The sequence below is a fragment of the Rhizobium sp. 01L410 genome (assembly GCF_056400165.1).
Map to the genome: position 1 here is coordinate 55,844 of NZ_JBFTST010000003.1, position 56,415 is coordinate 112,258.

At 61.3% G+C, this 56,415-nt stretch carries 53 protein-coding genes, 2 tRNA genes and 1 riboswitch (2 of these 56 only partly in view); of the genes, 33 read left to right on the plus strand and 22 right to left on the minus strand.

Going from position 1 to position 56,415, the window contains the following annotated elements:
• Positions 1–732: the 3' portion of an MATE family efflux transporter gene (locus AC1DV9_RS07475; protein WP_477947018.1), read on the plus strand. The gene continues 615 nt to the left of window position 1, outside the view; only the last 732 of its 1,347 coding nucleotides appear in the window; the start codon falls outside the window, past its left edge; the stop codon is at positions 730–732.
• On the opposite strand, the gene AC1DV9_RS07480 is transcribed toward AC1DV9_RS07475, so the two are convergent.
• Both AC1DV9_RS07480 and AC1DV9_RS07485 read right to left on the minus strand, forming a co-directional pair.
• The gene (locus AC1DV9_RS07480; protein ID WP_477947020.1) at positions 708–1,796 is read right to left on the minus strand and encodes a quinone-dependent dihydroorotate dehydrogenase; all 1,089 of its coding nucleotides are present in this window, start codon (positions 1,794–1,796) and stop codon (positions 708–710) included. The genes AC1DV9_RS07475 and AC1DV9_RS07480 overlap by 25 nt on opposite strands.
• Positions 1,796–2,146 (minus strand): DUF952 domain-containing protein, encoded by a 351-nt coding sequence (locus AC1DV9_RS07485; RefSeq protein WP_477947021.1) that lies wholly within the window; start codon positions 2,144–2,146, stop codon positions 1,796–1,798. Before AC1DV9_RS07485 ends, AC1DV9_RS07480 begins: the two co-directional genes overlap by 1 nt.
• Before the next feature lie 116 nt (positions 2,147–2,262).
• Between AC1DV9_RS07485 and AC1DV9_RS07490 the strand changes: the two genes are divergently transcribed.
• From AC1DV9_RS07490 to AC1DV9_RS07510, 5 genes are all read left to right on the plus strand, one after another.
• The gene (locus tag AC1DV9_RS07490; RefSeq protein ID WP_477947022.1) at positions 2,263–2,661 is read left to right on the plus strand and encodes a hypothetical protein; all 399 of its coding nucleotides are present in this window, start codon (positions 2,263–2,265) and stop codon (positions 2,659–2,661) included.
• Between the two features lie 89 nt (positions 2,662–2,750).
• Positions 2,751–3,398, plus strand: a complete 648-nt coding sequence (locus AC1DV9_RS07495; RefSeq protein ID WP_477947023.1) for a response regulator — start codon at positions 2,751–2,753, stop codon at positions 3,396–3,398.
• Positions 3,399–3,502: 104 nt separating this feature from the next.
• Positions 3,503–4,168, plus strand: a complete 666-nt coding sequence (locus AC1DV9_RS07500; RefSeq protein ID WP_477947025.1) for a S24 family peptidase — start codon at positions 3,503–3,505, stop codon at positions 4,166–4,168.
• Positions 4,169–4,179: 11 nt separating this feature from the next.
• Positions 4,180–4,929, plus strand: a complete 750-nt coding sequence (locus AC1DV9_RS07505) for a thermonuclease family protein (RefSeq protein ID WP_477947027.1) — start codon at positions 4,180–4,182, stop codon at positions 4,927–4,929.
• 61 nt (positions 4,930–4,990) lie between these two features.
• On the plus strand, positions 4,991–5,404 hold the full coding sequence (locus AC1DV9_RS07510; protein ID WP_112387497.1) for a tellurite resistance TerB family protein: 414 nt from the start codon (positions 4,991–4,993) through the stop codon (positions 5,402–5,404).
• On the opposite strand, the gene AC1DV9_RS07515 is transcribed toward AC1DV9_RS07510, so the two are convergent.
• Complete coding sequence (locus tag AC1DV9_RS07515; RefSeq protein WP_477947496.1) at positions 5,401–6,273, minus strand: transporter substrate-binding domain-containing protein; 873 nt, start codon at positions 6,271–6,273, stop codon at positions 5,401–5,403. The two genes, AC1DV9_RS07510 and AC1DV9_RS07515, sit on opposite strands and share 4 nt — an antisense overlap.
• Positions 6,274–6,334: 61 nt before the next feature.
• On the opposite strand from AC1DV9_RS07515, the gene AC1DV9_RS07520 reads away from it, so the two are divergent.
• Positions 6,335–8,236, plus strand: coding sequence for a glycosyltransferase family 2 protein (locus tag AC1DV9_RS07520; protein WP_477947029.1), 1,902 nt, complete (start codon positions 6,335–6,337; stop codon positions 8,234–8,236).
• A gap of 270 nt (positions 8,237–8,506) precedes the next feature.
• Positions 8,507–10,525 carry a methyl-accepting chemotaxis protein gene (locus AC1DV9_RS07525; protein WP_477947031.1) on the plus strand — a complete coding sequence of 673 codons (2,019 nt, stop codon included), beginning with the start codon at positions 8,507–8,509 and terminating at the stop codon, positions 10,523–10,525.
• Between the two features lie 90 nt (positions 10,526–10,615).
• Here the strand turns inward: AC1DV9_RS07525 and AC1DV9_RS07530 are convergent.
• Both AC1DV9_RS07530 and AC1DV9_RS07535 read right to left on the minus strand, forming a co-directional pair.
• Positions 10,616–10,689: transfer RNA gene (locus tag AC1DV9_RS07530), tRNA-Gly, on the minus strand.
• A gap of 43 nt (positions 10,690–10,732) precedes the next feature.
• Positions 10,733–11,827, minus strand: coding sequence for a 2'-deoxycytidine 5'-triphosphate deaminase (locus AC1DV9_RS07535; RefSeq protein ID WP_162698720.1), 1,095 nt, complete (start codon positions 11,825–11,827; stop codon positions 10,733–10,735).
• 73 nt (positions 11,828–11,900) lie between these two features.
• A riboswitch (SAM riboswitch) is annotated at positions 11,901–11,979 on the plus strand.
• Between the two features lie 41 nt (positions 11,980–12,020).
• On the opposite strand from AC1DV9_RS07535, the gene AC1DV9_RS07540 reads away from it, so the two are divergent.
• Together AC1DV9_RS07540 and apaG are read left to right on the plus strand one after the other, a co-directional pair.
• A complete protein-coding gene (locus AC1DV9_RS07540; RefSeq protein ID WP_477947033.1) occupies positions 12,021–13,205 on the plus strand; it encodes an O-succinylhomoserine sulfhydrylase in 1,185 nt (394 codons plus the stop codon).
• A 212-nt stretch (positions 13,206–13,417) separates the two neighbouring features.
• Entirely contained in the window at positions 13,418–13,810 is a 393-nt protein-coding gene (gene apaG, locus AC1DV9_RS07545) for a Co2+/Mg2+ efflux protein ApaG (RefSeq protein ID WP_112385358.1), read from the plus strand.
• A 3-nt stretch (positions 13,811–13,813) separates the two neighbouring features.
• Here the strand turns inward: apaG and AC1DV9_RS07550 are convergent, their stop codons facing one another.
• The 3 genes from AC1DV9_RS07550 to AC1DV9_RS07560 form a co-directional block, all read right to left on the minus strand.
• Positions 13,814–14,806 carry an Hsp33 family molecular chaperone gene (locus tag AC1DV9_RS07550; RefSeq protein ID WP_477947035.1) on the minus strand — a complete coding sequence of 331 codons (993 nt, stop codon included), beginning with the start codon at positions 14,804–14,806 and terminating at the stop codon, positions 13,814–13,816.
• A 94-nt stretch (positions 14,807–14,900) separates the two neighbouring features.
• On the minus strand, positions 14,901–15,818 hold the full coding sequence (argF, locus tag AC1DV9_RS07555; RefSeq protein WP_112385356.1) for an ornithine carbamoyltransferase: 918 nt from the start codon (positions 15,816–15,818) through the stop codon (positions 14,901–14,903).
• Positions 15,819–15,857: 39 nt separating this feature from the next.
• On the minus strand, positions 15,858–17,057 hold the full coding sequence (locus tag AC1DV9_RS07560) for an aspartate aminotransferase family protein (RefSeq protein ID WP_112385355.1): 1,200 nt from the start codon (positions 17,055–17,057) through the stop codon (positions 15,858–15,860).
• Between the two features lie 424 nt (positions 17,058–17,481).
• On the opposite strand from AC1DV9_RS07560, the gene AC1DV9_RS07565 reads away from it, so the two are divergent.
• Complete coding sequence (locus tag AC1DV9_RS07565) at positions 17,482–18,018, plus strand: GcrA family cell cycle regulator (RefSeq protein WP_112385354.1); 537 nt, start codon at positions 17,482–17,484, stop codon at positions 18,016–18,018.
• A gap of 66 nt (positions 18,019–18,084) precedes the next feature.
• Here the strand turns inward: AC1DV9_RS07565 and phoB are convergent, their stop codons facing one another.
• From phoB to phoR, 7 genes are all read right to left on the minus strand, one after another.
• Complete coding sequence (phoB, locus tag AC1DV9_RS07570) at positions 18,085–18,768, minus strand: phosphate regulon transcriptional regulator PhoB (RefSeq protein ID WP_112385353.1); 684 nt, start codon at positions 18,766–18,768, stop codon at positions 18,085–18,087.
• Between the two features lie 32 nt (positions 18,769–18,800).
• Entirely contained in the window at positions 18,801–19,514 is a 714-nt protein-coding gene (gene phoU / locus AC1DV9_RS07575; RefSeq protein ID WP_112385352.1) for a phosphate signaling complex protein PhoU, read from the minus strand.
• Positions 19,515–19,560: 46 nt separating this feature from the next.
• Positions 19,561–20,376, minus strand: coding sequence for a phosphate ABC transporter ATP-binding protein PstB (gene pstB / locus AC1DV9_RS07580; RefSeq protein WP_112385351.1), 816 nt, complete (start codon positions 20,374–20,376; stop codon positions 19,561–19,563).
• A 15-nt stretch (positions 20,377–20,391) separates the two neighbouring features.
• Positions 20,392–21,714, minus strand: a complete 1,323-nt coding sequence (pstA, locus tag AC1DV9_RS07585; protein ID WP_477947037.1) for a phosphate ABC transporter permease PstA — start codon at positions 21,712–21,714, stop codon at positions 20,392–20,394.
• A complete protein-coding gene (gene pstC, locus AC1DV9_RS07590; protein WP_477947039.1) occupies positions 21,711–23,192 on the minus strand; it encodes a phosphate ABC transporter permease subunit PstC in 1,482 nt (493 codons plus the stop codon). The genes pstA and pstC overlap by 4 nt, the downstream gene beginning before the upstream one ends.
• A 160-nt stretch (positions 23,193–23,352) precedes the next feature.
• A complete protein-coding gene (locus tag AC1DV9_RS07595; protein ID WP_112385348.1) occupies positions 23,353–24,387 on the minus strand; it encodes a substrate-binding domain-containing protein in 1,035 nt (344 codons plus the stop codon).
• Between the two features lie 198 nt (positions 24,388–24,585).
• Positions 24,586–25,806 carry a phosphate regulon sensor histidine kinase PhoR gene (gene phoR / locus AC1DV9_RS07600; protein ID WP_477947498.1) on the minus strand — a complete coding sequence of 407 codons (1,221 nt, stop codon included), beginning with the start codon at positions 25,804–25,806 and terminating at the stop codon, positions 24,586–24,588.
• Positions 25,807–26,042: 236 nt separating this feature from the next.
• On the opposite strand from phoR, the gene ppk2 reads away from it, so the two are divergent.
• Positions 26,043–26,924, plus strand: coding sequence for a polyphosphate kinase 2 (gene ppk2, locus AC1DV9_RS07605; protein ID WP_112514029.1), 882 nt, complete (start codon positions 26,043–26,045; stop codon positions 26,922–26,924).
• Between the two features lie 9 nt (positions 26,925–26,933).
• Positions 26,934–27,359, plus strand: coding sequence for a hypothetical protein (locus tag AC1DV9_RS07610; RefSeq protein WP_477947041.1), 426 nt, complete (start codon positions 26,934–26,936; stop codon positions 27,357–27,359).
• 9 nt (positions 27,360–27,368) lie between these two features.
• On the opposite strand, the gene AC1DV9_RS07615 is transcribed toward AC1DV9_RS07610, so the two are convergent.
• On the minus strand, positions 27,369–28,580 hold the full coding sequence (locus AC1DV9_RS07615; protein ID WP_477947042.1) for a regulator: 1,212 nt from the start codon (positions 28,578–28,580) through the stop codon (positions 27,369–27,371).
• A gap of 254 nt (positions 28,581–28,834) precedes the next feature.
• On the opposite strand from AC1DV9_RS07615, the gene AC1DV9_RS07620 reads away from it, so the two are divergent.
• The 4 genes from AC1DV9_RS07620 to AC1DV9_RS07635 all read left to right on the plus strand — a co-directional run bounded on the left by AC1DV9_RS07620 (position 28,835) and on the right by AC1DV9_RS07635 (position 32,693).
• Positions 28,835–29,794, plus strand: coding sequence for an NAD(P)H-dependent flavin oxidoreductase (locus tag AC1DV9_RS07620; protein WP_477947044.1), 960 nt, complete (start codon positions 28,835–28,837; stop codon positions 29,792–29,794).
• A gap of 120 nt (positions 29,795–29,914) precedes the next feature.
• Positions 29,915–29,990: transfer RNA gene (locus tag AC1DV9_RS07625), tRNA-Thr, on the plus strand.
• Positions 29,991–30,135: 145 nt separating this feature from the next.
• Positions 30,136–31,002 (plus strand): hypothetical protein, encoded by an 867-nt coding sequence (locus AC1DV9_RS07630; RefSeq protein WP_477947046.1) that lies wholly within the window; start codon positions 30,136–30,138, stop codon positions 31,000–31,002.
• A gap of 200 nt (positions 31,003–31,202) precedes the next feature.
• Positions 31,203–32,693 (plus strand): MDR family MFS transporter, encoded by a 1,491-nt coding sequence (locus tag AC1DV9_RS07635; RefSeq protein ID WP_477947048.1) that lies wholly within the window; start codon positions 31,203–31,205, stop codon positions 32,691–32,693.
• A 3-nt stretch (positions 32,694–32,696) separates the two neighbouring features.
• On the opposite strand, the gene AC1DV9_RS07640 is transcribed toward AC1DV9_RS07635, so the two are convergent.
• Positions 32,697–33,593 carry a GntR family transcriptional regulator gene (locus tag AC1DV9_RS07640; RefSeq protein WP_112514036.1) on the minus strand — a complete coding sequence of 299 codons (897 nt, stop codon included), beginning with the start codon at positions 33,591–33,593 and terminating at the stop codon, positions 32,697–32,699.
• Positions 33,594–33,824: 231 nt separating this feature from the next.
• On the opposite strand from AC1DV9_RS07640, the gene AC1DV9_RS07645 reads away from it, so the two are divergent.
• The 7 genes from AC1DV9_RS07645 to AC1DV9_RS07675 all read left to right on the plus strand — a co-directional run bounded on the left by AC1DV9_RS07645 (position 33,825) and on the right by AC1DV9_RS07675 (position 41,793).
• On the plus strand, positions 33,825–35,327 hold the full coding sequence (locus AC1DV9_RS07645; RefSeq protein ID WP_477947050.1) for a UxaA family hydrolase: 1,503 nt from the start codon (positions 33,825–33,827) through the stop codon (positions 35,325–35,327).
• A gap of 33 nt (positions 35,328–35,360) precedes the next feature.
• Positions 35,361–36,380, plus strand: coding sequence for an aldo/keto reductase (locus AC1DV9_RS07650; protein ID WP_477947500.1), 1,020 nt, complete (start codon positions 35,361–35,363; stop codon positions 36,378–36,380).
• Between the two features lie 9 nt (positions 36,381–36,389).
• Entirely contained in the window at positions 36,390–36,839 is a 450-nt protein-coding gene (locus tag AC1DV9_RS07655) for an RbsD/FucU family protein (RefSeq protein WP_477947052.1), read from the plus strand.
• Positions 36,840–37,049: 210 nt separating this feature from the next.
• Positions 37,050–38,036 (plus strand): ABC transporter substrate-binding protein, encoded by a 987-nt coding sequence (locus AC1DV9_RS07660; RefSeq protein WP_112385335.1) that lies wholly within the window; start codon positions 37,050–37,052, stop codon positions 38,034–38,036.
• Positions 38,037–38,158: 122 nt separating this feature from the next.
• Positions 38,159–39,712 (plus strand): sugar ABC transporter ATP-binding protein, encoded by a 1,554-nt coding sequence (locus AC1DV9_RS07665; protein WP_477947054.1) that lies wholly within the window; start codon positions 38,159–38,161, stop codon positions 39,710–39,712.
• A gap of 28 nt (positions 39,713–39,740) precedes the next feature.
• Positions 39,741–40,715, plus strand: a complete 975-nt coding sequence (locus tag AC1DV9_RS07670) for an ABC transporter permease (RefSeq protein WP_112385333.1) — start codon at positions 39,741–39,743, stop codon at positions 40,713–40,715.
• Positions 40,716–40,773: 58 nt separating this feature from the next.
• A complete protein-coding gene (locus AC1DV9_RS07675; protein WP_477947056.1) occupies positions 40,774–41,793 on the plus strand; it encodes a zinc-binding alcohol dehydrogenase family protein in 1,020 nt (339 codons plus the stop codon).
• Here AC1DV9_RS07675 and AC1DV9_RS07680 read toward each other — a convergent pair whose 3' ends face one another.
• Positions 41,794–42,516 (minus strand): copper homeostasis protein CutC, encoded by a 723-nt coding sequence (locus AC1DV9_RS07680; protein WP_477947058.1) that lies wholly within the window; start codon positions 42,514–42,516, stop codon positions 41,794–41,796.
• Between the two features lie 32 nt (positions 42,517–42,548).
• Entirely contained in the window at positions 42,549–43,760 is a 1,212-nt protein-coding gene (locus AC1DV9_RS07685; RefSeq protein ID WP_477947059.1) for a LysR family transcriptional regulator, read from the minus strand.
• A gap of 417 nt (positions 43,761–44,177) precedes the next feature.
• Here AC1DV9_RS07685 and osmF point away from each other — a divergent pair, with 417 nt between their 5' ends.
• The 6 genes from osmF to AC1DV9_RS07715 are packed head-to-tail and all read left to right on the plus strand — an operon-like array spanning position 44,178 to position 50,891.
• The gene (osmF, locus tag AC1DV9_RS07690; protein ID WP_477947061.1) at positions 44,178–45,086 is read left to right on the plus strand and encodes a glycine betaine ABC transporter substrate-binding protein OsmF; all 909 of its coding nucleotides are present in this window, start codon (positions 44,178–44,180) and stop codon (positions 45,084–45,086) included.
• A 58-nt stretch (positions 45,087–45,144) separates the two neighbouring features.
• Positions 45,145–46,311 carry an ABC transporter permease gene (locus AC1DV9_RS07695; protein WP_477947063.1) on the plus strand — a complete coding sequence of 389 codons (1,167 nt, stop codon included), beginning with the start codon at positions 45,145–45,147 and terminating at the stop codon, positions 46,309–46,311.
• Positions 46,308–47,252 (plus strand): ABC transporter ATP-binding protein, encoded by a 945-nt coding sequence (locus tag AC1DV9_RS07700; protein ID WP_477947065.1) that lies wholly within the window; start codon positions 46,308–46,310, stop codon positions 47,250–47,252. The genes AC1DV9_RS07695 and AC1DV9_RS07700 overlap by 4 nt, the downstream gene beginning before the upstream one ends.
• A complete protein-coding gene (locus AC1DV9_RS07705) occupies positions 47,249–47,998 on the plus strand; it encodes an ABC transporter permease (protein ID WP_477947066.1) in 750 nt (249 codons plus the stop codon). The genes AC1DV9_RS07700 and AC1DV9_RS07705 overlap by 4 nt, the downstream gene beginning before the upstream one ends.
• Positions 47,999–48,044: 46 nt before the next feature.
• Positions 48,045–48,440 (plus strand): VOC family protein, encoded by a 396-nt coding sequence (locus tag AC1DV9_RS07710; protein WP_477947068.1) that lies wholly within the window; start codon positions 48,045–48,047, stop codon positions 48,438–48,440.
• A gap of 9 nt (positions 48,441–48,449) precedes the next feature.
• Positions 48,450–50,891 (plus strand): glycoside hydrolase family 2 protein, encoded by a 2,442-nt coding sequence (locus AC1DV9_RS07715; protein WP_477947070.1) that lies wholly within the window; start codon positions 48,450–48,452, stop codon positions 50,889–50,891.
• Positions 50,892–50,948: 57 nt separating this feature from the next.
• Here AC1DV9_RS07715 and AC1DV9_RS07720 read toward each other — a convergent pair whose 3' ends face one another.
• Together AC1DV9_RS07720 and AC1DV9_RS07725 are read right to left on the minus strand one after the other, a co-directional pair.
• Positions 50,949–51,341, minus strand: coding sequence for a PRC-barrel domain-containing protein (locus AC1DV9_RS07720; protein ID WP_112385323.1), 393 nt, complete (start codon positions 51,339–51,341; stop codon positions 50,949–50,951).
• 17 nt (positions 51,342–51,358) lie between these two features.
• Positions 51,359–51,586 (minus strand): hypothetical protein, encoded by a 228-nt coding sequence (locus AC1DV9_RS07725; RefSeq protein ID WP_477947071.1) that lies wholly within the window; start codon positions 51,584–51,586, stop codon positions 51,359–51,361.
• Between AC1DV9_RS07725 and AC1DV9_RS07730 the strand changes: the two genes are divergently transcribed.
• From AC1DV9_RS07730 to AC1DV9_RS07740, 3 genes are all read left to right on the plus strand, one after another.
• Entirely contained in the window at positions 51,576–53,273 is a 1,698-nt protein-coding gene (locus AC1DV9_RS07730) for a long-chain-fatty-acid--CoA ligase (protein ID WP_477947073.1), read from the plus strand. The genes AC1DV9_RS07725 and AC1DV9_RS07730 overlap by 11 nt on opposite strands.
• Positions 53,274–53,698: 425 nt before the next feature.
• Positions 53,699–55,324, plus strand: coding sequence for a glucose-6-phosphate isomerase (gene pgi / locus AC1DV9_RS07735; protein WP_477947075.1), 1,626 nt, complete (start codon positions 53,699–53,701; stop codon positions 55,322–55,324).
• A gap of 118 nt (positions 55,325–55,442) precedes the next feature.
• Positions 55,443–56,246, plus strand: coding sequence for an alpha/beta fold hydrolase (locus tag AC1DV9_RS07740; protein WP_477947077.1), 804 nt, complete (start codon positions 55,443–55,445; stop codon positions 56,244–56,246).
• 2 nt (positions 56,247–56,248) lie between these two features.
• Here the strand turns inward: AC1DV9_RS07740 and AC1DV9_RS07745 are convergent, their stop codons facing one another.
• A protein-coding gene (locus AC1DV9_RS07745; protein WP_477947078.1) for a carbohydrate kinase family protein crosses the window boundary here: on the minus strand, positions 56,249–56,415 show its 3' portion. It continues 760 nt past the right edge of the window; only the last 167 of its 927 coding nucleotides appear in the window; its start codon lies off the right edge, out of view — the gene reads right to left on this strand; its stop codon occupies positions 56,249–56,251.

Sequence of the window (56,415 nt, forward strand, 5' to 3'; positions counted from 1 at the left end):
GAAACGGTCGGCGCGCTCGCCGGTCTGGCGATCGTGTTGCGCAGCTTCAGAGGAAGTCAGCGCCCGCAACGTGCCGAAATTCTTTCACGGCACCGGCTTGCAGAGCTCTTCGCGCTCAACCGCGATATCCTGATCCGCACCTTCGTGCTGATCGGCTCCTTCGCCATCATGACCCGGATCGGCACCAGCTTCGGCGCCGTGACGCTGGCGGCGAATGCGGTGCTGATGAACTTCTTTCTGCTGTCGGGCTATTATCTCGATGGTCTTGCCAACGCTGCCGAGCAGATCACCGGCCGGGCAATCGGCGCAGCCCACCGCCCGGCTTTCGATCGCGGCCTGAAGCTGACGGCGATCTGGTCTTTCGGACTTGCGGCTGCCGTCTCGGCCTTCTTTTTTGCCGCCGGGCCGTGGCTGATCTCGGTGCTGACCACCTCCCCCGATGTTCGCGAGGCGGCCAACACCTATATGCCCTGGGCGGCGATCACAGGTCTCACCGGCGCGCTGGCGTTTCTGATGGACGGGGTCTTCATCGGCGCGACTTGGTCCTCAGACATGCGCAATCGCATGCTGATGTCCTTCGCCGGATATCTGGCAGCGCTGGCGGTCTTCGTACCACTGTTCGGCAATCACGGGCTCTGGCTCGCGATGAACGCCTTCCTGCTGTTTCGCGGCATCTTCCTGGCGATGCTGGTCAAGCCGCGCGCCGATCAGACCTTCACGGCAGCCCAGTGATCGAGCCTGCTGTCGCGCAGCTCGCGGATCGATGAGACCTTCTCGCGGTCAACAAGCTTCGACAGGCCGCGGATGATGTCGCCAGCCAGACCCGGGCCTTCATAGACCATGCAGGAATAGAGCTGCACGAGGTCCGCACCGGCCTTGATCTTCTCAAGCGCGGTTTCCGCCGAGGACACGCCGCCGACACCGATGATCGGCAGCGACGGACCGACGCGTTTGCGCATCCGCGCGAGAACCGCTGTCGACTTGGCAAACAGCGGTGCGCCCGAAAGGCCGCCAGCCTCCTTCGCTTGCCGCTGATCCTTCAGGCCATCGCGAGCAAGCGTGGTGTTGGAAACGATCAGGCCATCCAGCGCATGCGCCAGGGCTTCGGCCGCGATATCGTCCATGCCGTCTTCCGTCAGATCAGGCGCGATTTTCAGGAAAACCGGCACACGGCGGCCAGCCTTCTTCGCTTCCTCGTCGCGAGCGGCAAGCACGGCGGACAGAAGGGCCGCGAGGCTTTCGCGCGCCTGCAGATCGCGCAGGCCGGGCGTGTTGGGCGAGGAGATATTGGCGGTGAAATAGCGGGCGACGGAATAGAAGCGACGGATACCGGTGACGTAATCGCCGATCCGGTCTTCGCTATCCTTGTTGGCGCCGATGTTGACGCCGATAATGCCATCGCCTCGGATCGCCGAGAGGCGCTTGAAGGTTGCCTCGTGGCCTTCGTTGTTGAAGCCGAGCCGGTTGATGACGCCGTTGTCTTCGACCAGGCGGAATATGCGCGGGCGCGGATTGCCGGATTGCGGCTTGGGCGTCACCGTGCCGATTTCCGTGAAGCCGAAGCCGAGCCGCAGAAGCGCTTCCGGAACCTCGGCATTCTTGTCATATCCGGCTGCCATGCCGAGCGGATTAGCGAATGTCAGGCCGGCGACCGTTTGCGCAAGCCGCGGATCGGCAGGAATGCGGCAAGCCGGCACGAGGCCCGATTTCAGCCCGGCGATCGACATGCCATGCGCCGTTTCCGGATCGAAGAGGAAGAGGCCCTTACGGGTGGCCTGCTTGAAAAGGTCCAACATCAGATAAGCTCCGGAAAGATATGATTGCCTGCCTCATCGAGCCGCAGCGGCTTCTCCCAGATCACCGCCGAAAGCGGCAGCTCGCCATAGAGATGCGGGAAGAGATCGCCGCCTCGCGAGGCCTCAAAGATCAGCTTGTCGCCGAGCTTTGCGCTGTCGACCGCGATAAGCATCAGACCCGCCTGCCCTGCGAAATAGAGCGCTGCGGTCTGGCGGGCCTGGGCGGCGGTCGAAAGGTGAATGAAACCATCGTTGAGATCGATGCCGGCGCCGCGGAAGACGCCTGCTTCCCGCGCCTGCTGCCAGAGCGTTTCCGTCACGATCTTGTAAACCGCCGGTGTCACGGTCATGATGGCCTCACGAATGGCTGATCCTGGTTGCCAGCGCTTTGCCGCAAAGAGACGGCGATGTCCACGGCCCGCAGGCGAAAAACGACAGCCGCACCCAAAATCCGGAGGATGATCTGATGAAGACGATCGCAATCGGACTTGCAGCCTTGCTTATCCCCGCCACTCTTTCTGCCGCCGAAGCTGACGCGGCGCGCTTTCAGCTGGAGCGCAGCGGCGACCATTTCATTCGCCTCGACAAGCAGACCGGCGCGATGTCGCTTTGCGAGGAGAAGGAGGGATCGCTGGTCTGCCGTATGGCCGCCGATGAGCGGGCCGCCTACGAGGATGAACTCGACCGGCTCTCGGCGCGCGTCGGCGCGCTTGAGAACAAGAGCATCGTCAACAAGGCTCTGCCCTCGGATGCCGAGATCGACCGCTCGATCAGCATCATGGAAAAGATGATGAAGAGCTTCATGGGCGTGGTGAAGCAATTCCAGGAGGATGAGAAGACGGCGCCCCTTCCGCAAAAGACCTGATTTGATATAGTCATATAAGAATGGAGACATGTGTGGCGCGCGCCGCCGCATGTGGGAGGACGGGATCGGCTCTTGGGAGGGAGTGATCGATGCACGAACAGACGATCATCATTGCGGACGATCACCCGCTTTTCCGGGATGCGCTGCGTCAGGCCGTATCCGGCATGGACGGACAACAGTCCATTATCGAGGCAGGTGATTTCAGCGCGGCGCGTGCTGCCGCCGGCGATCATCCTGATGCCGACCTGATGCTGCTCGATCTGGCCATGCCAGGGGTTAGCGGGTTTTCCGGGTTGATGTCGCTGCGTTCGGAATTCGCCAGCCTGCCGATCGTCATCATCTCGGCCACCGACGACGCGACGACGATCCGCCGGGCGCTGGAACTCGGCGCTTCGGGCTTCATTTCCAAGTCGTCAGGCATCGAGGATATCCGCCGTGGCATCCAGACGGTACTGGCCGGCGATATCGCCACACCTGAAAATTACCGCGACGGGCAGGAACAGGACCCTGATGTCGCTGATCTCATCCACCGACTGCATACGCTGACGCCGCAGCAGAGCCGTGTTCTGACCATGCTGGGCGAAGGCCTGCTCAACAAGCAGATCGCCTATGAACTCGGCGTCTCCGAAGCGACGATCAAGGCGCATGTCTCGGCCATCCTGCTCAAGCTCAATGTTGATAGCCGCACCCAGGCTGTCATCCAGCTCGGCAAGATCAACATGGCGATGGTCGCCTGATCCAAAACAGGATTTTATTCCTCTATCCTCTTTACTATGCGTGAGCTTGGCGTTAATCTTTGCGCCGACTGGAGAGTAGCGCTCAGCGCGCAGGATCAGGCACGATGCTGTCACACGAGCAGATTTGGGGAGCGATCGACAGGCTTGCCGAACGGCACGACCTGACGCCCTCGGGTCTTGCCCGCCGTGCGGGGCTCGACCCCACCTCCTTCAACAAGTCCAAAAGGCTTTCGACTGACGGCAGGATGCGCTGGCCCTCGACCGAATCCATCGCCAAGGTGCTGGATGCGACCGGCGCAACTATGGAGCAGTTCCTGACCTTCATGCGCCCGGCCAACGGCTTTTCCGGCATTCCCGAGGGCGCCTTTCCGGCTCAGGGCAGCTCGATACCGCTTCTCGGCTTCGCGCAGGCGGGGGCGGGCGGCTTTTTCGACGATGGCGGCTTTCCGGCCGGTCAAGGCTGGGACGTCGTGGAATTCCCGGCTGCTCCCTCGCAAAAAGCCGGCGTCTACGCGCTCGAAGTCCAGGGCGACAGCATGATGCCGCTGTACCGCGACGGCGACGTGCTGATCGTCGAACCCGGCGCGCAGGTGCGCCGCAACGACCGCGTCGTCGTCAAGACGCGCGAGGGCGAGGTGATGGCAAAAGTGCTCTTGCGCCAGAGCCCGCGGTCGATCGAGTTGATGTCGCTCAACCCCGAACACCCGAACCGGATATTCGAGCTCTCCGATGTGGATTGGATTGCCCGCATCATCTGGGCCAGCCAATAGGAAAATCTTCCATGCGGCCTGCGGCACTTCTGACAGCTGTTGCGGGGATCGCCATTGTTGCGGGCATGCTGGCAGCCGGGCGGGAGCGGTTTTCCGGGGGTGATGGCGCGGCAATAGAAAGCGAAGCGCCCGCTCCGGCTGCCTCAGAGGCCGCAAGTGCTGCACCGCCGCCTGCTCAGAAGCCGCCTGCCCCCGAAGTCAGCATGAATGCCAGACCTGTTGACAACGGCAGCCAGTTCTATCCGGCAGCGGTCGACGGAAAGCCCTTGGAACGCGTTGCGGCGCCCGAGCCGGAAAAGCCGAAACCCGAACCGAAAAAGGGTGCCGTGCTGCCGAGGCCGGTTGCCGAAAGCGCCGGCGTGCTTGCCTTCGGCGACCGGAAGTTGGCGCTTGCCGGTATCGTGCCGACGCCTGATGACAAGAGCTGCAGGGATGGCGATGGCAGCGATTGGCCTTGCGGCATGCTGGCGAAGACGAATTTCCGGCTGTTCCTGCGCCTGCGCTCGGTGACCTGCGATCTAGACGACGCCAACTGGAAGGGCACGGCGACGGCTAGCTGCAAGATCGGCACGCAGGATCTTTCGGAATGGCTTGCCGAAAACGGCTGGGCGGAAGCAGCGCCGGGCTCCGCCTTTGCGGCAGTCTCCGAGACGGCCAGGACGGACAAGAAAGGCATCTTCGGCGACGACCCTCGCAAGGGTGCGCCGATTGCACCGCCGGCCGATCCGCCGCTTGACGACAATCCCGTCGATCCGACCTGACGATCCCTTGTAATGACACAGACCAATTCCTAAACTTCGGGAGAACAGAGGGAATGACCGAATGAACAAGCCGCTTTCCGCCCATGACGCCCTGATCTACGTGATGGTCATGGCATCGGCCGTCGATAGCACGATGAACGATCGGGAGATGGAGCGTATAGGTCAGCTGATCGGCTTTCTGCCGGTCTTCCGGGATTTCGACGATGACAAGCTGATCCCGATCGCCCGCGATTGTGCTTCGCTGCTTTCCGGCCCCGAGGGACTCGATGTGGTGCTGGAGACGGTCAAGGATACGCTGCCGGCAAAGCTCTACGACACCGCTTATGCGCTGGCCGTCGAAGTGGCCTCGGCCGATCTCTCGGTCAAGGCCGAGGAATTGCGCTTGCTCAGCATGCTTCGCGACCGGCTGGGCCTCGACAAGCTCACCTGCGCCGCCATCGAGCGCAGCGCGATTGCCCGCTTCCGCAAGGGCTAGTAGAGACCATTCGGGAAATAACGCAGGTAGATTTCCTGCAGGCGGCCGTTTCGAGACAGGGCCGCCAAGGCATGATCGAGTGCAGCCGTCAGGATCGCATCGTTCCGGCGCAGCATGATCGTCATGCCCTCGCCCAGGAACTGTTCCGACGGATAGGGGCCATCGAACAGCGAGCAGCATTTTGCCGATGCCTGTGACGACACCCAGAAGGAGAGCTGCAGCGCGTCGGCAAAGGCAGCATCTACCTTGCCGTCCTTCAGAGCCGTCAGCAGCGCTTCCTTGTTGTCGAACGGCACCGCCTTGATGGCCGGGAAATAGGCGGCGAGCATCGCTTCATGGACAGTCCACTTGACAACACCGACCGGCTTGCCTGCCAGTGCCGCTGCCGTATCGCCCTTGATCTCTGCCTTGCCATTTCGGGCAAAGCGGGCCGGAAGCATCAGATAGGGCCGTGAAAATGTGAACTTGCCGCGCAGATCCGGCGTCACCGCCAGGCCTGCGATAACCGCGTCGCCCTGCGACGCTGCAAGCGCCTCCGCAAGATCGGCGAAGGGCAAGGCCTGGATTTCGCATTTATCTGCAATCTCGAGTTCATTGCAGATATCGCGTGCCAGATCGACATTAAAACCCGACAGCTTTCCGTTTTGATCGGTAAAGTTGAACGGTGGAAAATCCACGGATGTCAGGAATCGCAGCCGCACCAGCGATGAGAGGTCCGGCTTGGCAAGGCGTTCGCGGGAATCGAAAAGTAGAGGCAGAGAGGGCGAGGCCTGCTGCGCCCCGGCCGCCACAGGAAAAAACACAACCAGCGACAACCAAAAAGTTAACAATCCCTTAAAAGCTAGGGATGCAATTGAGGATTGTGTCATTACTATCCAGCCTCGGATCAGGGGCAGGGTGTCGCCGCTTCGGTGACGGTGTATCAGAGTCATGCGTATCGGGGAATATGCGCCGGGCGGCGCCATCGACCGCCTGCGAACAAATCACAGCCAGAATGACCGGGTCGTCCTTGAGATTGAGGCCGATGAGCTTTTCCGCACAGAGGCTCGCGTTCTGCAGGAACTTGGCATCGGGAAACCGATGATCTCCGAGGCTGCCGGACTGGCGCGGCAAAACGGGACGACGATCGAGCAGGAACTGTTGTCCAGCGGCTGGATTCTTGCTGAGAACTATTATGCCGGATTGGCGCGGTTGCTCCGGCTGGAGTTTATCGACCGGCTGAATCCGGAACTCGTTCACGACAGTGATGTCCTCGATACGCAGCTTATCGAGACCAAGGTTCTCAAGCTCCAATACCTGCCGCAGCATGCCCATGCGATCGTGCCGCAAGCCCGGCAGATTCCAGCACTGCAGGCGCGATTGGCCGCCCGCCCGGATTTGCGCGAGCAGCTGCTGATTACCACCCCGGCGGAGATGCGCAGGGCGATCTGGGAACGTGGCGCCCAGCGACGGGTGAAGCAGAGCGTCAATACACTTTTCGAGCGTGACCCGGATGTGAGCGCGCGTATCGTGCTGCTTGGAAAGCAGGGTTTCATTGCCGGTGTGGCGGTGACGGCCCTTGCTGCCGGAATTCTGGCGAATGCCAATGTCTTGCTCATAGCGCATATCTTCGTTTCGCTGTTCTATCTGGCATCGATGCTGATCCGTTTCATGGCACTCAAGAAGCCGGTGCCGCGTTTCAATCGCCGCACAGCGGATGGTGATCCGCTGCCTGTCTATACGGTCATGGTCGGTCTCTACCGTGAGGCGGCGGTCGCCGAGCAGCTGATCACCTGCCTGAAGCGGCTGAATTGGCCGGTCTCGAAACTCGATATCAAGCTTGTTTGCGAGGCTGACGATCGCGAGACGATCGCAGCGCTGAAGGCGCAGGCACTCGGCACACAATTCGAAATCATCGAGGTCCCGCCTGCCCGGCCGCGAACGAAGCCGAAGGCGCTGAACTATGCACTCGCTTCGGCACGCGGCGAGCTGCTCGCCGTTTACGATGCCGAAGACCGGCCGCATCCGGACCAGCTGCGCGAGGCCTATGCGACCTTCCGGGCATCCCCTGATGACGTCGTCTGCCTGCAGGCGCCGTTGATCATCGCCAATGCCCGCGACTCCTGGATATCGGCTGCGTTTGCGCTCGAATATTCTGCGCTGTTCCGCATGCTGTTGCCGATGCTGGCCCTGATGCGCCTGCCGATGCCGCTCGGCGGCACCTCAAACCACTTCAAGACCAGCATCCTCAAAGAAACAGGTGGCTGGGATCCGCACAATGTCACCGAGGATGCCGACCTCGGCATGCGGCTTTACCGCAGGGGATATCGCTGCGGCGTGCTGAGTTCCCAGACGCTGGAAGACGCGCCTGTGACTGCCGCGACCTGGCTTCACCAGCGTACCCGCTGGTTCAAGGGCTGGCTGCAGACGTGGCTGGTGTTGATGCGCGATCCCGCACTGCTTGTGCGGGAGATGGGCCCCGCGGGCTTTGCGGTGTTTCAGTTGCTGATCGCCGGAATGCTTTTGTCTGCGCTCGCGCATCCGTGGATGCTGTTCTTCATAAGCGCGGCTTTGCTCGACCTCGCCGAACGCAACAGTGCGAAAGATCTGGTCCACTGGATCCTGCTTGCCGTCGATAGCTGCAATGTCATCGCCAGCTACGTGCTTTTCGTCCTGCTTGGGCGCAAGGCGATGACGCGCTGGGAGCGCCGGGCGCTCAGGCTGCGGTGGCTGGCATTGCCGCTTTATTGGCTGATGCTCTCGGCGGCTGCGTGGCGTGCCGTCTGGCAGCTTCGCAGCAATCCGTTTTTCTGGGACAAAACCCCGCACGTGCCCTGCCGGAAACCTGCATAGACCGCCCGGATCATTTGCCAGCCGCGCATCGCTTGCCATCTTTTCTGTGGTTTGCCCCGCGGCGTTAGGGCAGCATTAAGCAATCTGGATTCTTATCGCCGGCGACGACACCGGCCCCCTCCCGCCGCTTGCATGATGCGCGCTGTCGAGCCTCTCCGAGGTATTTCGGAATGCCGCAAGAACCGCAGCAGATTTCGCTGAGTTTCACACATTGATTTCAAACGCGCTGCGGCAAGCAACAGGCCGCGCCGAACGCAACGGGCTTTTTCCATGCTCAAACATCTGAAAATCCGGACCAAGATCCTTTCCGTCATCGCGCTTCTCGGCGTGATCACCGTCGCCGGTGTGGGATATATCATCTCTGAATTCCTCCGCGCTGACGCAAATTACAGTGCCTTCATCGATCATGAGGCACTGGCGGCCATGCAGGGCTCGCGCGCCAGCGCTTCGCTGATTTCCTCCGTTCTTCAGACAACCATGCTCTCGAACATGAAGCCCGATACGCCTGCCTTCAAGACGGCTCTGTCGGTGCCCAGCAAGATCCCGCAGGCCCGCGACCGTCTGCAGCAGGCCTCCGATCTGGTTCCGGCGCGCAAGAGCGCGATCGATGAGCTCCTGAAGGGTATCGACGAAATCGAAGCCCTGTCGGCGAAAGTCGTCGAAGCTGGAAAATCCGGCGACATGACCAGCGCCCAGTTGGCAGCTGTCATGATGACGACAAAGCTGAACGCCCTGACACCGAAAATGACCGCCAACAACGACGCGATGATGTCGATGCTCAACGATGGCGGCGATGCGCTGTCCGTTGCCGTTCGCACGCGGATCAACATCTGCCTCGCCGTCATTGCTGCATCGATCGCCGGTGCGATGGCATTGGGCTTCTACATCGCCCAGGCAGGTATTGCCGGGCCGATGGTGCAGCTGCGCGAGCGCATGACAATGCTTGCCGAAGGAGAGACGGAACGCGACGTGCCCGGCCTCGACCGCGGCGACGAAGTCGGCCAGATGGCAGCGGCACTTGCCGTCTTCCGCGACAACGCCCTCGAGCGCAAGCAGATCGAGGCGCGCGCCGAGAGCGAGCGCAATCTCAGCGATAACGAGCGCCGCCAGCGCGAAGCCGAAAAGATCCGAGAAGCCAACGAACTCGCCCGCACCGTGGACGAATTGGCAAATGGCCTGAAGCGCCTGTCATCAGGCGATCTCGTCGCCCATATCGAGACTCCTTTTCCGGAGCATCTCGAAGGCCTGCGCGCCGATTTCAACAGCTCGGTCAGCAAGCTCAACGGCACGATGAATGCCGTCGGCGCCAATGCCCGCGCCATCGGCGCAGGTGCCAACGAAATCCGCTCCTCGGCCGACGAGCTGTCGCGCCGCACCGAACAGCAAGCGGCCTCCGTCGAACAGACGGCCGCAGCGCTCGAGCAGATCACCACAACGGTACGAGATGCCGCCCGCCGTGCTCAGGAAGCCAGTGAGCTGGTGACACGCATGCGCAGCGGCGCCGAAAAATCCGGCGCCATCGTCCAGAAGGCGGTCGGCGCGATGCAGCAGATCGAGCAGTCGTCGGTGGAAATCGGCAACATCATCGGCGTCATCGACGACATCGCCTTCCAGACCAACCTGCTGGCATTGAATGCCGGTGTCGAGGCTGCGCGTGCCGGGGAAGCCGGCAAGGGCTTTGCGGTCGTTGCGCAGGAAGTCCGTGAACTCGCCCAGCGTTCCGCCAATGCTGCCAAGGAAATCAAAGCGCTGATCACCAATTCCGGCACGCATGTGCAGACCGGTGTGGCGCTTGTTGGCGAGACCGGGAAGGCGCTGGATGCGATCGTCCAGGAGGTGCAGGAGATCAACCAGCACGTCCACGCCATCGCCGAGGCCGCGCGCGAGCAATCGACCGGCTTGCAGGAGATCAACACGGCTGTGAACACCATGGACCAGGGCACGCAGCAGAATGCCGCGATGGTCGAGGAAAGCACCGCCGCCAGCCACAGCCTGGCAACCGAAGCGGCATCGCTGAACAACCTTCTTTCGGAGTTCAGGCTGACCGGAACCGGTGGCTTTGCCGCCGCGGCACCCGCCTCACATTCCGCTCCCCGCCCGGCCGCAGCACCCCGCCCAGCACCGGCCCGCGCAGCCAACCCGCGCCCAGCCTCGATCCGCGTCGCCAACGAAGGAACCGCAAGGCCCGCCGCATCACCGGCGCGCGCACTCGGCCAGAAACTCGCCAGCGCCTTTGGCAAGAGCAGCCCGGCGGCGGAAAGCAAGGAAGCCGACTGGACGGAGTTCTGAGCAACCGGAAATCAAAACGTCAAATGAGCGGCTCCGGCCGCTCATTTCATTTTAAGTGCAGGGAAAACTGGAGCGGGTGAAGTGCGTAAATGGAGCGGGTGAAGGGAATCGAACCCTCGTATTCAGCTTGGGAAGCTGCTGCTCTACCATTGAGCTACACCCGCGTGCCCGAAGCCTTCCAACAGATGGGAGGCGGTGTCAAGGCGGTCAGATGCGGAAGTGTTTCGACAGCTTGAGGCCTTGGGCCTGGTAATTGGAGCCGAGGCCGGAGCCGTAGAGGCTTTCGGGTTTTTCCAGCATGTGCTCGTAGATCAGGCGGCCAACGATCTGGCCGTCTTCGAGGATGAAGGGGACCTCGTGGCTGCGCACTTCGAGAACGGCGCGGCTGCCGCGACCGCCGGCGGGAGCGTGGCCGAAACCCGGATCGAAGAAGCCGGCGTAGTGGACGCGGAATTCGCCGACCAAGGGGTCGAAGGGGGTCATCTCGGCGGCGTAATGCGGGGGCACGTGCACGGCTTCGCGGGAGACGAGGATGTAGAACTCGTCCGGGTCGAGGATCAGCTCGTTGCGGCCGCGGCTATAGAGCGGCTCCCAGAAATCGAAAATGTCGTGCTGGGCCTTCTTGTCGACATCGACGACGGCGGTGTGGTGCTTGCCGCGATAGCCGATCAGGCCTTCCTTGTCGCCTGCGAGATCGATCGACAGGGCAATGCCGCCGCCTGAGACGTTCGGCTTGGCGCTGGCGACCAGCGTCTCGCTGTCATGCAGCGCCTGAAGGTCCGGTTCGCCAAGAATGGAATGGCCGACGCGGAAGCGGATCTGCGACAGGCGCGAGCCGCGGCGCACGACGATCGGAAAGGTGCGCGGGCTGATTTCGAGATAGAGCGGGCCGGAATAGCCGGCCGGGATCTTGTCGAACTCCTGCGCGTAGTCAGTGATGACGCGCGTGAAGATATCGAGGCGGCCGGTCGAGCTCTTCGGGTTGGCGGAGGCCGACATGCCGGCCGGCAGATCGACACGCTCCATCAGGGGAACGATATAGACGCAGCCGGTTTCGAGGACAGCCCCTTCGGAGAGATCGATGACATGCAGGCTCAGGCGATCGAGCTTGTCCGAGACGAGATGCGAAGGGCCGGGCATGAAGCTGGCGCGCACCCGGAACGCCTTGGCGCCAAGGCGCAGGTCGAGGCTTGCCGGCTGGATCTGGTCACGGTCGAGTTCCCGTTCGGAGATCAGGCGGCCGGTCTCAAACAACGCAGCAATGGCACGATCGGCCAAAATTCCAGTTTCGCGAGCCATCATGCTCCATCCATAGTTCGTGGCCGACAAAACCAAATACGGGGAATTGACGCAAGCAGCTAACGGCAGTATTGCAGCTTTATCCCGTGGTGATTTGGCCGGTCGGCTTGCAGCCACGTTAAACAAGTGGCTAAAAAGACCGGGTATGAAACCGGTCTGCTTTTGCGGCCGGTTTTTTTGTTTTTGAGGTGATGGCATGAGCAAGTCCTGGCGCCCTGCAACCCAACTCGTTCACGGAGGCACTCTGCGCTCGCAATATGGCGAGATGTCGGAGGCAATCTACCTGACGCAAGGTTTCGTCTACGACACGTCGGAGGCGGCCGAGGCCCGCTTCAAGGGCGAGACCGAAGGCTTCATCTACGCCCGCTACGGCAGCCCCACCAACGACATGTTCGAGAAGCGCATGTGCGCACTTGAGGGCGCGGAAGATGCGCGCGCCACGGCCTCCGGCATGGCCGCCGTCACCGCTGCAATCCTCTGCCAGCTGAAGGCTGGCGACCATATCGTTGCGGCCCGCGCCCTCTTCGGCTCCTGCCGCTGGGTGGTCGAGACGCTGGCGCCGAAATACGGCATCGAATGCACGCTCGTTGACGGCCGATACCTGGAAAACTGGGAAAAGGCGATCACGCCGAAGACCAAAGTGTTCTTCCTGGAAAGCCCGACCAACCCGACACTCGAGATCGTGGATATCGCCGGCGTTGCCAAGCTCGCCAACCAGGTCGGCGCCAAGGTCGTGGTCGACAACGTCTTTGCGACGCCGCTCTTCCAGAAGCCTCTGGAGCTCGGCGCTCACATCGTCATCTATTCGGCGACCAAGCACATCGACGGCCAGGGCCGCTGCCTCGGCGGCGTCGTGCTCTCCGACAAGGCGTGGATCGACGAGCACCTGCACGACTACTTCCGCCACACTGGCCCGGCCATGTCGCCGTTCAACGCATGGACGCTCCTGAAGGGCATCGAGACGCTGCCGCTGCGTGTGGCCCAGCAGACCAGGAATGCCGCAAAGATTGCCGATTTCCTGGCCGAGCAGAAGCAGGTTGCACGCGTCATTTATCCCGGCCGCAAGGACCATCCGCAGGCCGATATCATCGCCAAGCAGATGACCGGCGGCTCGACGCTGGTCTGCTTCGAGCTGAAGGGCGGCAAGGACGCAGCCTTCAAGCTGCAGAACGCGCTCGACGTGGTAACGATCTCGAACAATCTCGGCGATACGCGCAGCCTGATCACCCATCCGGCAACGACAACGCACAAGAATCTTTCGGATGAGGCCCGTGCCGAACTCGGCATTTCGGCCGGCACCGTGCGTCTTTCGGCGGGCATCGAAGATACCGACGATCTGCTGGAAGATTTCGCCCAGGCTCTGTCGAAGATCCCGGCTTAAGCAGCAAGCCGCCGGACTTGCCGGTCCGGCGGCCCGCCCCACCTAAAGCTTCAGTCAGCTCTGCTTTATTAGAGTCATTAACTTTGAATGTTAGGATTAACAATCAAAACGGCGTGCAATCGCCTGTATTTGGCTGATGATACGGTGGCATTTCTTGACGGAGCCAATGCCGTATAAGATACGAGTAAGATATCCTGACTAAGGTGTAAGGCATGTACCGGGCCCTCACACGCGATATAGAAGTTGTTGTCGAGCCGTTTTATCTGGAGGAGCAATCCGATCCGGACGACGATCGCTATGTCTGGGGATACCGCATCGTCATCAGCAACAATTCCGGCCTGTCAGTCAAACTCGTCAACCGTTACTGGAACATAACGGACCAGAACGGTGTGGTCGACGAGGTGACGGGACCTGGAGTCGTCGGCGAGCAGCCACGGCTGGAGCCCGGCGATACCTATGAATATTCGTCCGGCTGCCCGCTCGATACGCCATCGGGGCTGATGTTCGGCCATTACCAGATGGAAACGGACGAAGGCGAGCTCTTCGATGTCGAGATACCCGCCTTCTCCCTGGATTCGCCCGGCCTTCTCAGAGTGCTGAACTGACCGTCATTCGGCCGGCTGCAGCTCTGCCGGCTCGAAACGATAGGTGGTCGAGCAGAATTCACAGGTCACGGCGATCTCGCCGTTCTCCTGGCTGGCCTCGATCTCCTCCGCCGAAAAGCCCTTCAGAACGCCGCCGATTTTTTCACGCGAACAGCTGCAGCGGTCGTAGACCTTTTTGGCCTCGAAAACCCGGACGCCGCGCTCATGGAACAGGCGATAGAGCAGCCGCTCGGTTCCGACCAGCGGATCCGTCAGCTCATCGGCGTCAATGGTCTCGACCATGGCGCGGGCTTCTGCCCAGGCGTCATCTTCCTTCAGACCTGTCGCAACTTCATCGCCATCCCCGCCATGCAGGTCCGGCTGGCGCATGCGCTCGGGCGCTTCCGGCAGGAACTGGGCGACGAGCCCCCCTGCCCGCCAGCGATGCCGCGGCTTGCCGCTGCTGTCGCGGTCGAGAAGTTCGGCAGCCGCCAGACGGACGCGCGTCGGGATCTGCTCGGATTGGCGGAAATAGACGCCGGCAATATCCTCGAGCGAGGTACCGTCGAGTTCGACGATGCCCTGATAGGGCTGGCTGAACTTTCCCTGATCGATGGTGAACGCCAGCACGCCCTTGCCGAGCAGCTGCTCGGGTTCGGTCTGGCCGTCGGCGATCGCCTGATCGAGCAGCGCCTGATCGAAACGCGCATAGGCGCGCACGTTCTCCGGTGTCGCAAAATCGGCAACAAGCAGGTCGACCGGGCCATCGCCCTTGGTCTGTACCGTGAACTTGCCTTCGAATTTCAGCGACGTGCCGAGCAGAACCGTCAGGACCACGACTTCGGCCAGAAGCCGGGCGACGGGTGCGGGATAGTGGTGGCGCTCAAGGATGGCGTCGAGCATCGGGCCGAGCTGGACGGCGCGGCCACGCACATCCAGGCCTTCAACCTGAAATGGGACGACGTGATCATCGCCGGCGAAATGAAGCTCGTTGAGAGCGGCGGCTGTGTCTGCCATGGTCTTACTCCTAGTCGTCAGAGCGGCAGACCAAGCTGTCTTCCCGCTCGCGCGGCCACCAGGCCATCAGGCCGGATGTGGCGTCCAATATGGTTCAGATCGCGCCCAGGCACCATGCAAGAATCGACTTCTGCGCATGAAGACGGTTTTCCGCTTCATCGAAGACCACGGATTGCGGGCCATCGATCACATCGTCCGTCACTTCCTCACCACGATGGGCGGGCAGGCAATGCATGAACAATGCATCCTTGCCTGCTTTCGCCATCAAAGCCTGATTGACCTGATAGGGCTGGAAGACGTTGTGACCGCGAGCCCGATGTTCCTGATTCATGGAGACCCAGGTATCGGTTACCACGCAATCGGCGCCTTCGACCGCACGGTCGGCATCATGGCTGAGCATGATTTCGGCGCCCTCATTGCGGGCCCAGTTCAGATAGTGATCCTTCGGCTCGGAACCAAGGGGTACCGCCATGTTCATGCGATAGCCGAAGCGGGCAGCCCCTTCGACCAGCGAATGCAGCACATTGTTGCCGTCGCCGGTCCAGGCGATCGTCTTGCCTTTGACCGGGCCGCGATGCTCTTCGAAGGTCATGATATCGGCCATGATCTGGCAGGGATGCGTATCATCCGTCAGCGCATTGATCACCGGTACCGTCGCGTGTTCGGCCAGCTCCAGCATCCGGTGATGCTCGGTCGTACGGATCATGATCGCATCGACGTAGCGCGACAGAACCTTGGCTGTGTCGCCGATCGTCTCGGCGCGGCCGAGCTGCATTTCCGTGCCCGAGAGGAACAGCGTCTCGCCGCCCAGCTGGCGCATGCCGACATCGAAGGAAACGCGCGTCCGGGTGGAAGGCTTTTCGAAGATCATCGCCAGCATCTTGCCGGCCAGCGGCTTGTCGCCCTTGCCTGCTTTGAATGCCTGCTTGCGCAGCATCGCGTCGTCCATGATGACTCGCAGATCGGCAGAGCTCATCGCCGAAAGATCGAGGAAGTGTTTGGGGGAAGCCATGTCGTCCTTACCTGTTTGCCCCGGAAGGCATCTATCCGTTCAAGCCGTCTTCTTGGCCTTCGATGCGCGAATGCTTTCGGCGGCCTGCTCAATGCGGGCGAGACCCTCGCGAGCTTCCTCCGCCGTGACGACCAAAGGCGGCAGCAGGCGCACGACATTGTCACCGGCAGGTACGCCGAGCAGGTGGGCGCCGCGGATGGCAGCCAGGAGTTCAGTCGAGGGAACGGCGGCCTTGATACCGAGCAGCAAGCCCTCGCCGCGGATATCCTCGATCACATCGGGATAGCGGTCCTTGAGCGATGCCAGGCCCTGGCGGAAGACCAGAGCGACGTCACGGACATGCTGCAGGAAGCCTTCGGCAAGGACGATGTCGAGCACAGCGCCGCCAACAGCCATGGCGAGCGGGTTGCCGCCATAGGTCGAGCCGTGGGTGCCGGCCTTCATGCCGGACGCAGCTTCCGCCGTTGCCAGGCAGGCGCCGAGCGGGAAGCCGCCACCGATGCCCTTGGCGACAGCCATGATGTCAGGGGTCACGCCGGACCACTCATAGGCAAAGAACTTGCCGGTACGGCCGACGCCCGTTTGGACCTCGTCGAGAATGAGCAGCAGGCCCTTCTCGTCGCAGAGCGCGCGCAGCGCCTTCATGAACTCGGTGGTCACAGGGCGAATGCCACCCTCGCCCTGAACCGGCTCGATCAGAATGCCTGCGGTCGCATCGGTGATTGCGGCGCGCACAGCGTCGATATCGCCGAAGGGCACCTGGTCAAAGCCAGGCGCCTTGGGGCCGAAGCCTTCGAGGTACTTTTCCTGCCCGCCTGCAGCGATCGTCGCCAGCGTCCGGCCGTGGAAGGCGCCTTCGAACGTGATGATATGGAAACGCTCGGGATGGCCCTTCGAATACTGGTAGCGGCGTGCGGTCTTGATCGCGCATTCCAGGGCTTCCGCGCCGGAATTGGTGAAGAACACCTTGTCGGCGAAAGTCGCCTCCGTCAGCCGCCTGGCGAGCTTTTCCTGCCCGGGGATTTCATAGATGTTGGACAGGTGCCAGACCTTGTCGGCCTGTGCCTTCAGGGTATCCACGACATGCGGATTGCTGTGGCCGACCGAGGTCACCGCGACGCCGGCACCGAAATCCAGATATCGTTCGCCGCTTTCGGTAATCAGCCACACGCCCTCACCTCGCTCGAACCGCAATGGGGCACGAGAATAGGTATCATATAGCGGCGCGGCTTCAGCCATGGCGCGGTCTCCTGTCAACTTACGGGCAACCGGACTCCGGCTAAAAACCAGGTCCGAAAAATTAAAAATGCCGCCTTTCGGCGGCGACTTGCACTATTTACTTTTCGCACTGCAATGTCAACAAAACTGCGGCTTTCGTGGCTTCTGAGAGACGCTCAAGCAATGTCGCGTTTTATCAACAGCTAATGTTGCAGAAATGACTCTCAGGGGAAGCAAGTTGGGGAAAACCCCGAATTCGATTCATCCGGATTCCTGCGACTCTTGTCACGGAGTCAGCCTCACACTAGGTTAAAACTCAATTACTAGACTGCATGCGGCGGAACTAGTCACCAAAATTAGTCAAGCGTTTCTTGTGTCGGATTCGTCCGGGGCAAACAGTGAGGGATTCTGCCTTCGCAACGCTTAAACGGCGGAGACACAGGGCATGAACTGGACAGACGAGCGGGTCGAGAAACTCAAGAAACTGTGGTCCGAAGGGCTGAGCGCGAGCCAGATCGCTGCCCAGCTTGGCGGCGTCAGCCGTAACGCCGTTATCGGCAAGGTTCACCGTCTGGCGCTGCCGGGCCGTGCGAAGGCCGGCGGCAACGCCACGGCTGCCCGCGCTCCCAAGCGTACGGCGGCAGCACCCCGCGCCCCAACCTACGCATCGCGTCTGGCGACGACCCGTACGGTCACCCGCCAGCAGGGCGCGACGATGCTGAAGGAAGAGATCGAAATCGACGTGATGGAGGAGATGGAATACCGTCCCGCCAAGAACGTGATCGTCCCGATTTCCCGCCGTCTCGGCCTGACGGAGCTCACCGAGCGCACCTGCAAGTGGCCGGTCGGCGATCCCTTGAAGGACGATTTCCACTTCTGCGGCTGCGAAAGCCCGGATTCTTCGCCTTACTGCACCTACCACCAGCGTCTGGCCTACCAACCGGTCAACGAGCGCCGCAGGGCAGCAGCCCGGGCAAACTGAGCCGGGTAAGCACAAACGAAAAACGGGCCTTACGGCCCGTTTTTTTGTGTCTCAATTCCGAAAGCTTCAAGCTTCCATCGAATATCCAGCGCCGCGAACGGTGCGGATGACATCCTGCATATTGGAGAAGTTCAGCGCCTTGCGCAGACGGCCGACATGGACATCGACGGTGCGCTCGTCGACATAGATGTCGTGACCCCAGACGCCATCCAGAAGCTGCGAGCGCGAGAAGACGCGGCCGGGAGAGGCCATCAGGAATTCCAGCAGGCGAAACTCGGTCGGTCCGAGACGGACTTCGCGGGTCTTGCGATGAACGCGGTGCGTCTCGCGGTCGAGTTCGATATCGCCGCATTTCAGCACGGTCGAGAGAACTTCGGGCTTAGCGCGGCGCAGCATCGCCTTGACGCGAGCGACGAGCTCGGGCGTCGAGAACGGCTTGACGACATAGTCGTCGGCGCCGGTCGACAGGCCGCGAACGCGTTCGCTTTCCTCGCCGCGCGCCGTCAGCATGATGATCGGCAGACGCTCGGTCTCCGGGCGCATGCGCAGCCGGCGGCAAAGCTCGATGCCTGATACGCCAGGCAGCATCCAATCAAGGATAAGAAGGTCCGGCGTCCGCTCCTGAAGGCGGATTTCCGCCTCATCGCCGCGCAGGATGGTGTCGACCTCGAAACCTTCGGCTTCGAGATTGTAACGAAGAAGCACGCTCAGTGCTTCTTCGTCTTCAACGACTGCAACTCTCGGGATCATTCTGTTCTGTCTCCTGAGGCCCGGTCCGGATATTATTCCGTGACCGCGCCGACGGTGTTGGCGGTGTCGTCCTTCGGACGCTCGCCCTCCGGCTGGGCGCCGGTCGCCATGTAGTAGATGGTTTCTGCGATGTTGGTGGCGTGGTCGCCGATGCGTTCGATGTTCTTGGCACAGAACAGCAGATGCGTGCAGCTGGTGATGTTGCGCGGATCTTCCATCATATAGGTCAGGAGCTCGCGGAACAGCGAGGTGTACATCGCGTCGATTTCCTCGTCGCGCTCGCGGATCGACTTCGCCTTGTCGGCGGCGCGCGTCGTGTAAACGTCGAGCACTTCCTTTAGCTGGACGAGCGCCAGTTCGGAGAGATGCTCCAGGCCGCGGCCGAGCTTGCGCGGAACGCCGGTGCTCTGCACGGCGATGACGCGCTTGGCGGTGTTCTTGCCGAGATCGCCGACGCGTTCGAGGTCGGCGGCGATGCGGATCGACCCCATGATCTCGCGCAGGTCCGACGCCATCGGCTGGCGGCGGGCGATGGTGACGATCGCCTTGTCGTTGATCTCGCGCTCGGCGTGATCGAGGATCACGTCGTCGGAGATGACCTTCTGCGCCAGTGCGCCGTCGCCATTGACCAGCGCGCGCACAGCGTCGGAGACCATCTGTTCCGCCAGACCGCCCATCTCGGAGATGCGGCGGGTCAGGAACTTCAGATCTTCGTCATATGCAGAAAAGATATGTGTCGATGCCATGGGAAATGTCCTTGAGTGTCTCTATCGGAAGTCGTGACGCCAAAGATCAGCCGAAGCGGCCCATGATGTAGTCCTGGGTGCGCGGATCGTCCGGATTGGTGAACATCTTGTCGGTGTCGTTCTCCTCGACGAGGTTGCCGAGGTGGAACATGGCGGTGCGCTGCGAGACGCGGGCCGCCTGCTGCATGGAGTGCGTCACGATGACGATCGTGTAGCTTTCGCGCAGCTCGTGGATCAGCTCCTCGACCTTTGCGGTTGCGATCGGATCGAGCGCCGAGCAGGGTTCGTCCATGAGGATGACCTCAGGCGAGACCGCGACGGCGCGGGCGATGCAGAGACGCTGCTGCTGGCCGCCAGACAGGCCGGTGCCGGATTCATGCACACGGTCCTTGACCTCGTTCCAGAGGCCGGCGCGCTGCAGGCTGGTTTCGACGATCTGGTCCATGTCGGCCTTCGACTTGGCGAGGCCGTGGATGCGGGGGCCGTAGGCGACGTTTTCGTAGATCGTCTTCGGGAACGGGTTCGGCTTCTGGAACACCATACCGACGCGGGCGCGCAATTCGACGACGTCGATATCCGGATCGTAGATATCATCGCCATCGAGCGTGATCTTGCCGGTAACGCGGCAATTGTCGATCGTGTCGTTCATACGGTTCAGGCTGCGCAGGAAGGTGGACTTGCCGCAGCCGGACGGGCCGATAAGCGCGGTCACGGTGTTTTCACGGATGTTCAGCTTGACGTCGAAAAGCGCACGTTTCTCGCCATAATAGACCGAAACGTCCTGGCCGATCATCTTGTAAGGGATGCTGTTCATCTTCTGGTCCAGAGCCTTCTCAACTGCTGCTTCTGTCAACATGTTCATGGGTTTCTACTCCGTTTACCAGCGGCGCTCAAAGCGACGGCGCAAGAGGATGGCTCCGATGTTCATGACGATCAGGAACAGGAGCAGGACGATGATGGCACCCGAGGTACGCTCCACGAAGGCGCGTTCGGCTTCGTTGGCCCACATATAGACCTGGACCGGAAGTGCCGTGGACGGATCGAGCGGCGTGGTCGGCGCATTGGCGACGAAGGCGACCATGCCGATCAGCAGCAGGGGCGCGGTTTCGCCGAGCGCATGCGCCAGGCCGATGATGGTGCCGGTCAGGATGCCCGGCATGGCGAGCGGCAGCACGTGGTGGAACACCATCTGCATCTTCGATGCGCCGAGACCGAGAGCGGCCGAGCGGATCGACGGCGGTACGGCACGCAACGCAGCACGGGTGGCGATGATGATGGTCGGCAGCGTCATCAACGTCAACACCAGGCCACCGACCAGCGATGCGGAACGCGGCAGGCCCATGAAATTGATGAAGACGGAGAGGCCGAGCAGACCATAGACGATCGACGGAACAGCAGCGAGGTTGTTGATATTGACCTCGATCAGATCCGTCAGCTTGTTCTTCGGCGCGAACTCCTCAAGATAGATCGAGGCGGCGACACCGATCGGCAGAGCAAGAACCAGAACGATCAGCATCAGGTAGAGCGAGCCGATGAGAGCGACGCCCAGACCTGCCGCTTCCGGACGGCTGGAATTGCCATTGACGAAGAGGCCTGTGTTGAACTGCTTGAAGAGAGCACCGCTCGCCTTCAGCTCGTTCATCCAGCCGACCTGCTTGTCGTTCACCTTGCGGTTCTTCTCGTCGACAGAGAGATCGATCTGGCCCTTGCTGGCGCTATCGATATTGGCGTCGGCAAGCACCGTGACATTGACCCTCTTGCCGATGATCGACGGGTCGGAAACGACCATGTCGCGCAGCTGGATCGGAGCGCCCTTGGAGAGCATGGCCGAAGCATCGCGGACGTCAGGACGGCTCGAGGCGTTCACATTCAGCTGCTTGACGATGGCGTCACGCAGCAGGGCACCATAGTTGGCGGAGACGAGGACCGACGGATCGGTTGCACGCTTGTTGCTCGGGTCGATCGTCTTTTCGGTGAATTCCACCGGAAGCGTGATCGCCGTCTGCTGGAAGGCGGTATAGCCTTGGCGGATGACCGTCGAGAGCAGGATCGCCAGAAAGATCAGGCCGAAAGATATGGCAGCGATGCCATAGGCCTGGAAGCGGCGTTCTGCGGCATAGCGGCGCTTGATGCCGATGTCGCGGCGTGCTGGAGCCTTGGAGACAGTGATGCCTGCAACGGGAGAAACAATATTCGTCATTCGTACTGCTCCCGGTATTTGCGCACGATGTAGAGCGCGTAGATATTGAGGCAAAGCGTGATGAAGAAGAGGGTAATGCCGAGCGCGAAGGCGACCAGCGTCTGCGGCGAGGTAAACTCGAGGTCACCCGTCAGCTGGTTGACGATCTTGACCGTCACCGTCGTCATCGGCTCGAAAGGATTGATCTGGATGCGGGCGGCAACACCGGCTGCAAGCACGACGATCATTGTTTCGCCGATGGCGCGCGATGCGGTCATCAGCAGCGCACCGACGATGCCCGGAAGAGCGGCGGGAAGCACGACCTTCTTGATGGTTTCGGAGCGCGTGGCGCCGAGGCCGAGCGAACCGTCACGCAGCGCACGCGGCACGGCGGTGATGATATCGTCGGACAGCGAGGACACGTAAGGGATCAGCATGATACCCATGACGATACCGGCGGTCAGAACGCTCTGTGCCTGGATGAAGTTCGTGTAGTCGCCGGTCAGAAGACCGCTGACCTGCGACGACAGATCGCGCAGGAACGGGCCGACGGTGACGAGCGCGAAGAAGCCGTAGACGATGGTCGGGATACCGGCCAGAACTTCGAGCAGCGGCTTGGCAAGCGAACGAATTTTCGGCGAAGCGTATTCGGCCATGTAGATGGCGGCGAAGAGGCCGACCGGTACGGCGACCAGCATGGCGACGGCGCCGATGTAGAGCGTGCCGAGCAACAGCGGGATCAGGCCGAACTGACCGAAGGACGAGCTGCCGGCACCCGCGAAGCGCGGATCCCAGACGGTGCCGAAGAAGAAGTCCGCGGCGGGAACGCTGGCGAAGAAGCGAATGGCTTCCGACAGCATCGACAGAACGATGCCGATGGTCGTCAGAATGGCGATAGACGAAGACAGCAACAGGCCCCAGAGCATGACGCGCTCGACGCGGTTGCGGGCCCTGAAGCGTGGCTTGACGCCGCGCAGGGCGTAGAGCGCGCCGCCGACGGCAAGTACGAGCACGATCGCGCTCATGATCAGACGGCTGGAAGCGCTTTCGGCATTCAGCAGCTTGGCGGCATCGAGCATGTAGGGCTGCGGCTCACCGGCGAGCGGAACGCCCTTCTCGTTGAGCTTGGCCTGAACTGCCTTGGTGTCGGAGCCGACTGCCGTGACTTCTTCGGATGTGAGCAGGTTCAGGCCGCGGCCGACGGTCGCGACCATGCTGTAGCTCAGATCCTGCTCGGCAGTGGTCTTCGCCTTCACATCATCGGGAAAGGATTCGCGGACGGTGGATTCGATGATGCCTGGGCTGGCGGCGAGCCAGACACAGAGAACGATCAGGGCCGGAAGGATGGCCCAGATGGCGGCATAAGCGCCGTAATAACCCGGCCGCGAATGCAGCACGGAAGACTTGCCCCCGGCAAGTGCCGTGGCTCGGCTGCGGGCGGCCACATAGGCCAGCGCGCCAAGCACCACGAGACACAAGAGTATAATGGATGTGCTCATTCTTTACGTCCCCAGGCGCTCGGCCCCAAAAGCACGGGCTGCGATATCGCCGCCGGCTTCCCAATCATGGAGAAACTCGAAACCTTGCGCCTGACCGGGCAAGGGTACCTCAGTCGAAAACCGGCGCGGCACCCCCCAAGGCACCGCGCCAGCTTATTGATTACATCGTCTTTTCGGCTTCTACGGCCTTGCGGATCTCTTCGCGCTCGGCGTCCGGAGCAGCAACGAGGCCGTATTCGACGAGCGGGCTGTCAGGGCCGATCATCTGGTCGGATACGAAGAAGTTGACGTATTCCTTCAGGCCCGGAACGGCGCCGAGATGTGCCTTCTTGACGTAGAAGAACAGCGGGCGGGAAACCGGGTAGGTGCCGTCAGCGATGGTTTCTGTCGACGGAACGATGCCGCTCATCGAAGCAACCTTGAGCTTGTCAGCGTTGTTTTCGTAGAAGGAGAGGCCGAAGACGCCAACGCCGGTCTTGTTGGCAGCGATGCGTGCCAGCGTTTCCGGATAGTCGCCGTCGATATCGACTGCAGCGCCGTCCTTACGGACTGCGACGCAAGCCTTCTGCTGAGCGGCCTTGTCGGTGATTTCCTTGGCGATGACGTCGAGTGCGCCCGAAGCCTTGCAGCCAGCGGCCAGAACGTTCAGTTCGAAGACTTCGCGGGTGCCGTGCTTTTCGCCCGGGATGTAGGCAGCGATATCAACAGCCGGGAGCTTCGGATTGACTTCCGACCACTTCTTGTAAGGGTTGGCAACGAGCTTGCCGTCAACGACGACCTGAGCGGCCAGAGCCTTGTAGAGATCTTCCGGAACGTAGGCGACGTCAGGGTTGGACGAGTCGGTTGCGAAGACGATACCGTCATAACCGATCTTCACTTCCTGGATGTCGGTAACGCCGGCGGTCTTGCAGGCTTCCAGTTCGTTCTTGTTGATCGGACGCGAAGCGTTTGCAACGTCGATGGTGTCTTCGCCAACGCCCTTGCAGAATTCCTTGAGGCCAGCGCCCGTGCCGCCGGATTCAACGACCGGCGTCTTGAAGTTGGTGAAGGTTTCGCCGAAGGATTCAGCGACGATCTTTGCGTAAGGCAGAACGGTGGACGAGCCGGCAACCTGGATCTGGTCGCGAGCGGCTGCAGCGCCTGCAAAAGCAACGGTTGCGGCGAGAGCGGCAACGGTAAGTTTAAGCGTGTTCATCAAAAAATCTCCCGGCATTGGGCTTTGTGTGGGCAGGCCCCCCAGGGCCCTCGCATTGCCTTTTTTCATCGGCAGCCACTCTTTAGCCCCTGATGCACAGAGCTTTTATGTCACTTTGGTGAAACATTTGTGACAGCTTAAATTATTGAAATGTAATAATAAAAATTTTCGATGTTATGGATGTGTTGCGGCTTTATGTCAAAACCGCACCGTAAAGGCCGTTCCCTTGCCAACCTCGGACTTGACGATCAGCCGTGCACGATGGCGCGTGAGGATGTGCTTGACGATGGCAAGCCCCAGGCCGGTGCCCTTTTTCGACCGGCTGTCCTCGATGCTGACGCGGTAAAAGCGCTCCGTCAGACGCGGAACATGCTCGGCCGGGATGCCCGGCCCCTTGTCGGCGACGGTAACTTCGACCGGCTGCCCAGACCCGTTCTTGACCGTAACGTCGACGGCCTTGCCTTCCTGGCCATATTTGCAGGCGTTTTCGATCAGGTTCTCGAAGACCTGCACCAATTCGTCGCGATCGCCGAGCACCTCGGCCTGACCTTCCGGCAGATGAAGGTTGATCTCGACGCCGACATCCTTCGCCAGCGGGGCGAGCGAATCCCGGACATGGCCGAGCAACGGAACGAGATCGACCTTCTCATCCGGCGCGATATGCGACTTCAGCTCGAGGCGCGACAGAGACAGCAGGTCATCGACCAGGCGGCTCATGCGCGTCGTCTGATCGAACATGATGCCGAGGAAGCGTTCCTGCGCCTTTGCGTCGTTCTTCGCCGGGCCCTGAATGGTCTCGATGAAGCCGCGCAGAGAGGCGAGCGGAGTGCGCAGCTCATGGCTGGCATTGGCCACGAAGTCCGAGCGCATGCGGTCGATGCGCCTCACCTCGGAAATATCGCGGAAGGACAGGATGAAGAAATGCTCGGCATTTTCGCCACCGCCGAGATCGATCGGCGCGCTGCGTACGATATAGACCCGCTCGGAGGGAAGCCGTTCGGAATGCTCGATCTGGTTCGGCGCGTTGGTGACGATGGTTTCGCGCACCATGTCGAGAATGCCGGGCGAACGGAGACGAGCGGAAATATGGGCGCCGATGATCATCTCGCCGAAAGCCTTTTCGGCCGCCCGGTTCTGGAAGAGAACCGAGGCATCGCCTGACAGCACCATGACGGGAATATCAAGTCCGGCAAGCGTCGCCGAAACCTCCGGCAGACGGCTTTTCGGCGCTTCCGGTTCAGGAATGGGCAGTTCGGCGAGCTTCGCCTGCACGGCGGGCTCGGCATTCATGATGACGACAAGCAGCATGAGGGCAACAAGGGCCAGGACGCCCCATTTATTCATGTCTGCCGCCAGCGCCACCATTCCGATGACGAGCGCGGCCAGAAGCACTGGCCGTTCCTGCCTGATGCGGGCCATCAGCCCCGATGTCCACGGCGTTTCCTCTTCCACGTGCCCCTCGCCCGCATCGGGTCCTGTTTATCGCTTCAAACTTTGCCTGATAGCGCTGATTCATGACAGAAGTTTTCGGCTGCGGCCACCAGCCACGAAACAAGCCGTGGAAACACACAGCTTTTTCTGAATTCCCCGAGAGATTTGATTTTTCACACGAAATATGATCGCCTGCTCAAAAGCCGACGTTGCTGGAGGAAATCATGGGCGAGGATGTCGAAAGCCGCGCAGTCGAACTAGAGATCAGGGGCAAGAAGCGTGTCTTCGACGTCGATGATCCGGTCCTGCCCGATTGGATCAGCGACAACGCGCTCGAATCCGGCGACTTTCCCTACAAGAAGAAGCTGAAGGAAGAGGACTATCTCGAAGATCTTGAGAAGCTGCAGATCGAACTGGTCAAGGTGCAGTTCTGGCTGCAGGCAACCGGCAAGCGGGTGATGGCGCTGTTCGAGGGCCGGGATGCCGCCGGCAAGGGCGGCGCGATTTCCGCATCGTCGGCCCGCATGAACCCGCGTCTTGCTCGCGTTGTCGCGCTGGCGAAACCGACCGAACGCGAAGCCGGGCAATGGTATTTCCAGCGCTATATCAGCCAGTTTCCCACGGCCGGCGAATTCGTGCTCTTCGACCGCTCCTGGTATAACCGCGCCGGTGTCGAACCGGTCATGGGTTTCTGCACGCCGAAGCAGTACGAGGATTTCTTGGAACAGGCGCCGCAACTTGAGAAGGTGATCGCCCACGAGGGCATTCATTTCTTCAAGTTCTATCTGGATATCGGCCGCGAAATGCAGCTGAAGCGCTTTCATGACCGCAGACACGACCCGCTCAAGGTTTGGAAGCTATCGTCAATGGATATCGCGGCACTGACGAAATGGGGCGACTACAGCGACAAGCGCGACCGGATGCTGAAAGCGACTCATACCGAATTCGCGCCCTGGACCGTCATCCGCGCCAACGACAAGCGGAGAGCACGGATCAACCTGCTTCGCCACATGCTGAAGACGATGGACTACGACGGCAAGGACAAGAGCGCGCTCGGCGAACTCGACGAGAAGATTATCGGCTCGGGTCCCGGCTTTCTGAAATAGGATGGGTTAATGCGGCCTACAGCGGCGATCGGCGGATTTTTGACGGTATTTGGGCTCGCCGCACAGGCACATGCCTGCGTGCTGCTGCAGGATGTCGATTACAGCGTGCTCTATCGCTCAGATACGATCGTCAGGGCGAAAGTCGTCGGCTACCAGAGCCGCCCGGAGCAGAAGGACGCGCTCTTCCGTCTTGAGATCGAGCAGGTGCTCACCGGCAAGAGCGTCGAGCCTCATATCATCGAGGTGCGCTGGGAACGGAAATACAAGCCGGCGCCGCAGATCTGGGACGGCTATACCAACGTGATCGTCGGCCTGCGGCTTTCCGGCGGCGCACCGGCGCAGATCGTTCGTGAAAGCTGTGGCTTCGACGGCATCGTTGAGGATACGCCGCAGGACCTCGCGATCCTGCTCAGCCAGGCGCCCGCCGGCAGCTGATCGAACCGCTTATTGCCCGGGCAGGATACGCACCGCGTAGAGATTGATCCCGCGAGCCCTGCCATCGACATCGCTGTTGATCAGCAGCTTGCCATCAGAGCTTGGCGCCAGAGAACGGTCGAACCTGACCTGCAGTAGCGCATCCGACTTTTCCCGCGTGACGCTGAAACGGTGACGGGCGCAGTTCCCAAGCGTCTGGAAATCGCACTCGACGGTGATCTGCGTCGGCTCGTCGGTGGTCGATTGCAAGGTGATGGCGATGGTGGACGACTTTCCGGCGAGCTGCTGCAGCACGGCGGCAGGCACGGTGATGCCGATATTGCCGTCGGCGCCGTTGCTCTGCGAAATCAGCCGGACTGCGGCCGCGTCGTTCTCCGTCACGTTTTCCGTATGCGCCTGCGCACCATTGGCGATCTTGTTGGCATCGGATGGCTTGAAGACCTCGATCCATTCGGCCGAGAAACTGTTCTGCGGGTCGATGGTTACAGGCTCGTCGGTGTGGCTGCCGGAATTATCTGCCGTCTCGTTCTGGCTGCCGTCGAAATCCTCAGGCTGGGTGCTGGCAGGCGGATTGGCAACGCTGGTGTCGCGCTCCGCGGCCGTCAGCAGCAGGCCTGACTTATGCGCCCACCAGGCCCCCATGCCGACAAAGGCGATCAGCACGCACCAGACCAGAAGCCTGGAGAAAAACTTGCGCGGCTTTCGGCGCTTGGCCGCCCCTTCCGGGCGGAAATCCATATTGCCGGGAGCCGCAGCCTTGGCCGCGGGACGTGGTTCGGCGGCAAAGCCTTCCTCGGCAGCGGGTGCAGCACCCAGGTGATCGGCAGCACCGGCATGCACGCCGTCGAGGCTCGCATCGCCATAGGCGCTGCGCGCCTCTTCGGCATGGCGCGTCTCGCCTGCCAGTTCCGGCGCGGCCGCCTCGGGCGACGGGGCTTCATGATGATAGGGTTCGGGCACTTCGACAACCGGCGGAACCGGCACTTCCGGCGGCCCCTGGCGCGGATGCATGCGCTCACGCTCCTCGGCCTCGATCATGTGGATCGTGGCTTCTAGCCGGTGACGGTGATGGGCGATGGCCTCGCGATCCGTGACGTCCTGCTTGCGCAGCCCTGCCTCCAGCGCCTGGCGCGCGGACTGATAGATTCTGGCGCGGATCTCTGGATTGTCGCGATCGGAATTGCCAAGCGCCGTTCTGATGGCCGTTTCTAATCCGCTCACGTGCGATCCTTCACTCTTGAAACCGGCATTCCGCTCAAATCTTTACAAATGCCTAACAAAATCCGGTAGCGGCAACAGCGCCAAACCGCAAGCCTCCGGCACGCCGCCCGGCCGATCGGCAGGGGAAAACGCCGCCTTTCAGAATATCCGAAAATCGCAAAATCGGTAGCCTGCCCAGTTGGGTGGCCTTTTCGGCGCAATGGAACTCTGTTATCAAATTGACGCTTCCGTAAACGTCAATTCATGGTGACCTCATGGCGCTGCCCGAAATCCTGACGAAGAACCTGCGACTCCCGGTCGTGGCCTCGCCGCTGTTCATCATCTCGCATCCGGCCCTGACACTGGCGCAATGCAAGGCAGGCGTCATCGGCGCGTTTCCGGCGCTCAACGCCCGGCCGGAAAGCCAGCTCGACGAATGGCTGGCGATGATCACCGAGGAGCTTGCCGCCCACAATGCCGCAAATCCGGACCGGCCGGCCGCGCCGTTTGCGGTCAACCAGATCGTCCATATGTCGAACAAGCGGCTGGAGCACGACCTGATGCTCTGCGTGAAATACAAGGTGCCGGTCGTCATTTCCTCGCTCGGCGCCGTGCCGGAGGTGAATGCCGCCGTGCATTCCTATGGCGGCATCGTGCTGCATGACGTCATCAACAACCGCCACGCCAACTCGGCGATCCGCAAGGGTGCCGACGGGCTGATTGCGGTCGCCGCCGGCGCCGGCGGCCATGCGGGCACGCTCTCGCCCTTCGCCCTCATCCAGGAAATCCGTGAGTGGTTCGATGGCCCGCTGCTGCTTGCCGGTGCCATCGCCAATGGCGGGGCGATCCTGGCGGCCCAGGCGATGGGCGCAGACATGGCCTATATCGGCACCCCCTTCATCGCCACCGAGGAGGCCCGAGCGAGCGACGCCTACAAGCAGGCAATCGTCGACGGGGCGGCCAACGACATTGTCTATTCGAACTATTTCACCGGCGTGCATGGCAATTATCTTAAGCCATCGGTGAAATCCGCAGGCCTTGACCCCGACAACCTGCCTGTCGCCGATCCCTCGAAGATGGACTTCGAACAGGCAGTCGGCGGCGCCAAGGCCTGGAAGGATATCTGGGGCAGCGGCCAGGGCATCGGCGCCATCAAGGCTGTCGAGCCGGTTGCCAAGCTCGTCGATCGCCTCGACAGCGAATACCGTGCCGCCCGCGCCCGCCTCGGCCTCTAGGACGATTTCCACAGCGCCGGTCTTTTTTACCAAAGCCGCCAGACGGCGCTTGAAATCTTCAAACAATGGCTGTATCAGCGCCATGCAAATCGCGGGCCGCCTGGTTCGGCCGCACGGATTGCCGCTTTAGCTCAGGTGGTAGAGCACATCATTCGTAATGATGGGGTCGCAGGTTCGAGTCCTGCAAGCGGCACCATTTGCTTTTCCCAATCGTTTCGATACAGCTAAAAACACAGCCTATGGCTTTGTTAAGCTTTTTCATAGTTACGCAATGATTGAAATACATGGTTAACCCTTGATTGATATCGTTTCCTCCAGTTGTGATTTGGGGGACAGTTTCCATGAAAGGTTTGGCTGCCGCGGTTTTGGCGTCGGCGTTTTCGGTCGTTGGTGTTCACGGGGCGATGGCTGCCGATCTGGCGCCTAACGATCTGATGATCCCGAAGTTTCTGCTCGATGAACCGGAAAAAGTACCGGCAACGGCGAGCCGGTTTACCGGATATATCGAAGGGGGCTTCGACACCGGCACGTCGCGCGACACCGAGCTCGACAGCCGCTCGTGGCGGTTGCGCGGATCGATGAATGCGAGTTCCGACACCGGGCTCAACCTGCAGGCGGATGCCGATTACGCGCATTCCTATCTCCAGGAATACGGCTGGAACGACAATATCGGCGGTACGCTGCATGTTTATTACCGGCCTGACGCCAACTATGCGTTCGGCGTCTTCGGCCAGACGGGACGGTTTGAATCGCGCTTCCTGCCGGATACGACCGCGCGCGATTATCTCGGCGGCCTGGAAGCCGCATGGCTCGGGACGGATATGACCATCTATGGTCAGGCTGGCCTCGGCACGACCGATATCGGCGGCTCTGACTATGATCACTATGCCGGCCGTGCCGGCATGCGCTATTTCTTCACAGACAATATCCGCGCCGATTTCGAAGCTGCATTCGACCGCTACCAGGATGACGTCGAGACGGCCGATATCTGGAAGATCTCGGCGATCGGCAACTACCGACCGGATGGCACGCCGGTCTCCTTCTACGCGGGCTACCGCTTCGAGCATGCCAAGCTCACTGTCGACGACTTCGGCAGCGACAGCGACATCTCCAACAACTTCCTCGTCGGCATGCGCTATCACTTCGGCTCGACCAGTCTGAAGGACGAAGAGAGCAACGGCCCGATCTGGCGCGGAGCGTCGTTCTAGGCAGTAACGGGATTGACCATGGCCGCCGCAGCGAAACCATCGCTGCGGCGGTTTTGCGTTTTGTAACCGGAAGGATAATTGGCTTTACAGAGCCCGCAGCAAGGGCCTAAAAACCAAAGCAGCACTTCGCGCCGGCGCTTGCCCCTTTCTGCCGAGCCGCCTTCGATGACGGCATAGCGAAGCATCCTGAAAGGTAAGTCATGTCTGATACGGCCCAGCGCTCGAACCGCGTTCTCGTTGTCGCGACCATCATGTTTGCCACCTTCATGGTGGCGATCGAAGCCACGATCGTGGCGACCGCAATGCCGCGCATCGTCGGCCAGCTTGGCGGTTTCAGCTATTACAGCTGGGTATTTTCGGCCTTCCTGCTGGCGCAATCGACGACCACCGTCATCTACGGCAAGCTCTCCGACATCTTCGGCCGCAAGCCGGTACTGATCGGCGGCATCGTGGTGTTCCTGATCGGCTCGCTGCTTTGCGGCTTTGCCTGGTCGATGACTTCGCTGATCGTGTTTCGCTTGCTGCAAGGGCTTGGCGCAGGCGCCATCCAGCCGGTGACGATGACGATCATCGGCGACCTCTTCAAGCTCGAGGAACGCGGGCGTGTCCAGGGCATCATGGCAACGGTGTGGGCAACCTCGGCGGTGGTCGGGCCTCTCGCCGGCGGCGTCATCGTCGACAATATATCCTGGGCCTGGATCTTCTGGATCAATCTACCGATCGGCGTCTTCTCGATTATCGCCTTCTCGCTGTTTCTGAAGGAAACCGTGGCGCACAAGGAGGCCAGCATCGACTATCTCGGCGCGATCCTGTTTTCGATTGCCATCATCGCCGTGCTGGTGATCCTGACCGAGACGGATGCCAGCGCCTGGATCCTGCTCTCGCTCGCCGCCGTCTTCGTCATTTCAGGCGCCCTGTTCTTCTGGCAGGAGAAACGCGCACCAGAGCCGATCATCTCGATCGCGCTGTGGAGCCGCCGTCTCGTCGCGACGAGCAATATCTGCATGCTGCTTGCCGGGATGGCGCTGATCGGGCTTTCGACCATTCTCCCCGTCTATATCCAAGGCGTGCTTGGCCGCTCGCCGATCGTTGCCGGGTTCACGCTGACCATGCTGGTTGTCGGGTGGCCGCTGTCGGTGATGATGTCGAGCAAGCTGTTCAAGGCCTTCGGCATTCGCAACACGCTGCGCTTCGGCAGCCTGCTGTTTCCGTTCGGTGCGCTTTTCCTGCTGCTCCTGACGCCTGACAGCTCGCCGATCGTTGCCGGTGCAGGCTCGTTCTTCATGGGCTTCGGCATGGGCCTCATCAACCTCACCAGCATTGCGCTGGTGCAGGACAGCGTCGAATGGTCGATGCGCGGCAGCGCCACCGCCTCGATCATTTTCGCCCGAAGCCTCGGCAATACGCTGGGCGCCACCGTGCTAGGGGCGATCCTGAATGCCGGGATCAATCACTATGCCAGCGGCGACACCGCCGAAAACCTGCACAACGTCCTGAACCAGCCGACCGGATTGACCGAGCTCGCAGGCGATCCCGTTGTGCGCGGCATCTTCGATGCGTCATTGCACTGGAGCTTCTGGGGCATTGTCGTGGTGGCTGTGATGACGCTGATTTCGACCTGGCTCATCCCGGTCGGCGATCATCGCCGCAAGACAACGACCGTTTCCGCCAGCGAGGCGGCATCGCACTAAGGATCATACTTCCGCCGGATTCTGCGGCAGCGATTGCAGCAGGGTCTGGCGGGCAGAGCGCAGGTGCAGGCGGGCGGAGAAATCGATCTGCGCCTGATCGCCGGATTCAAGCGCGGCGATATAATCGAGATGCTCGTGAATGGCGCGCTCGTTGCGCTGGCGGGCCGCCGCCTTGTTCCACTGGTAGTGATAGTGGAAGACGATGGCGATGGCATCGTAGAAATCGGCGATGAAGCGGTTCTTCGAGGCGCGGTGGATCAGCAGGTGGAAGCGCTCGTCGAGTGCCGAGAACTCCTTATAGCGGCGATCCATGTCGGCGAGCACATCGAGATGGTCCTGCTTGATGACGGCCAGATGCTGCCAGGCGGCATGGTCCTTCGGCAGACGGCCGAAATCGGCAGCCGAGTGCAGCTCGAACATCTCGCGCACATCGGCGAGCTCCAGCGCGAATTCGCGGGTGAAGCCCTTCAATATCCAATGACTGTTCGGACGCTTCTCGATCAGCCCGAAACGGGAGAAGCGGATCAGGAATTCGCGAACGCTTGTCGTCCCGGTACCGATCTCGCGGGCGAGCTCCAGCTCGTTGATCTGCATGCCGGGCGCGGCATCATCCGAGAGGATGCGCTGCATGAAGCTGCGCTCGATGATGTCGTGCAGCGAGTCCGTTTCCTCGGAGGGGAAAAGATCCTTGGCGGTCGGCGCCCTGAGCACGATCTTCTGGCGCTTGTTCCAGCGGATGATCCCCTCGTCGCTCAGGCGCGTCAGGATCGCCCGCGCGGTGCTGCGACTGATGCCCAGCTGGGCGGCAATCTCGGGCTCCGACGGCAGCGCGGCATCCGGACGCAGTGCGGCCGCATACCTGTTGTACGCTTCCTTGAAGACGGTATTCTGTCTTGCCATGCCACCCCGCTCCTTCCCGTGCGCCGAGACCCTGCACGCGATCGTGCGGTCAGTGCGCCGGGGGCTTATCCATTGCAATCCTTATATTATTCTGGATTGCTTGCGGCTGTTTGCCTCCCTCGTCCACAGGAACAATATTCCCGTTGACTTCAAAATGTTTATTGTAGATAAAAAACAAAATCAATGCGCATTTCGCCAATGCAGCGAGCGTTTTCCTCAGGGAGAAGACAATTGGACAAACTTCCTTGGCTCATCCTTTCGGTCGGAGATAATGTTGCCGTCGCCACGGCAGCCATCGAGCCCGGAGCCATTGTTGCCGGCGTTGCCGCACGGCAGAAAATCGACCCGGGCCACAAGGTTGCGATCGCCGACATCCCGCTCGGCACGCCCGTTGTCAAGTATGGCCAGGCGATCGGCCGCACCACCTCAGAGGTGAAGGCGGGCGACCACGTCCACAGCCACAATCTGCATTTCGAAAACGACCGCTTGGCAGCGACCGCCAATTCCGCGCCGGAAGCGGCGACCGCCGAAGACAAGGCCCGCACCTTCATGGGATACAAGCGCGCCGACGGCCGCTCCGCGACGCGCAACTACATCGGCATCATTGCCAGCGTGAACTGTTCCACCACCGTCTGCCGCGCCATTGCAGACGAGGCAAACCGGACGATCCTGCCGCATTACGAAGGCATCGACGGCTTCGTGCCGATCGTTCACGACCAGGGCTGCGGCATGAGCTCTACCGGCGACGGCATGGCCGTTCTGCACCGCACACTTGCCGGCTATACGCGCCACGTCAATTTCGGCGGCGTGCTGATGATCGGCCTCGGCTGCGAGGTCAACCAGCTGACGCTTTACGGCCAGAGCGGTGCCGGCGACACCAAACGCCATTTCAACATTCAGGATGCCGGCGGCTCGCGCCGCGCCGTCGAGCGCGCCATGGGCATGCTGCGCGAGATCGCCGCCGATGTCGGTAGGGAACGCCGGGTGGCGCTGCCGATCAGCGACATCATCATCGGCCTGCAGTGTGGCGGCTCGGACGGCTTTTCCGGGATCACCGCCAATCCGGCGCTCGGCGTCGCAGCCGATCTGCTGGCGGCAGCCGGCGGCACGCCCATTCTTTCGGAAACCTCGGAAATCTACGGTGCGGAGCATCTGCTGCGCAGCCGTGCCGTCAGCGACGACGTGGCAAGGAAGCTCGACGAGAAGATCGTCTGGTGGGAGAAGTATGTCGGCCTGCATGGCGCATCGCTCGACAACAATCCCTCGCCCGGCAACAAGCGCGGCGGCCTGACAACCATTCTCGAGAAGTCGCTCGGCGCCGTCGCCAAGGGCGGCCGCTCGCCTCTGACAGCCGTCTATGGCTATGCCGAGCGCGTCACGGCGCCGGGTCTGGTCTTCATGGATACGCCCGGCTACGATCCGGTTTCGGCAACCGGCCAAGTTGCCGGCGGCGCCAACATGATCGCTTTCACGACGGGACGCGGCAGCTGCTTCGGCTGTCGTCCCGCTCCATCGCTGAAGCTGTCGAGCAACTCGGCGCTCTATGCGGCGATGGAAGAGGACATGGACATCGACTGCGGCACGATCGCTTCGGGCGATGCGACGATCTCGGGCAAGGGCCGCGAGATCTTCGAGCTCATCATCAACACCGCATCGGGCAAGAAGACGAAGAGCGAAGAGTTCGGCTACGGCGATAACGAATTCGTGCCGTGGCATCTTGGAGCAACGCTCTAATATACAGACAGACAAGTCTTCAGAGGAGGAATGATGAAGACGAGGAGGATCGGCAAGACGGATCTGCAGGTGACCGAAATCAGCTTCGGTGCTGCAGCTCTCGGCGGCCTCTACCGCGCCTGCCCGCGCGAGCAGGCAATGGACACGCTGGATGCGGCCTGGAATGCCGGTATCCGCTATTTCGACGTGGCGCCCTGGTATGGCCTCGGCCTCGCAGAGCGTACTGTCGGCGACTTCCTGCGGGCTAAACCGGAAGCCGAGTATGTGCTGTCGACCAAGGTCGGCCGCCTGCTACGGCCGGTGCCGAGCGGCACTGTGCCCGATTACAGTTATGTCGATCCGCTCTCCTTCGATGCGGACTATGACTATTCCTATGACGGCATCATGCGCTCGGTCGATTTCAGCTATGCGCGGCTTGGCCTCAATCGCATCGACATTCTCTATGTGCACGATATCGGCGGCTATACGCATGGCGCCGCGAAAAATGCCGTTTATCTCAAGCAGTTTCTCGACAGCGGCATCAAGGCGCTGGAGCAGCTGAAATCGAGCGGTGCGATCAAGGCCTTCGGCCTTGGTGTCAACGAAGTGCCGGTTTGCCTCGACGTGATGCACAATGCCGATATCGACGTGATCCTGATGGCCGGGCGCTATACGCTGCTCGACCGTTCCGCGGTGGCCGAGCTCATTCCGCTCTGCCAGCAGAAGGGCACGAGCCTTGTGGTCGGCGGCGTCTTCAATTCGGGGATCCTGGCGACCGGGCCAGTGCCCGGCGCACATTTCGACTATATGGCGCCGACGCCTGATGTCGTTGCCAAGGTGACCGCGATGGAAGAGATCGCCAAGCGCCACGGCGTTCCGCTTGCCGCGCCCGCGTTGCAATTCCCGCTTCGCGATTCATTCGTCTCATCGGTTCTGATCGGCACAGCCAGGGCGTCCAGCCTGGAGCGTAACATGCAGCTCGTCGAGCCGCGCCTGCCCGACAGCATCTTTCCGGAATTCGAAAGCCAAACGCTCGTTGCCAAGCCATTGGGCAGCGATGCCGTTCGTATGTAGGAGCCACGCATGCTTAAGGGTATCCACCCCGTCCTCAGCCCCGACCTGCTTCTGGCGATCGCCAGAATGGGACATGGCGACGAGATCGTCATTGCCGACGCCAACTTCCCGTCCGCCAGCATGGGCCCGGAGATGATCCGCGCCGACGGCGTGAGCGCCACCGATATGGCCGAAGCGATCCTGACCCACTTCCCGCTCGACACTTTCGTGCCGGAAAGTGCATGGCGTATGGAAGTCGTCGGTGACCCGGCAGCCGTGCCCGAGGTCTGCGCCGAGTTCCAGGCGATCGTCGACCGCAAGGCGGGTGACAGCTTCCGCATCGCCACGCTGGAGCGCTTCGCCTTCTACGAACGGTCGCGCAAGGCCGCCTATATTGTCGCGACAACCGAATTCCGGCTCTACGGCAATCTGATCCTGAAGAAGGGCGTCGTCCTTCCCGAAGAGGTCTATCGCGGCTGACGACAATTTTAGAGTATCTTTGAATTGATGGAAAAACATCAGCTTAAGGAGGATTGAAGGAAGCGAAAAAGGCGAAATTGCCCCACTTGCAATTTCAAAAAGCCTCAGCTAGCTTCATCCGGCAAATGTTTTTTATCGATAAAAATCGTCCGCCGGCGTTCAGCGGTCTGGTTTTCTGGAGGAGAACGCAACTTGGGAGGAGAACCCACAATGAGCATGAAGTCCATCCTTTCCCGCCGGGCGTTTAGCGCTCTCGCAGGTGCAGCCTTTATCGCAACGGCAATGCCGATGCCGTCCTTCGCTGCCGAAGTGACGATCCCGATCATCGTCAAGGACACCACGTCCTTCTACTGGCAGATCGTTCTGGCCGGCGCCCGCAAGGCCGGTACCGATCTTGGCGTCAAGGTGCCGGAACTTGGCGCGCAGTCTGAATCCGACGTCAACGGCCAGATCAGCATTCTCGAAAATGCTGTTGCCGGCAAGCCGGCCGCTGTCGTTATCTCGCCGACCGAATTCAAGGCGCTCGGCAAGCCGATCGACGAAGCTGCCAAGTCCGTTCCGATCATCGGTATCGACTCCGGCGCTGACTCCAAGGCCTTCAAGTCGTTCCTGACCACCGACAATACCCAGGGCGGCCGCATCGCTGCCGACGGTCTTGCCGCTGCCATCAAGGGCGCCACCGGCAAGGAAGAAGGCGAAATCGCCATCATCACCAGCATTGCAGGTGCAGGTTCGCTCGAACAGCGCCGCGAAGGCTTCCTCGATCAGGTCAAGACCAAGTATCCGGGCCTGAAGGTGATCGCCGACAAGTATGCTGACGGCCAGGCAACCACCGGCCTCAACATGATGACCGACCTCATCACTGCCAACCCGAACATCGTTGGCGTTTTCGCGTCCAACCTGATCATGGCACAGGGCGTCGGCCAGGCGATTGCTGAAAACAAGCTCGGCGACAAGGTCAAGGTCATCGGCTTCGACAGCGACGACAAGACGGTCGGCTTCCTTAAGGACGGCGCACTGGCCGGTCTCGTGGTGCAGGACCCCTATCGCATGGGTTACGACGGCATCAAGACCGCGCTCGCCGTCTCCAAGGGTGAGAAGGTCGAACAGAACGTCGACACCGGCGCCAACCTGGTCACCAAGGCCAACATGGCAGAGCCGAAGATCGACGCTCTTCTGAACCCGAAGATCAAGTAATCTTCAGTCGAGGCCGCGCGTAAGAAATTCCGCGCGGCCTTTTCTTCACCTGTGTTATCGTCCGCGTGGGAGCGCGGAACCTGGGTGGAGAAACAGGAATTCGCATATGGGAGGAGAGGTCCATGGACGGACTGGAAGAGGTCAGTCATCGCCACGATGACAGTGCCACGCTGAAAGAGGCAAGCCGTATTCCGGCAGGTTCGCCCATCCTGGAACTCAAGGGATTGCAGAAGAATTACGGCTACGTCCAGGCGCTGAAACCAGCGACGGTGACATTCCTGGCCGGTGAAATTCATGCGATCGTCGGCGAAAACGGCGCCGGAAAATCCACCCTCATCAAGCTTCTGACCGGCGTCATCACCAGAACCGCCGGTGAAATTCTCTGGTGCGGCCATCCCGTCGGTCTGTCGTCGCCGAACGAGGCGATCGCCCGCGGCATCAACGCCGTTCACCAGGAAGTGGTGCTCTGCCCCCACCTGACTGTTGCCGCCAACCTCTTCCTCGGCGACGAGGTCAATCAGTTCGGCCTGATGCGCAAGAAGCAGATGGTCAACATGGCGCAGACCGTGCTCGACGATCTGGGCTTCGGGCTGCCCGCCAGTGCGCTGCTCAGCGATCTGACCATTGGCCAGCAGCAGCTTGTGGCGACCGCCCGTGCGGCAATGCGCGGCACACAGTTCCTGATCTTCGACGAACCCACAGCCTATCTGACGCGCCAGGAATCGGCGCAGCTCTTCAAGCTGATCCGCAGACTGCAAGCCGAAGGCGTGACGATCGTCTATATCAGCCACCGCATGGAAGAAGTGTTCGAGCTCGCAGACCGCGTTTCGGTGCTGCGCGACGGAACCCATGTCGGCACCCGGTTGATCGGCGAGACCAACGAGAACGAGTTGATCGCCTTGATGATCAACCGCTCGATCGAGCAGATCTACCACAAGGAAGAAATTGCGATCGGCGAAACGATCGTCGAAGTCCGCGGCCTCTCCGGCCCGGGTTTCGAGGACGTATCGCTCAGCGTCAAGGCAGGACAGATCATTGGCCTTTACGGCCTCATCGGCGCCGGCCGCAGCGAATTCGCACTCGGGCTCTACGGCCGGGAAAAGACCACATCAGGTGAAATTCACTGGATGGGCAAGAAGGTCGACATCAAGAACGAGCGCGCGGCCATGGATCTCGGCATCGCACTGGCGCCGGAAAGCCGCCGCGACCAGGGGCTCTGCCTCAACCTGCCGATCGGCCTCAATATCAACCTGCCTGTCTTCAAGCGGCTGAGCAGTGGCCCCGTCATCAATCATACCGTCGAGACGGCGAACGCCGACAAGCAGATCCGCGACCTCAGCATCAAGACGCCGAGCCGCCGCGTGAATGCCTCCAGCATGTCCGGCGGCAACCAGCAGAAGATCGTCATCGGCAAGTGGCTGAGCCACGGCGCGCGGCTGTTCATCTTCGACGAGCCGACTGTCGGCGTCGATGTCGGTACCAAGGCGGAAATCTACCGGCTCTTTGCCAAGCTATTGAAGGAAGGCGCGGGTATCATCCTGATCTCCTCCTACCTGCCTGAAGTCTATGAGCTTGCCGACCGGCTGCATGTGTTCCGCGGTGGCAAGCTTGTCGCCAGCCATGATTTCCACGCAGCGTCGCATGAAGAAGTGCTTGGTGAAGCGATCGGCGTCTGAGCAAGAAGAATAAGAGGGAGAGAGAACAGTGACTGCAACCCCCACCGAAATTGCGCCTCCGCCACCCCGCCGCAAGGTCAACATTCTGTTCGGCCTGACGCTGATCGGCCTGCTGCTCTTCCTCTGGCTGATGCTCGGAATTTTCACCGCCAGCTTCTGGACGCCCCTGAACATCAGCAACCTGCTGCGGCAGGGGTCGATGACGGCAATCCTGGCGCTCGGGCAGACCTTCGTGATCATCACGGCGGGTATCGACCTCTCGGTGGGCGCCATTGTCGGCTTTGCCGGGGTCATTATCGCCTGGCTTTTGCAGGCGGGCGTCCCGGTCTGGGCGGCTATCCTGCTCACCCTGCTGTTCGGCGTGCTGATCGGCACCTTTCACGGCTTCGGCATCGTCAAGATGGGCCTGCCGCCTTTCATCATCACGCTGGCAACGCTGACATCGCTGCGTGGTATCGGCCTTTTGATCACCAACGGCTCGTCGATCAATATCGTCAACGAGGACTTCTCGAACTTCGCCCGCGCCGACTTCCTCGGCATTCCGAGCCTGTTCTGGATGGTGATCCTGGTCGCGGTGCCGAGTTTCGTGTTCCTGCATCTCAGCCGCTGGGGCCGCTATCTCTTCGCGGTCGGCTCGAATGCCGAAGCCGCGCGCCTTTCCGGCGTCAACGTCAACCGGATGATCTTCCTCGCCTATATTCTGTCTGCCACCTTTGCCGCCTTCGTCGGCGTGCTGCTGGCCTCGCGCATCGCCATCGGCAACGCGACACAGGCGGACGGCTGGGAGCTGCAGGCGATTGCTTCCTCGGTCATCGGCGGCACGTCGCTCTTCGGTGCGGTCGGCTCCGTCCACGGCCCGCTGATCGGCGCGTTCATTCTGGCGACCATCAACAACGGCGCCAACCTGCTCAACGTCAACTCCTTCTGGCAGCGCATCATCACCGGTCTTCTGATCATCGTGATCGTCTACTTCGACCAGTTGCGCCGCCGCCGGAGCGTCTGAGACGAAAAGCGAAGCCGGTCATCGACCGGCTTCTCCACTTCTGAATGCGAGAAACAAGATGAAAGCAGTGCTTTGCCAGAAGCCCGGTGTGCTCGAAATCGTCGAGCGCCCTTCCCCCGGCACGCCCGCTCCCGGCTGGGTGCGGCTGGCGGTCAGCCATGTCGGCATCTGCGGTACGGACTATCATATCTTCGAAGGCAAGCATCCGTTTCTCGAATATCCGCGCGTCATGGGGCATGAGATATCGGCCACCGTCGCCGAGACCGGCGACGGCGTGGCGATGGCGGTTGGAACGCCTGTGATCGTCAATCCTTACCTTTCCTGCGGCACCTGCGTTGCCTGCCGGAAGGACAAGCCGAACTGCTGCACCAACATCAAGGTTCTCGGCGTCCATACCGATGGTGCCTTCTGCGAAGAGATCACGGTGCCCGCCGGCAATCTCTATGCCGCTAAGGGCCTCAGCCTCGAAGCGGCAGCGACCGTCGAGTTTCTGGCAATCGGCGCGCATGCCGTTCGCCGGTCGATGGCAGCGGCCGGTTCGCGCTCGCTCGTCATCGGTGCCGGCCCGATCGGGCTCGGGGCGGCCATCTTCTCGCGCATCGCCGGTCATCAGGTGACGCTGCTCGATACCAGCGCCGAGCGGCTGCAGATGGCAGCTGATCGTTTCGGCTTCCGGTCGGGCATCGTCGCTAACGAGGCGACCACCAATGCAGTGAAGGCGGCGACAGATGGCGATGGTTTCGATGTGGTCTTCGATGCCACCGGCTACGGTCCGTCGATGGAGAAGGCCTTCTCCTTCGTTGCCCATGGCGGTGCGCTGGTACTGGTCAGTGTCGTCAAGGACGATATCCGCTTCTCCGATCCCGAATTCCACAAGCGCGAAATGATGGTGATCGGCAGCCGTAACGCAACGCGGATCGATTTCGAACATGTGGCGGATTCGATCGCCAAGGGCCTCGTGCCAGTCGACAAGCTGATCACCCACCGCACGACGCTCGCGGACGCGCCACGCGATCTCGCCCGCTGGGCGCATGAGAAGAGCGGCCTGATCAAGGCCGTGATCAAGGTCGCGGGTTGATCAGACCGCGTCGATGACCTGACGCATCTGACGGACGATGCCTGTATCCGTCTGGTTCGAGCTGGGCGCTTCGAAACCGAAGGCAACCGCGCGCGGGTCCATGCTGGCCACCGCCGAGCTGCAGGAGCCGTGAATTTCCCGGGCGCCGGTAGCACGCAGGATTTCGGCTGCATTGGACGGGCGCACGCCGCTGCCCGGCATGATCGAGATGCGGCCAGCGGCCGTGGCCGAAAGCCGCTTCAGGGTTTCGAGACCGTCCATGGCCTTCGGCACGCAGCCGGACGTCAGGATGCGCTCGCAACCGAGTTCGACGGCCTGTTCAAGCGCCTCATCGGCATCCGGAACCAGATCGAAGGCGCGGTGCAGCGTGGAGCCCAGACCTGCCGCATGAACCTTGAGGCGATGGATGAGCGGCATGTCGAGCGTCCCGTCCGGCCGGTTGGCGCCGATGACGACACCTGCGAGGCCGAAAGCTCTGACGGCATCGATATCCGCCATCATCGACGCCTCGTCGGCCGCATCGAAGATGAATGGCCCGGCATGCGGGCGGATCATCGCGTAAACAGGGATCGGCGCTGCGGCTGCGGCTTTCATCATGCCTGCAACGGGCGTCAACCCGCCGAGTTCGAGAGCGGAGCAGAGTTCGATGCGGTTGGCGCCGCCTTCGATCGCGGCAGCAAGCCCCTTGGCGCTATCGACGCATACTTCAAGCAAAACCGGCATTTCTCATCTCCCGAATTGGCGCGCCGAACGCTCTACGCCATGACCGGCGATTTTGCGATGGGTTGGCCGACGATTTTGCGTACGGCGTCGATGATCATCGTGCAGGCATCGGCGGAAGCTTTCCGGTGATTGAAGGCCACATGATAGGAAATCGGGATCTGCTGGGCCAGATCGACGATCCGCACCCGATCGGCAATCGGCAGCGCGCTGACGCGGCCGAGGAAAGAGACATAGCCGTGATTGGCGACGAGATCGACGATCACGGGCAGCGAGTCCGCCGCACGGATATCCTGATTGCGGAAGCGGCGGCTCACCATGCCGGCGCGGCTGAGCGCCGTCGCAGCATCGCCGAGACCCGTGCGCTCGCTTGGGGTGCAGATCGGATGGGCGGCGACCAGTGCGGCGACATCTGTCTCCGTGCTCTCCGGCGGGGCGATGGCGACAAGATCGGTGCGCAGCAGTTCGCGGTTCTGGAAGCTCTCGAGACCGAAAACGGAATCGAGAATGGCGACATCGATACGGCCGGATTTCAGCGCCTCGCGCAGGTCATCGGCGGTCATCGAGATCAGCGAGATGGCGTTCTTGTTGCGGCCAGTGTTCCAATCGGCCACCAGCGCGCCGAGGCAGCGGGCCACCCAGCTTTCGGCACCCGTCGGGATGATCGAGCCGATCCTGAGCGACCGGGCGGTACGCTGATAGCGCTCGTCGGCCGCCGATTTCAGGTCGTTCCACGCTTGGCTGATCGCCGAGAAGATGGTGTAGGCGCGCCTGCCCTCCTCGGTCAGCGCCGAGCCCTGCGCCTGCCGTTCGAACAGCTTGTGGCCGGTGAATTTCTCCAGATTGGCGATCTGCAGCGAAAGCTGCGGCTGACCGAGGCCGAGACGGCGGGCAGCACGGTTGATGCTGCCCTGATCGGCGACCTCGAGAAAACGCTCTATGGTCGCAACCTTCACCGGGATGCGGGCAGCCCAGCCTTCGAAGTCTTCCGGTGCCTCACCCGAGAGATCGGCGAGTTGGCCGACCGCCTCCAGAACAGGCACCAATCCCTCGCCCACCTTGCTGCTGGCGATCAGCGTCACCAGTTCGCCGGAACTGCGTTCCGTCAGTTTCAGCGCCAGTTCGCTTTCGAGATTGGAGACAGCCGCCGACACCGTCGATGCGGCCAGCGTGAAGCGCCGCGCGGTCTCTCTGACGGACCCCGATGACAGGACATGGCTGGCAATGAAAAGGGCGCCCAGATGCAATGCGTGGGTCTCCGGAAGTCACTGAAAATCGGACACTATTGTGTGTTCACGAAAAAAGATATCCCATTTCGGAATTCGCAGGCTATCGTCACCGGACAAGAAAAGCGGGGCAATGGCTGATGAAGCCGTTGAGCACTCGATGATCGTGGAAACACGCAAGGGAACAAAAACAAATCCCGCCAGCATTGCATAAAGGAATGCAATTGCGCGCGCGGGACTGCTTTCACGGCGATAATCGCGCCGCGATCGCAAATACTGGAGAGGGGTTGCATCGATTTTTCGAGAACGCACACTATTTCCATGATGCTCGCAGGTCCGGCATGACGGCGGCTTTCGCCCGAGCCGGGGGACTTAACACGTGAAGGGCTCCGCCAGAGCCCTAGCGCTTGTAAACGGTGCAAACCAAGGGGACACTCCATGCTGAAGAAACTCGCACTTGCCGTTTCTATTTCCGCCTTTGCGGCGGGTGCGGCCCATGCTGCAGACGTCGTCGTTTCGTCGAAGATCGATACCGAAGGCACGCTACTCGGCAACGTCATCGCGCTCGCTCTGGAAGCCAACGGCATCAAGACCAAGGACCGCATCGCGCTTGGCGCAACGCCTGTCGTGCGCAAGGCGATCACCGCCGGCGAGATCGACATCTATCCCGAATACACCGGCAATGCCGGCTTCTTCTTCAACAAGGCCGATGACGCCGCCTGGAAGAATATCGACCAGGGTTATGCGCTGGCCAAGAAGCTCGACTATGACGCCAACAAGATCGTCTGGCTGACACCCTCGCCGGCCAACAACACCTGGGCGCTTGCCGTGCGCAGCGATGTCGCAAGCCCGAACAACCTCAAGACCATGTCGGACTTCGGCAAATGGGTTGCCGGCGGCGGCGCTGCGAAGCTCGCGGCATCCGCTGAATTCGTCAACTCGGCTGGCGCCTTGCCCGCCTTCCAGACGACCTACGGCTTCAAGCTGACGGCCGATCAGGAAGTCGTGCTCTCCGGCGGCGACACGGCTGCCACCATCAAGGCCGCTGCCGACCAGACCAACGGCGTCAACACCGCCATGGTTTATGGTACCGATGGCGCGATCCAGGCTGCCGAGCTCGTCGTTCTCGAAGACGACAAGAGCGTGCAGCAGGTCTATGCACCGACCCCGATCATCCGCGAAGACGTGCTGAAGGCCAATCCGAAGATCGAGGAAGTGCTTGCCCCGATCTTCAAGAGCCTGACCGCCGACGAATTGCGCAAGCTGAACGCCAAGATCCAGGTCGATGGCGAGCCGGCAAAGTCGGTTGCCGAGGGGTACCTGAAGGAAAAAGGCTTCCTGAAGTAATACACATTGCTCCGCCCTTCGGGGCGGAGCTACCTTCTTGGCGGACAGGGATGGATCGATGGAAGAAACCTTAGCGGTCCGCAAACTGGACCGGCTCGGCGTGGTGTTGGTGATTGCAGGCGTTGTTGCCGCTGCCCTTCTGCCCTTCATCTATGTGAAGGCGAACCGCATTGCTTCAGGCAAGCCGATGCTTCTCACGCAGCTTCTCGACCAGCCCGCCACCATCATTCTCACCCTCCTGCTCATCGCCACCGCCTTTGCCGCGCTCTTCCTGCAAAATGCCTTGCTGCGGCTTGCCATCAGCACGCTGGCTCTGGCCGCACTGATCGCCGCGATCGGCTTTGCCGCGACAGCCTTCACACCCGCCAACAGCAATGCGGCGCGCATGACGCCCGGCGGCAGCTTCTGGATCCTGCTCGGCGTCGTCGGCCTGATCGTTTCGGATGCGCTGGTGAAAATCCGGCTGACACCCTGGATGCGGGTGGCAGCACTTACCGCCTACAGCGCGTTGCTGGCCGTCTGCCTCACGTCCGGGCTGCTCGACAGCCTGTCGATCATGAAGGAATTCTCGACGCGTTCGGCGCAGTTCTGGTCCGAGGCCTGGTCGCATCTACTGCTGGCCTTCGGGTCGCTGGCAATTGCCATCGTCATCGGGTTGCCACTCGGCATCTTCTGCTTCTGGGTGCCGAAGCTGCGCGCCGCCGTTCTGCAGGGGCTCAGCCTCATCCAGACCATCCCGAGCCTGGCACTGTTCGGCATCCTGATGCTGCCGCTCGGTTACATCGCCACACATGTGCCGCTGGCTGCCGAGCTCGGCATCCGCGGCATCGGCACCGCGCCGGCACTGATCGCGCTGGTGCTCTATTCGCTGCTGCCGATCGTCGCCAATACCGTGGTCGGCCTCGAAGGCGTCGATCCCTCGGTGCGTGATGCGGCGGCGGGCATGGGCCTGACGCGCCGCCAGATCCTGACCGGGATCGATCTGCCACTGGCGCTGCCCGTCATCGTCACCGGCATCCGCATCGTGCTGGTGCAGGCAATCGGCCTCGTCACCATCGCCGCGCTCATCGGCGGCGGCGGCTTCGGCATCTTCATCTTCCAGGGCATCGGCCAGACGGCGATGGACCTGGTCATGCTCGGCGCCGTGCCGACCGTCTTCTTCGCCTTCTCATCGGCCGTCATCCTGGATGCGGTCATCGACAGCATACGGGGATCCGCCGCATGACCATGATCGAGATCAGGAACGTCACCAAGCGCTATGGCGCTGCCACCGTCGTCGACAATGTCTCGATGCGCGTCGAGAAGGGATCGGTCACCGTGATCGTCGGCACCTCGGGCTCCGGAAAATCGACGCTGATGCGGATGATCAACCGGCTGGTGCCGATCACCGAGGGAGAGATTTTCGTCGCCGGGCAAAACGTCATGGACGTGCCGGTGACCGAACTTCGCCGCAAGATCGGCTATGCGATCCAGGGCCACGGCCTTTTCCCCCATCGCACCGTGGCGCAGAATATCGCAACCGTGCCTCAGCTTCTCGGCTGGGATGGCGCCCGCATCGCCAAGCGCGTCGAAGAACTGCTCGGCCTCTTCAATCTCGATCCGGCGACCTTTGCCGAGAAGTATCCGCACCAGCTTTCCGGCGGCCAGCAGCAGCGCGTCGGCGTTGCACGCGCCTTGGCGGCAGAACCCGAAGTGCTGCTGATGGACGAGCCCTTCGGCGCGCTCGACCCCGTGATCCGCGGCAAGGCGCAGGACGACCTGCTGGCGATCCAGAAGCAGTTCGGCACCACCGTCATCCTCGTCACCCACGACATGGACGAGGCTTTTCATCTCGGAAACCAGATCGCCGTGATGAGCGGCGGCAAGCTGCTGCAGTGCTCGACGCCGGAAAAGATCCTGACCGAGCCCGCCGATCCCTTCGTGCAGCAACTGACAGGAACCTCGGACCGGGCGCTGAAGCTGATGTCACTCTCACCGCTCAAGGAAAGCATGGCGCCCGCCAAGAGCGGCCTCGGCTTCTCGCTGCCGCAATCGCTGAGCCTGCGCGATGCGCTGGCCGAGATGATCTGGCAGGGCTCCGAGGAAGCTGCGGTCACTGATGGCGCGAAGACACCTATCGGGTCGATCTCGATGAGCAAGCTGCTCGAGCTGGGCCGCAAGGCATGAAGTTTATCGTCGCCAATATCTTCCGTGTGGCGGCATTCGCGCTGCTCCTGATCCTGCTGTTCAGGACGGAGTGGCTTTCCTTCATGCTCGTGCCGCTGACCAATAACAACGCGCCGCCCGTTTACACGCAGAACAGCCTGCCCTCCCTGGCGTTGGCGCATCTGGAACTTGTGATCGGCTCGATCGTCTTCACCGCCATTCTGGCGATCCTTGCCGGCGTGTTCGTGACCCGCAAGAGTGGGGAGGACTTCCTGCCGCTGTCGCGCGCCATTGCCAATGCCGGGCAGACCTTTCCGCCTGTCGCGGTTCTGGCGCTTGCGGTCCCCGCCACCGGCTTCGGGGCCGCGCCGACGCTGATTGCGCTCTTCCTCTATGGCCTGCTGCCGATCTTCGAAAGCACCGTCTCTGGCATCAGGCAGGTCAATCCCGCCATTCTCGATGCCGCAGATGGCATGGGGATGAACCCGACGCAGCGGCTGTTCAAGGTGGAATTGCCGCTCGCCTTGCCCTTGATCCTTGAGGGTTTGAAGGTCGCGACCGTCATCAATATCGGCACGGCAACGATCGGCTCGACCGTGGCCGCCAAGGGGCTTGGTGAGGTCATTATCGCCGGCCTGATCTCCGACAATACCGCGTTCATCCTGCAGGGCGGCCTGATCGTCGGCCTGATGGCGGTGCTGATCTATGATGCCATGGGTCTCGTCGAAAGCGCGATAACCCGTAGAATTGGCTTGCGCCCCGCCTGATCCGGCGGCTACCAAGGCTGCCGTGATACGGCATGAGGAGGCTGCCTTGGCAAAGATGATTCACTCCATGATCCGCGTTGTCGAAGAGACGCGATCCGTCGAGTTCTACGGCAGGGTCTTCGGCCTCACGGTTGCCGATCGCATCGACTTCGAGACCTTCACGCTTGTCTACATGAGCAATCCGGAGACCGGCTTCGAGCTGGAGCTGACGGTCAACAAGGGCCGCACCGCGCCCTACAATCTCGGCGATGGCTACGGCCATCTTGCTGTTTCCGTCGATGAAGTCGCCGTCGAGCACGCGCGGCTGGAGAAGGCCGGGCTCAATCCCGGCAAGCTGGTCGAGCTCAATCGCGACGGCAAGCTTTTCGCCTTGTTCTTCTTCATCACCGATCCTGATGGCTACAAGATCGAAGTCCTGCAGCGCCACGGCCGTTTTCAGTAAGAGCATCCGATGATCGAAAAGACAGAACTGCATACCGGCTGGACCCTTTCCTGCAACGATACAGGTCGGCCAGGACTACCCGATAACATTCCGGCCACCGTGCCCGGCTGCGTCCATACCGACCTGCTTGCGGCACGGCTCATCCCCGATCCCTATCTCGACGTCAACGAGATCACCAATGACTGGATCGGCCGTTGCGAGTGGGTTTACCGGCTGAGTTTCGACGCTGTGCCCGATGAAGCCAGGATCCAGGAGCTGGTCTTCGATGGACTGGATACGATCGCGACGGTCCGGTTGAACGGCGAAGAGATCGGCCGGACGTTCAACCAGCACAGGACCTACCGCTTTGATGTTTCTGGCCGCCTGAAGGCAGGCTCGAACGCGCTCTCGGTCACCTTCCACTCCGCCTACGCCTATGGCGCGGAGATGGAGAAGCAATACGGCTACCGGCCGAACAACTATCCAGGCCCCGGCAACCTGATGCGCAAGATGGCCTGCAATTTCGGCTGGGACTGGGGTCCGACGCTGGTAACGGCGGGCATCTGGAAACCGGTGCGGCTGGAAAGCTGGGACCGGGCGCGGCTGGCGGAGACACGTGTTTCAGCGACGCTTGCCGGTGGTGACGGCGTGGTGACGATCGACGCCCTGATCGCGGCTCAACAGGACGGTCAGGGCTGCTCGATCGTGGCGCAGATCGGCGGCGTTTCGCATGCTGTCGAGGTCAGTGCTTCCGGCGAGGCAAGCTTCGACGTGCCCGTTCCCTCGCCGCAGATCTGGTGGCCGCATCATCTGGGCGGACAACCGCTTTATCCGCTCTCCATCGAATTGCGCGATGCCGGCGGCCATGTGCTGGACAGCTATGCGAAGGAGATAGGCTTCCGATCCATCCGCCTCGACACCGCGCCGGACGAGCACGGCTCGGCTTTCACCTTCATTGTCAATGACGTGCCGCTCTTTGCCTGCGGTGCCAACTGGATCCCAGACGATTGTTTTCCATCGCGCGTGACTGCCGAACGCTACGCCGCGCGGATCGATGAGGCGAAGGCGGCGAATATCAACATGCTGCGCGTCTGGGGTGGCGGCATTTTCGAGCGGGACGAATTCTACGAGGCCTGCGACCGCGCCGGCATAATGGTCTGGCAGGATTTCCTCTTTGCCTGCGCCTCCTATCCCGAAGAGGAGCCGTTGCGGAGCGAAGTAGAGGCCGAAGTTCGCGACAATGTCGTCAGGCTGATGCCACATGCCTCGCTGATGGTCTGGAACGGCAACAACGAAAACATCTGGGGCTTCGACGAATGGGGCTGGCGGCCGATCATCAAGGAGGGCGTCAGCTGGGGGCTCGGATACTATCTCGATGTTCTGCCAAAGCTCTGCGCCGAGCTTGATCCCGACAGGCCTTACTATCCCGGCAGCCCCTATTCCGGCAGCATGGATATCGAGCCGAACGATGACCGGCACGGCTGCAAGCACATCTGGGACGTCTGGAACGATGTTGGCTGGGAAGTCTATCGGAATTACATTCCACGCTTCTGCTCCGAATTCGGCTGGCAGGCACCGCCAAATTGGGCGACGCTGGAAGAGAGCGTGCATGATGCGCCGCTGACGCCGCAGTCACATGGTGTCTTCCACCACCAGAAGGCAACGCAGGGCAATGAGAAGCTGATCCGCGGCCTCTCGGACCACCTGCGATTGCTTGAAACCATGGATGACTGGCATTTCGCCACGCAGCTCAATCAGGCGCGGGCGATCCGCTTCGCGATCGAGCACATGCGCTCGCACCGCGCGATCTGCAAGGGCGCCATCGTCTGGCAGTTCAACGATTGCTGGCCAGTAACCTCCTGGGCAGCGCTCGATTCCGCCGGCCGCCGTAAGCCACTCTGGTATGCGATGCAGCAGGCCTTCGATCCGCGCCTGCTGACCATCCAGCCGCGCGGCCGCAAGCTGGCAGCGGTCGCCGTCAATGAGCGGACGCTCTTCTGGAGATCGAAAATTGCGGGCAAGCGCATGCGCCTAGACGGCACCGTGCTGGCGGAATTCGAATTCTGGCGGCTGCTCTGCGACCGGTTCGAGGCGAAGGAATTCGAACTTGCGGATGACATCGCGACGCCGGACAACGCAGCGAACGAAGTCGTGATGGTACAAATGCTCGACAAGCGGGCGTTCCACTATTTCGTCGAGGATATCGATCTGAAATTGCCGAAGCCGGAGATGACGGTTTCGATGAATGCGACCGCCGATGGTTTCGATGTCATCGTCACGGCGGGTACTTTTCTCAAGGATCTCTGCCTGATGGCGGATCGGCTGGACCCGGCTGCTGTTGTCGATAGCATGCTGATCACGCTGTTGCCGGGCGAAAGCCATACGTTCGCGATCAAGACTAGGAAGACATTCAAGGCCCGGGATATCACTCCGGGCGTCGTTCTTCGCTGCGCCAACGATCTCCTGCCCTAAAACGCCAAAAGGCCCCGCAAGCAGCGGGGCCTTTTCCGGCTCGTCCCAAAGAACGAATTACATCCAGTAGGGCGGCACGCCATAGTAATCGTAAACACGGCGACCGTTGTCGTTGTACCAGGTGTCGTCATCATCCGCGTAGCTCGGCGCTCCCTCGATCTGTTCCTTGGTCAGATCGATGCGATAGCCGTCCAGCTGGGTATCGTAATTCAACTTTTCCCACGGCAGCGGGTAGTGATCGTGACCGATACCGAGGAAGCCGCCGAAGCTCAGCACGGCATAGGCAACACGCCCATCACGCTTGCCGATGATCAGCCGCTCGATCGAGCCGATATGCTTGCCGTCTGCACCATAAACGCGGGTGCCTTCCACGCGGTCGCTGGCAATCAGCGAATGCGTGTCCTTGACGTTGGGATCACGGCGGCTGGCGTCTGTATCCTGATTAAGCATTGTCAGCTCCTTTGTTGTTATTCATGACGGGACAACGCCACGTTGGAGTCATTGTTCCCAGCCTTATCGCAAATGCGCGATTGCATGTTATTGACGTTTACGTCAAAGTTATTGTAACGGTGAATGCGGCTTGAACCATTCGGCCATTGGCATAAGCTGCCCGCAAGGATGATGGAGGATTGTCCGCCGGCAGCCGCAAACCGGCATTCGTGGCCGGATAGGGAGAGAGACACGATGAACAGCATTTCCGTCCATCCTGGCGGCGACAAGCGGGAAAGGCCCTGGCTTGCCACCTATCCGGATATCGTGCCCCCCGAACTGCCGCCGCTGGAATATGATTCGCTGGCCGAACTGCTGGAAAAGTCCTGCGAGCGCTATGCGAACCGCGTTGCCTTCTCCAGCATGGGCAAATCGCTGACCTATCGCGAGCTGGAAGTGCAGACCCGCAAAGTCGCCTCCTGGCTGCAGAGCCTTGGCCTGCAAAAGGGCGATCGCGTCGCCGTCATGATGCCGAACGTGCTGCAGAACCCTGTCGCGGTCTACGGCATTCTGCGCGCCGGGCTGACGGTCGTGAACGTCAATCCGCTCTATACGCCGCGCGAACTCGAGCATCAGTTGCGCGATGCCGGTGCGAAGGCGATCTTTGTGCTGGAGAATTTTGCCCGCACCGTGGAGCAGGTTCTCGTCAAGACCGACGTGCGCCACGTCGTCGTTACCTCGCTTGGCGAGATGCTCGGCGCCAAGGGGCTGATCGTCAATCTGGTGGTGCGCAAGGTCAAGAAACTTGTGCCCTCATGGTCCATCCCGCAGCACAAGACCTTCAAGCAGGTCTTGGAAGGCGCAGGCCGGTCGCTGCAGCGTCCGGCGCTCAGCGGCGATGACATCGCCTTCCTGCAATATACCGGTGGCACGACCGGCGTTGCCAAGGGTGCAATGCTGACCCACCGCAATCTGCTTGCCAACAAGCTGCAGCTGCAGCTCTGGCTGAAATCGGCCTTCGACAAGAAGAAGCAGCCGGAGGTGCTGAACTTCCTCTGCGCCCTGCCGCTCTACCATATCTTCGCGCTGACGGTGAATTCTCTGATGGGCATGTCGCTTGGCGCCCATAATATCCTGATCGCCAACCCGCGCGATATTCCGGGCTTCGTCAAGGAGTTCGGCAAGGCGAACGTCCATATCTTCCCGGGCCTCAACACGCTGTTCAATGCGCTGATGAACAATGCCGAGTTCGCCAAGCTCGATTTCTCGTCGCTCGTCATGTCGCTCGGCGGCGGCATGGCCGTGCAGCGTCCCGTGGCTGAGCGCTGGCTGAAGATGACCGGCTCGCACATCACCGAAGGTTACGGCCTCTCCGAGACCTCGCCGGTCGCGACTGCCAACCGCTTCGACTCTCCTGAATTCACCGGCTCGATCGGTCTGCCGATCCCCTCGACGGAACTCGATATCCGGGACGAAGACGGCAGTTCGCTGCCGCTCGGCGAGATCGGCGAGATCTGCATCCGTGGGCCGCAGGTCATGGCCGGCTACTGGAACAAGCCGGAAGAAACGGCCCGGGTGATGACCCCGGACGGTTATTTCCGCACTGGCGACATGGGATTCATGGACGAGCGCGGCTATACAAAGATCGTCGACCGCAAGAAGGACATGATCCTGGTTTCGGGCTTCAACGTCTATCCGAACGAGATCGAGGAAGTGGCGGCAATGCATCCCGGCATTCTCGAGGCAGCAGCGATCGGTGTTCCGGATGGCCACTCCGGCGAGACGGTGAAGTTGTTCGTTGTTCGCAAGGATCCCAACCTGAGCGAAGCCGAGGTGAAGGCGCATTGCGCTGAAAACCTCACCAATTACAAACGGCCGCGGATCATCGAATTCCGCACCGAGCTGCCGAAGAGCCCTGTCGGGAAAATTCTGCGCAAGGATCTGCGCGGGTAAACTCACGTATAATTGAAAGCAACCATAAGATGTGATTTGATCACACCGTTTCCAGGCAAAAGCAGCACGGGTCGAGACCAGCCGGCCCACCGGTGAGGATGGGCCGCACCGGCTTTGGCAAGAGCCTTGCTTTGCGAAACGGAGGTAATGCCATGTGGTATAAACCGCTAAGCGTTACGCTTATGGTAAGGAAAACCCGGACGAGCTGGTCAGTGTCCGTCCGGGTCACCATTCTTACAAAATAAGCCACGGCAGGCGGAGCACCAACTCCGTCTGCCACTCCATAAATATACCTGCACTCTCCCTTTTCATCAAGCGCGGCACAACTCGTGTCATTTTTTGCAGGCAGCCTGTGGCTGAACTTGATTTGCGCCCTACAAAGCGAATAGTTTCCGCAACCCTCTCCGCCTCCAAAGGAGCCTCCCATGAATGCCATCGTCGAAAAGCTGAAGAGCACTGCGGCCGCCACCAAAGCAACCGATATCCGCGCTGCCTTCGCTGCCGATCCCAAGCGTTTCTCGCGCTTCACCGCCTCTCTCGACGATCTCTTGATGGATTACTCGAAGACCGCCGTGAACGATGAGATCCTGGCGCTTCTCGTCAAGCTCGCTGAAGAAGGCGGCGTTGCGAAGAAACGCGACGAGATGTTCTCCGGTGTGGCGATCAATTTCACGGAAGACCGTGCCGTCCTGCATACCGCGCTGCGCAACCGCTCCAACACACCTGTTCTCGTCGATGGCAAAGATGTCATGCCTGACGTCAACGGCGTGCTGGCGGCGATGGGCAAGTTTGCAGATGGCATCCGCTCCGGTACGCTCAAGGGCGCGACCGGCAAGAAGATCACCGACGTCGTCAATATCGGCATCGGTGGCTCGGATCTCGGTCCGGTCATGGCGACACTTGCGCTGGCGCCATTTCATGACGGCCCTCGGGCGCATTTCGTGTCCAACATCGACGGCGCGCATATTGCCGATACGCTGAAGCTGGTCCAGCCGGAAACGACGCTCTTCATTATCGCATCGAAGACCTTCACAACGATCGAGACGATGACCAACGCGCAGACGGCGCGCAATTTCATCGCCAAGGCGCTGGGCGATGCCGCCGTTCAGCACCACTTCGCGGCCGTTTCCACGGCGCTCGATAAGGTCGCTGCATTCGGTATCGACAGCGCGCGCGTCTTTGGCTTCTGGGATTGGGTCGGCGGCCGCTACTCGCTGTGGTCTGCGATCGGGTTGCCGATCATGATCGCCATCGGCCCCGACAATTTCGGCAAGTTCCTCGATGGCGCTCATGCTGTCGATAACCACTTCCGTAAGGCGCCGGTGACCGAAAATCTGCCGATGCTGCTCGGCCTGATCGGCTTCTATCACCGCAACGTTCTCGGCTATCCGACCCGTGCCGTGCTGCCTTATGACCAGCGCCTCTCGCGCTTCCCGGCCTATCTGCAGCAGCTCGATATGGAATCGAACGGCAAGGGCGTGACGATTGATGGAACGCCGGTCGAGGACAATTCCGGTCCCGTTGTCTGGGGTGAACCGGGCACCAATGGCCAGCACGCCTTCTATCAGCTGATCCATCAGGGCACGAGCATCATCCCGGCGGAATTCATGATCGCCGCCAATGCCTTCGAGCCCGAGCTGCGCCACCAGCACCAGCTGCTGATGTCAAACGTTCTGGCGCAGTCCGAAGCGCTGATGAAGGGCCGCACCTTCGAGGAAGCCAAGAAGCAGCTCACCGACAAGGGCATGGATGGCAAGAAGGCCGATTTCATCGCGCCGCACCGCGTCTTCACCGGCAACCGGCCGTCGATCACCTTCGTCTATGACAAGCTGACGCCCTATGCGCTCGGCCGCCTGATCGCACTCTACGAGCACCGCGTCTTCGTCGAAGGCGTGCTCTTCCGCATCAACTCCTTCGATCAGTGGGGCGTCGAGCTCGGCAAGGAACTGGCGACCGGCCTGCTGCCTGTTGTCGAAGGCAGGGAGAGCGCCGCCGGCCACGACTCCTCGACGCAGGGTCTCGTCGCTGCACTGGCGAAGCTTGCCAAGTAAGGCGCCCCCTCAATCAACTATCAAGCCCATCCGCCAGCGCGGGTGGGCTTTTTTGTTTGCTGCTGTCGAATGACGGGACATCTATTCGTCCTATGGGAAATGCACGAGGAGATTGTCCATGGAATTCACCGACGACGGGCTTTTCAAATTCGATAAAGATGGCGCTGAGCCGCTGCCCGCCTCCGGCGCGGAAGGCCGGGTTTCGAATGATGGTGCACAAATCTGGTATGCCAGCCATGGCGCCGGTCCGGCGGTGATCCTGCTGCATGGCGGCCTCGGGAATGCCGGAAACTGGGGCTACCAGGTGCCGGCGCTGGTCGATGCCGGATATCGCGTCATCGCCATCGATAGCCGCGGCCATGGACGCAGCACGCGCGACGATCGGCCGTTCAGCTATGTCCTGATGTCCGATGACGTGCTTGCCGTCATGGATCATCTGGAGATCGGGAAAGCCGCGGTGATCGGCTGGAGCGATGGCGCCTGTACAGCGCTGATCCTTGCCGACCGGCATCCAGAGCGCGTATCGGGCGTCTTCTTCTTTGCCTGCAACATGGATGCAACGGGCACGCTTGAATTCCGGCCGACGCCGGTCATCGACCGCTGCTTCAGCCGCCATCAGAAGGACTATCAGGCGCTCTCGGCAACGCCCGGCGGCTTCGAAGCCTTCGTTGCCGATGTCGGGAAGATGATGCAGAGCGAACCCAACTACACCGCCGCGGAGTTACAGGCGATCAAGGTGCCGGTCACGGTTGCGATCGGCGAGAGCGACGAATTCATCCGGCGCGAGCACATGGATTATCTTGCCAAGACCATTCCTGACGCCGAGTTCATTCTCATCCCCGGCGTCAGCCATTTTGCGCCGCTGCAGCGGCCCGCGCTCTTCAATGAAGAGGTCCTGGGCTTTCTCAAGCGCAGGACCTGATCTCAGAGGCCGATTTCGCGCGCCCATGGCGGGTTTGCGCCGGCACGCGAGACGGTGACAGCCGCAGCCTTGGCGCCGAGCGCCAGAGCGTTGCCGAGCGCCTTTTCGTCGAGCGAGGCGACCTGCGCCTTGGTCAGCAGGTTGTCCATCTTCAGCGACGCGAGAACGC

Bases quoted from the DNA above. Each gene is read 5' to 3' on its own strand.
- AC1DV9_RS07480 (WP_477947020.1), bottom strand. From the start codon at position 1,796: ATGTTGGACCTTTTCAAGCAGGCCACCCGTAAGGGCCTCTTCCTCTTC.
- AC1DV9_RS07485 (WP_477947021.1), bottom strand. From the start codon at position 2,146: ATGACCGTGACACCGGCGGTTTACAAGATCGTGACGGAAACGCTCTGG.
- AC1DV9_RS07490 (WP_477947022.1), top strand. From the start codon at position 2,263: ATGAAGACGATCGCAATCGGACTTGCAGCCTTGCTTATCCCCGCCACT.
- AC1DV9_RS07495 (WP_477947023.1), top strand. From the start codon at position 2,751: ATGCACGAACAGACGATCATCATTGCGGACGATCACCCGCTTTTCCGG.
- AC1DV9_RS07500 (WP_477947025.1), top strand. From the start codon at position 3,503: ATGCTGTCACACGAGCAGATTTGGGGAGCGATCGACAGGCTTGCCGAA.
- AC1DV9_RS07505 (WP_477947027.1), top strand. From the start codon at position 4,180: ATGCGGCCTGCGGCACTTCTGACAGCTGTTGCGGGGATCGCCATTGTT.
- AC1DV9_RS07510 (WP_112387497.1), top strand. From the start codon at position 4,991: ATGAACAAGCCGCTTTCCGCCCATGACGCCCTGATCTACGTGATGGTC.
- AC1DV9_RS07515 (WP_477947496.1), bottom strand. From the start codon at position 6,273: ATGACACAATCCTCAATTGCATCCCTAGCTTTTAAGGGATTGTTAACT.
- AC1DV9_RS07520 (WP_477947029.1), top strand. From the start codon at position 6,335: ATGCGTATCGGGGAATATGCGCCGGGCGGCGCCATCGACCGCCTGCGA.
- AC1DV9_RS07525 (WP_477947031.1), top strand. From the start codon at position 8,507: ATGCTCAAACATCTGAAAATCCGGACCAAGATCCTTTCCGTCATCGCG.
- AC1DV9_RS07535 (WP_162698720.1), bottom strand. From the start codon at position 11,827: ATGATGGCTCGCGAAACTGGAATTTTGGCCGATCGTGCCATTGCTGCG.
- AC1DV9_RS07540 (WP_477947033.1), top strand. From the start codon at position 12,021: ATGAGCAAGTCCTGGCGCCCTGCAACCCAACTCGTTCACGGAGGCACT.
- apaG (WP_112385358.1), top strand. From the start codon at position 13,418: ATGTACCGGGCCCTCACACGCGATATAGAAGTTGTTGTCGAGCCGTTT.
- AC1DV9_RS07550 (WP_477947035.1), bottom strand. From the start codon at position 14,806: ATGGCAGACACAGCCGCCGCTCTCAACGAGCTTCATTTCGCCGGCGAT.
- argF (WP_112385356.1), bottom strand. From the start codon at position 15,818: ATGGCTTCCCCCAAACACTTCCTCGATCTTTCGGCGATGAGCTCTGCC.
- AC1DV9_RS07560 (WP_112385355.1), bottom strand. From the start codon at position 17,057: ATGGCTGAAGCCGCGCCGCTATATGATACCTATTCTCGTGCCCCATTG.
- AC1DV9_RS07565 (WP_112385354.1), top strand. From the start codon at position 17,482: ATGAACTGGACAGACGAGCGGGTCGAGAAACTCAAGAAACTGTGGTCC.
- phoB (WP_112385353.1), bottom strand. From the start codon at position 18,768: ATGATCCCGAGAGTTGCAGTCGTTGAAGACGAAGAAGCACTGAGCGTG.
- phoU (WP_112385352.1), bottom strand. From the start codon at position 19,514: ATGGCATCGACACATATCTTTTCTGCATATGACGAAGATCTGAAGTTC.
- pstB (WP_112385351.1), bottom strand. From the start codon at position 20,376: ATGAACATGTTGACAGAAGCAGCAGTTGAGAAGGCTCTGGACCAGAAG.
- pstA (WP_477947037.1), bottom strand. From the start codon at position 21,714: ATGACGAATATTGTTTCTCCCGTTGCAGGCATCACTGTCTCCAAGGCT.
- pstC (WP_477947039.1), bottom strand. From the start codon at position 23,192: ATGAGCACATCCATTATACTCTTGTGTCTCGTGGTGCTTGGCGCGCTG.
- AC1DV9_RS07595 (WP_112385348.1), bottom strand. From the start codon at position 24,387: ATGAACACGCTTAAACTTACCGTTGCCGCTCTCGCCGCAACCGTTGCT.
- phoR (WP_477947498.1), bottom strand. From the start codon at position 25,806: ATGGCCCGCATCAGGCAGGAACGGCCAGTGCTTCTGGCCGCGCTCGTC.
- ppk2 (WP_112514029.1), top strand. From the start codon at position 26,043: ATGGGCGAGGATGTCGAAAGCCGCGCAGTCGAACTAGAGATCAGGGGC.
- AC1DV9_RS07610 (WP_477947041.1), top strand. From the start codon at position 26,934: ATGCGGCCTACAGCGGCGATCGGCGGATTTTTGACGGTATTTGGGCTC.
- AC1DV9_RS07620 (WP_477947044.1), top strand. From the start codon at position 28,835: ATGGCGCTGCCCGAAATCCTGACGAAGAACCTGCGACTCCCGGTCGTG.
- AC1DV9_RS07630 (WP_477947046.1), top strand. From the start codon at position 30,136: ATGAAAGGTTTGGCTGCCGCGGTTTTGGCGTCGGCGTTTTCGGTCGTT.
- AC1DV9_RS07635 (WP_477947048.1), top strand. From the start codon at position 31,203: ATGTCTGATACGGCCCAGCGCTCGAACCGCGTTCTCGTTGTCGCGACC.
- AC1DV9_RS07640 (WP_112514036.1), bottom strand. From the start codon at position 33,593: ATGGCAAGACAGAATACCGTCTTCAAGGAAGCGTACAACAGGTATGCG.
- AC1DV9_RS07650 (WP_477947500.1), top strand. From the start codon at position 35,361: ATGAAGACGAGGAGGATCGGCAAGACGGATCTGCAGGTGACCGAAATC.
- AC1DV9_RS07655 (WP_477947052.1), top strand. From the start codon at position 36,390: ATGCTTAAGGGTATCCACCCCGTCCTCAGCCCCGACCTGCTTCTGGCG.
- AC1DV9_RS07660 (WP_112385335.1), top strand. From the start codon at position 37,050: ATGAGCATGAAGTCCATCCTTTCCCGCCGGGCGTTTAGCGCTCTCGCA.
- AC1DV9_RS07665 (WP_477947054.1), top strand. From the start codon at position 38,159: ATGGACGGACTGGAAGAGGTCAGTCATCGCCACGATGACAGTGCCACG.
- AC1DV9_RS07675 (WP_477947056.1), top strand. From the start codon at position 40,774: ATGAAAGCAGTGCTTTGCCAGAAGCCCGGTGTGCTCGAAATCGTCGAG.
- AC1DV9_RS07680 (WP_477947058.1), bottom strand. From the start codon at position 42,516: ATGCCGGTTTTGCTTGAAGTATGCGTCGATAGCGCCAAGGGGCTTGCT.
- osmF (WP_477947061.1), top strand. From the start codon at position 44,178: ATGCTGAAGAAACTCGCACTTGCCGTTTCTATTTCCGCCTTTGCGGCG.
- AC1DV9_RS07695 (WP_477947063.1), top strand. From the start codon at position 45,145: ATGGAAGAAACCTTAGCGGTCCGCAAACTGGACCGGCTCGGCGTGGTG.
- AC1DV9_RS07700 (WP_477947065.1), top strand. From the start codon at position 46,308: ATGACCATGATCGAGATCAGGAACGTCACCAAGCGCTATGGCGCTGCC.
- AC1DV9_RS07705 (WP_477947066.1), top strand. From the start codon at position 47,249: ATGAAGTTTATCGTCGCCAATATCTTCCGTGTGGCGGCATTCGCGCTG.
- AC1DV9_RS07715 (WP_477947070.1), top strand. From the start codon at position 48,450: ATGATCGAAAAGACAGAACTGCATACCGGCTGGACCCTTTCCTGCAAC.
- AC1DV9_RS07720 (WP_112385323.1), bottom strand. From the start codon at position 51,341: ATGCTTAATCAGGATACAGACGCCAGCCGCCGTGATCCCAACGTCAAG.
- AC1DV9_RS07730 (WP_477947073.1), top strand. From the start codon at position 51,576: ATGAACAGCATTTCCGTCCATCCTGGCGGCGACAAGCGGGAAAGGCCC.
- AC1DV9_RS07725 (WP_477947071.1), bottom strand. From the start codon at position 51,586: ATGCTGTTCATCGTGTCTCTCTCCCTATCCGGCCACGAATGCCGGTTT.
- pgi (WP_477947075.1), top strand. From the start codon at position 53,699: ATGAATGCCATCGTCGAAAAGCTGAAGAGCACTGCGGCCGCCACCAAA.
- AC1DV9_RS07740 (WP_477947077.1), top strand. From the start codon at position 55,443: ATGGAATTCACCGACGACGGGCTTTTCAAATTCGATAAAGATGGCGCT.